57 protein-coding genes and 1 tRNA gene (1 of these 58 cut by a window edge) are annotated in these 55,333 nt (G+C 66.4%); 17 read left to right on the forward strand and 41 right to left on the reverse strand.

Annotated features, from left to right (window positions below):
* Positions 1-80: 80 nt before the first annotated feature.
* From J0F76_RS05985 to J0F76_RS06030, 10 genes are all read right to left on the reverse strand, one after another.
* Positions 81-422 (reverse strand): transposase, encoded by a 342-nt coding sequence (locus J0F76_RS05985; RefSeq protein WP_207466831.1) that lies wholly within the window; start codon positions 420-422, stop codon positions 81-83.
* A gap of 46 nt (positions 423-468) precedes the next feature.
* Complete coding sequence (locus J0F76_RS05990) at positions 469-810, reverse strand: hypothetical protein (RefSeq protein WP_242690021.1); 342 nt, start codon at positions 808-810, stop codon at positions 469-471.
* A 151-nt stretch (positions 811-961) separates the two neighbouring features.
* Positions 962-1,038: transfer RNA gene (locus tag J0F76_RS05995), tRNA-Arg, on the reverse strand.
* Positions 1,039-1,078: 40 nt separating this feature from the next.
* On the reverse strand, positions 1,079-1,414 hold the full coding sequence (locus J0F76_RS06000; RefSeq protein WP_207466833.1) for an MliC family protein: 336 nt from the start codon (positions 1,412-1,414) through the stop codon (positions 1,079-1,081).
* A gap of 9 nt (positions 1,415-1,423) precedes the next feature.
* Entirely contained in the window at positions 1,424-1,891 is a 468-nt protein-coding gene (locus J0F76_RS06005; protein ID WP_207466835.1) for a GNAT family N-acetyltransferase, read from the reverse strand.
* Between the two features lie 106 nt (positions 1,892-1,997).
* Positions 1,998-2,507, reverse strand: a complete 510-nt coding sequence (locus J0F76_RS06010; RefSeq protein ID WP_207466838.1) for a CarD family transcriptional regulator — start codon at positions 2,505-2,507, stop codon at positions 1,998-2,000.
* 350 nt (positions 2,508-2,857) lie between these two features.
* Entirely contained in the window at positions 2,858-3,196 is a 339-nt protein-coding gene (fdxA, locus tag J0F76_RS06015) for a ferredoxin FdxA (protein ID WP_207466985.1), read from the reverse strand.
* Positions 3,197-3,343: 147 nt separating this feature from the next.
* Positions 3,344-3,619 (reverse strand): S4 domain-containing protein, encoded by a 276-nt coding sequence (locus tag J0F76_RS06020; RefSeq protein ID WP_207466840.1) that lies wholly within the window; start codon positions 3,617-3,619, stop codon positions 3,344-3,346.
* Positions 3,616-6,540: a helicase-related protein gene (locus J0F76_RS06025; protein WP_377706545.1), complete on the reverse strand. Its 2,925-nt coding sequence runs from the start codon at positions 6,538-6,540 to the stop codon at positions 3,616-3,618. The genes J0F76_RS06020 and J0F76_RS06025 overlap by 4 nt, the downstream gene beginning before the upstream one ends.
* A gap of 10 nt (positions 6,541-6,550) precedes the next feature.
* A complete protein-coding gene (locus tag J0F76_RS06030) occupies positions 6,551-7,018 on the reverse strand; it encodes a hypothetical protein (protein ID WP_242690023.1) in 468 nt (155 codons plus the stop codon).
* A gap of 188 nt (positions 7,019-7,206) precedes the next feature.
* On the opposite strand from J0F76_RS06030, the gene J0F76_RS06035 reads away from it, so the two are divergent.
* Positions 7,207-7,491, forward strand: coding sequence for an SCP2 sterol-binding domain-containing protein (locus J0F76_RS06035; RefSeq protein WP_207466842.1), 285 nt, complete (start codon positions 7,207-7,209; stop codon positions 7,489-7,491).
* A gap of 7 nt (positions 7,492-7,498) precedes the next feature.
* Positions 7,499-8,449 (forward strand): alpha/beta fold hydrolase, encoded by a 951-nt coding sequence (locus tag J0F76_RS06040; protein ID WP_207466844.1) that lies wholly within the window; start codon positions 7,499-7,501, stop codon positions 8,447-8,449.
* Here J0F76_RS06040 and J0F76_RS06045 read toward each other — a convergent pair whose 3' ends face one another.
* The 7 genes from J0F76_RS06045 to J0F76_RS06075 form a co-directional block, all read right to left on the reverse strand.
* Positions 8,450-9,391 (reverse strand): hemolysin family protein, encoded by a 942-nt coding sequence (locus J0F76_RS06045; protein WP_207466846.1) that lies wholly within the window; start codon positions 9,389-9,391, stop codon positions 8,450-8,452. It lies immediately after the preceding gene.
* The gene (gene ybeY / locus J0F76_RS06050) at positions 9,391-9,885 is read right to left on the reverse strand and encodes an rRNA maturation RNase YbeY (RefSeq protein ID WP_207466854.1); all 495 of its coding nucleotides are present in this window, start codon (positions 9,883-9,885) and stop codon (positions 9,391-9,393) included. The genes J0F76_RS06045 and ybeY overlap by 1 nt, the downstream gene beginning before the upstream one ends.
* Positions 9,878-10,954: a PhoH family protein gene (locus J0F76_RS06055; RefSeq protein ID WP_242690024.1), complete on the reverse strand. Its 1,077-nt coding sequence runs from the start codon at positions 10,952-10,954 to the stop codon at positions 9,878-9,880. Before J0F76_RS06055 ends, ybeY begins: the two co-directional genes overlap by 8 nt.
* 75 nt (positions 10,955-11,029) lie before the next feature.
* On the reverse strand, positions 11,030-11,761 hold the full coding sequence (locus J0F76_RS06060) for an ABC transporter ATP-binding protein (RefSeq protein WP_207466858.1): 732 nt from the start codon (positions 11,759-11,761) through the stop codon (positions 11,030-11,032).
* The gene (locus J0F76_RS06065; protein WP_207466860.1) at positions 11,758-12,522 is read right to left on the reverse strand and encodes an MlaE family lipid ABC transporter permease subunit; all 765 of its coding nucleotides are present in this window, start codon (positions 12,520-12,522) and stop codon (positions 11,758-11,760) included. Before J0F76_RS06065 ends, J0F76_RS06060 begins: the two co-directional genes overlap by 4 nt.
* The gene (gene alr, locus J0F76_RS06070; RefSeq protein ID WP_207466862.1) at positions 12,519-13,535 is read right to left on the reverse strand and encodes an alanine racemase; all 1,017 of its coding nucleotides are present in this window, start codon (positions 13,533-13,535) and stop codon (positions 12,519-12,521) included. The genes J0F76_RS06065 and alr overlap by 4 nt, the downstream gene beginning before the upstream one ends.
* A gap of 64 nt (positions 13,536-13,599) precedes the next feature.
* Positions 13,600-14,361 (reverse strand): NAD kinase, encoded by a 762-nt coding sequence (locus J0F76_RS06075; RefSeq protein WP_207466864.1) that lies wholly within the window; start codon positions 14,359-14,361, stop codon positions 13,600-13,602.
* A gap of 172 nt (positions 14,362-14,533) precedes the next feature.
* On the opposite strand from J0F76_RS06075, the gene glyA reads away from it, so the two are divergent.
* Complete coding sequence (glyA, locus tag J0F76_RS06080) at positions 14,534-15,829, forward strand: serine hydroxymethyltransferase (RefSeq protein ID WP_207466866.1); 1,296 nt, start codon at positions 14,534-14,536, stop codon at positions 15,827-15,829.
* Between the two features lie 48 nt (positions 15,830-15,877).
* Here the strand turns inward: glyA and J0F76_RS06085 are convergent, their stop codons facing one another.
* Complete coding sequence (locus J0F76_RS06085) at positions 15,878-16,771, reverse strand: DMT family transporter (RefSeq protein ID WP_242690025.1); 894 nt, start codon at positions 16,769-16,771, stop codon at positions 15,878-15,880.
* Positions 16,772-16,810: 39 nt separating this feature from the next.
* Entirely contained in the window at positions 16,811-17,404 is a 594-nt protein-coding gene (locus J0F76_RS06090; protein ID WP_207466868.1) for a LysE/ArgO family amino acid transporter, read from the reverse strand.
* Positions 17,405-17,485: 81 nt separating this feature from the next.
* Between J0F76_RS06090 and J0F76_RS06095 the strand changes: the two genes are divergently transcribed.
* Positions 17,486-18,343, forward strand: a complete 858-nt coding sequence (locus tag J0F76_RS06095; RefSeq protein ID WP_207466870.1) for a LysR family transcriptional regulator ArgP — start codon at positions 17,486-17,488, stop codon at positions 18,341-18,343.
* A gap of 95 nt (positions 18,344-18,438) precedes the next feature.
* Here the strand turns inward: J0F76_RS06095 and J0F76_RS06100 are convergent, their stop codons facing one another.
* From J0F76_RS06100 to J0F76_RS06115, 4 genes are all read right to left on the reverse strand, one after another.
* On the reverse strand, positions 18,439-19,182 hold the full coding sequence (locus tag J0F76_RS06100; RefSeq protein WP_207466873.1) for a YebC/PmpR family DNA-binding transcriptional regulator: 744 nt from the start codon (positions 19,180-19,182) through the stop codon (positions 18,439-18,441).
* Positions 19,183-19,323: 141 nt separating this feature from the next.
* The gene (locus J0F76_RS06105) at positions 19,324-19,548 is read right to left on the reverse strand and encodes a hypothetical protein (protein ID WP_207466875.1); all 225 of its coding nucleotides are present in this window, start codon (positions 19,546-19,548) and stop codon (positions 19,324-19,326) included.
* A gap of 107 nt (positions 19,549-19,655) precedes the next feature.
* A complete protein-coding gene (locus tag J0F76_RS06110; RefSeq protein WP_207466877.1) occupies positions 19,656-21,434 on the reverse strand; it encodes an SLC13 family permease in 1,779 nt (592 codons plus the stop codon).
* 77 nt (positions 21,435-21,511) lie between these two features.
* Complete coding sequence (locus J0F76_RS06115) at positions 21,512-22,327, reverse strand: TIGR00282 family metallophosphoesterase (protein ID WP_207466879.1); 816 nt, start codon at positions 22,325-22,327, stop codon at positions 21,512-21,514.
* A 95-nt stretch (positions 22,328-22,422) separates the two neighbouring features.
* On the opposite strand from J0F76_RS06115, the gene J0F76_RS06120 reads away from it, so the two are divergent.
* From J0F76_RS06120 to J0F76_RS06130, 3 genes are read left to right on the forward strand one after another with little or no spacing between them, the layout of a single operon-like run.
* Complete coding sequence (locus J0F76_RS06120; RefSeq protein WP_207466881.1) at positions 22,423-23,247, forward strand: 2-dehydro-3-deoxygalactonokinase; 825 nt, start codon at positions 22,423-22,425, stop codon at positions 23,245-23,247.
* 57 nt (positions 23,248-23,304) lie between these two features.
* On the forward strand, positions 23,305-24,705 hold the full coding sequence (locus J0F76_RS06125; protein WP_207466883.1) for a dihydrolipoyl dehydrogenase: 1,401 nt from the start codon (positions 23,305-23,307) through the stop codon (positions 24,703-24,705).
* Positions 24,702-25,475 carry a hypothetical protein gene (locus J0F76_RS06130; protein ID WP_242690026.1) on the forward strand — a complete coding sequence of 258 codons (774 nt, stop codon included), beginning with the start codon at positions 24,702-24,704 and terminating at the stop codon, positions 25,473-25,475. Before J0F76_RS06125 ends, J0F76_RS06130 begins: the two co-directional genes overlap by 4 nt.
* Here the strand turns inward: J0F76_RS06130 and J0F76_RS06135 are convergent.
* Positions 25,472-26,335, reverse strand: a complete 864-nt coding sequence (locus tag J0F76_RS06135; RefSeq protein WP_207466884.1) for an NAD(P)-dependent oxidoreductase — start codon at positions 26,333-26,335, stop codon at positions 25,472-25,474. The two genes, J0F76_RS06130 and J0F76_RS06135, sit on opposite strands and share 4 nt — an antisense overlap.
* A 151-nt stretch (positions 26,336-26,486) precedes the next feature.
* On the opposite strand from J0F76_RS06135, the gene J0F76_RS06140 reads away from it, so the two are divergent.
* Positions 26,487-28,904, forward strand: a complete 2,418-nt coding sequence (locus tag J0F76_RS06140; RefSeq protein WP_207466886.1) for a penicillin acylase family protein — start codon at positions 26,487-26,489, stop codon at positions 28,902-28,904.
* Between the two features lies 1 nt (position 28,905).
* Here J0F76_RS06140 and J0F76_RS06145 read toward each other — a convergent pair whose 3' ends face one another.
* From J0F76_RS06145 to J0F76_RS06180, 8 genes are all read right to left on the reverse strand, one after another.
* Positions 28,906-30,036 (reverse strand): zinc-dependent alcohol dehydrogenase family protein, encoded by a 1,131-nt coding sequence (locus J0F76_RS06145; RefSeq protein WP_207466888.1) that lies wholly within the window; start codon positions 30,034-30,036, stop codon positions 28,906-28,908.
* 102 nt (positions 30,037-30,138) lie between these two features.
* Positions 30,139-31,131: a bifunctional diaminohydroxyphosphoribosylaminopyrimidine deaminase/5-amino-6-(5-phosphoribosylamino)uracil reductase RibD gene (ribD, locus tag J0F76_RS06150; protein ID WP_207466996.1), complete on the reverse strand. Its 993-nt coding sequence runs from the start codon at positions 31,129-31,131 to the stop codon at positions 30,139-30,141.
* Positions 31,132-31,159: 28 nt separating this feature from the next.
* Positions 31,160-31,624 carry a transcriptional regulator NrdR gene (gene nrdR / locus J0F76_RS06155; protein WP_207466890.1) on the reverse strand — a complete coding sequence of 155 codons (465 nt, stop codon included), beginning with the start codon at positions 31,622-31,624 and terminating at the stop codon, positions 31,160-31,162.
* Positions 31,625-31,744: 120 nt separating this feature from the next.
* Positions 31,745-32,167 (reverse strand): secondary thiamine-phosphate synthase enzyme YjbQ, encoded by a 423-nt coding sequence (locus J0F76_RS06160; protein ID WP_207466891.1) that lies wholly within the window; start codon positions 32,165-32,167, stop codon positions 31,745-31,747.
* Positions 32,164-33,750: a DNA recombination protein RmuC gene (locus tag J0F76_RS06165; RefSeq protein WP_242690027.1), complete on the reverse strand. Its 1,587-nt coding sequence runs from the start codon at positions 33,748-33,750 to the stop codon at positions 32,164-32,166. Before J0F76_RS06165 ends, J0F76_RS06160 begins: the two co-directional genes overlap by 4 nt.
* Before the next feature lie 133 nt (positions 33,751-33,883).
* Positions 33,884-35,857 carry an RNA polymerase sigma factor RpoD gene (gene rpoD / locus J0F76_RS06170; protein ID WP_207466893.1) on the reverse strand — a complete coding sequence of 658 codons (1,974 nt, stop codon included), beginning with the start codon at positions 35,855-35,857 and terminating at the stop codon, positions 33,884-33,886.
* A 140-nt stretch (positions 35,858-35,997) separates the two neighbouring features.
* Complete coding sequence (dnaG, locus tag J0F76_RS06175) at positions 35,998-37,905, reverse strand: DNA primase (protein WP_207466895.1); 1,908 nt, start codon at positions 37,903-37,905, stop codon at positions 35,998-36,000.
* A gap of 75 nt (positions 37,906-37,980) precedes the next feature.
* Positions 37,981-38,565, reverse strand: coding sequence for a TetR/AcrR family transcriptional regulator (locus tag J0F76_RS06180; RefSeq protein WP_207466897.1), 585 nt, complete (start codon positions 38,563-38,565; stop codon positions 37,981-37,983).
* A gap of 75 nt (positions 38,566-38,640) precedes the next feature.
* Between J0F76_RS06180 and J0F76_RS06185 the strand changes: the two genes are divergently transcribed.
* From J0F76_RS06185 to gluQRS, 5 genes are all read left to right on the forward strand, one after another.
* Positions 38,641-38,907, forward strand: coding sequence for a hypothetical protein (locus J0F76_RS06185; RefSeq protein WP_207466899.1), 267 nt, complete (start codon positions 38,641-38,643; stop codon positions 38,905-38,907).
* Between the two features lie 56 nt (positions 38,908-38,963).
* Positions 38,964-40,172 carry an alpha-hydroxy acid oxidase gene (locus tag J0F76_RS06190; RefSeq protein WP_207466901.1) on the forward strand — a complete coding sequence of 403 codons (1,209 nt, stop codon included), beginning with the start codon at positions 38,964-38,966 and terminating at the stop codon, positions 40,170-40,172.
* Between the two features lie 65 nt (positions 40,173-40,237).
* The gene (locus tag J0F76_RS06195) at positions 40,238-40,861 is read left to right on the forward strand and encodes a 50S ribosomal protein L25/general stress protein Ctc (RefSeq protein ID WP_207466902.1); all 624 of its coding nucleotides are present in this window, start codon (positions 40,238-40,240) and stop codon (positions 40,859-40,861) included.
* 93 nt (positions 40,862-40,954) lie between these two features.
* On the forward strand, positions 40,955-42,292 hold the full coding sequence (trmFO, locus tag J0F76_RS06200; RefSeq protein ID WP_207466904.1) for a methylenetetrahydrofolate--tRNA-(uracil(54)-C(5))-methyltransferase (FADH(2)-oxidizing) TrmFO: 1,338 nt from the start codon (positions 40,955-40,957) through the stop codon (positions 42,290-42,292).
* Positions 42,274-43,125: a tRNA glutamyl-Q(34) synthetase GluQRS gene (gene gluQRS, locus J0F76_RS06205; RefSeq protein ID WP_207466906.1), complete on the forward strand. Its 852-nt coding sequence runs from the start codon at positions 42,274-42,276 to the stop codon at positions 43,123-43,125. The genes trmFO and gluQRS overlap by 19 nt, the downstream gene beginning before the upstream one ends.
* Positions 43,126-43,188: 63 nt before the next feature.
* On the opposite strand, the gene hisI is transcribed toward gluQRS, so the two are convergent.
* Positions 43,189-43,545 (reverse strand): phosphoribosyl-AMP cyclohydrolase, encoded by a 357-nt coding sequence (hisI, locus tag J0F76_RS06210; RefSeq protein WP_207466908.1) that lies wholly within the window; start codon positions 43,543-43,545, stop codon positions 43,189-43,191.
* Positions 43,546-43,606: 61 nt separating this feature from the next.
* On the opposite strand from hisI, the gene J0F76_RS06215 reads away from it, so the two are divergent.
* Positions 43,607-44,044: an iron-sulfur cluster assembly scaffold protein gene (locus J0F76_RS06215; RefSeq protein WP_207466910.1), complete on the forward strand. Its 438-nt coding sequence runs from the start codon at positions 43,607-43,609 to the stop codon at positions 44,042-44,044.
* Positions 44,045-44,303: 259 nt separating this feature from the next.
* Here J0F76_RS06215 and recG read toward each other — a convergent pair whose 3' ends face one another.
* The 4 genes from recG to sciP all read right to left on the reverse strand — a co-directional run bounded on the left by recG (position 44,304) and on the right by sciP (position 49,750).
* A complete protein-coding gene (gene recG, locus J0F76_RS06220; protein ID WP_207466912.1) occupies positions 44,304-46,400 on the reverse strand; it encodes an ATP-dependent DNA helicase RecG in 2,097 nt (698 codons plus the stop codon).
* Positions 46,397-48,586 (reverse strand): NAD-dependent DNA ligase LigA, encoded by a 2,190-nt coding sequence (ligA, locus tag J0F76_RS06225; protein WP_242690028.1) that lies wholly within the window; start codon positions 48,584-48,586, stop codon positions 46,397-46,399. The genes recG and ligA overlap by 4 nt, the downstream gene beginning before the upstream one ends.
* Positions 48,587-48,675: 89 nt before the next feature.
* Positions 48,676-49,383 (reverse strand): response regulator transcription factor CtrA, encoded by a 708-nt coding sequence (gene ctrA, locus J0F76_RS06230; RefSeq protein ID WP_207466914.1) that lies wholly within the window; start codon positions 49,381-49,383, stop codon positions 48,676-48,678.
* A gap of 91 nt (positions 49,384-49,474) precedes the next feature.
* Positions 49,475-49,750: a CtrA inhibitor SciP gene (sciP, locus tag J0F76_RS06235; protein WP_207466916.1), complete on the reverse strand. Its 276-nt coding sequence runs from the start codon at positions 49,748-49,750 to the stop codon at positions 49,475-49,477.
* 145 nt (positions 49,751-49,895) lie between these two features.
* Between sciP and mnmA the strand changes: the two genes are divergently transcribed.
* On the forward strand, positions 49,896-51,062 hold the full coding sequence (gene mnmA / locus J0F76_RS06240; RefSeq protein WP_207466918.1) for a tRNA 2-thiouridine(34) synthase MnmA: 1,167 nt from the start codon (positions 49,896-49,898) through the stop codon (positions 51,060-51,062).
* Here mnmA and J0F76_RS06245 read toward each other — a convergent pair.
* Complete coding sequence (locus J0F76_RS06245; protein ID WP_207466920.1) at positions 51,034-51,444, reverse strand: SufE family protein; 411 nt, start codon at positions 51,442-51,444, stop codon at positions 51,034-51,036. The two genes, mnmA and J0F76_RS06245, sit on opposite strands and share 29 nt — an antisense overlap.
* Positions 51,445-51,554: 110 nt before the next feature.
* Between J0F76_RS06245 and J0F76_RS06250 the strand changes: the two genes are divergently transcribed.
* Both J0F76_RS06250 and J0F76_RS06255 read left to right on the forward strand, forming a co-directional pair.
* A complete protein-coding gene (locus J0F76_RS06250; RefSeq protein WP_207466922.1) occupies positions 51,555-52,043 on the forward strand; it encodes a hypothetical protein in 489 nt (162 codons plus the stop codon).
* Positions 52,044-52,153: 110 nt separating this feature from the next.
* A complete protein-coding gene (locus J0F76_RS06255; protein ID WP_207466923.1) occupies positions 52,154-52,495 on the forward strand; it encodes a TM2 domain-containing protein in 342 nt (113 codons plus the stop codon).
* 24 nt (positions 52,496-52,519) lie between these two features.
* Here J0F76_RS06255 and pheS read toward each other — a convergent pair whose 3' ends face one another.
* The 3 genes from pheS to J0F76_RS06270 all read right to left on the reverse strand — a co-directional run.
* Positions 52,520-53,602 carry a phenylalanine--tRNA ligase subunit alpha gene (pheS, locus tag J0F76_RS06260; RefSeq protein WP_207467002.1) on the reverse strand — a complete coding sequence of 361 codons (1,083 nt, stop codon included), beginning with the start codon at positions 53,600-53,602 and terminating at the stop codon, positions 52,520-52,522.
* 94 nt (positions 53,603-53,696) lie between these two features.
* Positions 53,697-55,103, reverse strand: coding sequence for an alanine/glycine:cation symporter family protein (locus J0F76_RS06265; protein ID WP_207466925.1), 1,407 nt, complete (start codon positions 55,101-55,103; stop codon positions 53,697-53,699).
* A gap of 111 nt (positions 55,104-55,214) precedes the next feature.
* Positions 55,215-55,333: the final stretch of a cytochrome P450 gene (locus tag J0F76_RS06270; protein ID WP_207466934.1), read on the reverse strand. Its footprint extends 1,249 nt past the window's final position; the window shows 119 of its 1,368 coding nt (coding positions 1,250-1,368); the start codon falls outside the window, past its right edge; its stop codon occupies positions 55,215-55,217.

The raw sequence follows: 55,333 nt of genomic DNA on the forward strand, positions 1-55,333 counted from the left end.
CTCACCGCGTCGGGGAAGGGTCACATGGGTCAAATCTCAATGGAAATTATGTGCCTGCCTGGGTCACTTCTAGGTGGAAATCAACACCACGCGCCAATGGCGTTCATGGTCGCCGCTGCCTTTGGGCTCTTATGCGATGACAGGTTGTCCAGAATGATCACATCGCCGGGTCGCAATGTCGGGGCCAGTTGGGTTTCGACATAGAGTTCGAACAGTTCGCGGTTCATGGCACCATTGATCACCCAGGGCGCATCCAGCCGGTCATGGCGCAGGGCGGCGATGAAGGTCTGGGTGTTCCAGTGGCCGAAGGGCGCATGGTCGACAAGGCGCGCGCCTTTTGGAGACCATCCGGTGGTCTTGGCCATGTTCGTCTTCAGCGACGTCTCGTCGATGAAACCGAGGCGCGTCAACGCGCTGCGCATGAACGGCTGGCGTCGTGTGATCCAGATATGGCGTGCCTGCCGGATCTCAGGCCGCTTCTGCTCGAGGGCTTGCAGGTCTTTTTTTGTGTGTCAGCCCAAGACCGCGCAAAAACCGCCAAACCGAGACACGGTGAATGGCGATGCCGTGATGATCTGCAAGTTCGTCGACCAGGTCGTTCAGGGTCAGATCGGGCTTCGCCTTCATGCGTGCGGTGATCCAGTCCCCCACACCAACCAATTTGCCATGACCACCACCATGGCCTTGGACACGCGGAGCTAACCCGCCCGTCTCGCGCTTCAGGATCACCATGTCGTTGACGAACTTCACCGAAACCCGGAACCGCGCAGCGGCTGAACGGTGCGAGTTCCCTTCCTCCACAAACGCCACAACGCGCTGTCGGAGTGCCATAGGATGCGGTCTGCCCATATCATCCCTCCACCTGTCATGCAGGCAGGGAATCACAGATCAAGCCGCAGGGATATCCTGAATCGGGAAAGCCGCAACACGCTCTAGAGATTATAATTACTTAACTTTGGAGTGGCGACCCCGGAAGGAATCGAACCCTCAACCTGCCGATTAGAAGTCGGCTGCTCTATCCAGTTGAGCTACGGGGCCACAGGCCGATCTTTTGCGGGATCGCGGGCCGATGCGCAAGTCACTGCTGCGCCCGGCAATCCCCGAAAAGCGTCCTGTCCTGCCCGTCCGGCCCGACCGAGATCATCGCAGTATCGCCCTTGGTCCAGAGTTGATAGTCCTCCGCGCCATCTCCGCTGCGATACCTTGCGCCGGAAGCCGAGATGACCTGGCGCATTCCCAGCAACCTGTCGTCGATTCGGACTATGGCATAGGATGCGCCGCCTTCCGAGTTCACGAAGATAACCGGCACCTCGACCCGCCGTTCGCAGACATAGGTGACGGATTCAAGGTCGTTCGCCTGTGCCCATGCCGACGGAACAAGGCAGGTCATGGCGGCAAGGATCAGTGATCGCATCATCGCACCTCAAAGGGCCAGGGTCATGAAGACGCTGTTCGGGTCCGGGCGGTAGGCGCCGAAGGGCGGGCATTCGGCAAAGCCACCTTGCGCGTAGAGCCTTCGCGCCGCAGCGAAGCTGGCCTGGGCGCCGGTTTCCAGCGACAGGCGCGACAGGCCCGACCGGCGCGCATGGGCGATCAGCCGGTTCAGCATCAGCCGTGACAGCCCCCGGCCCCGCGCCTCGGCCAGAACGTGCATGGACTTCACCTCGGCCTGGCTTTCGCCCAGCCGTTTCAGCGCCGCCATGCCGACGGGCCGGTCCGACTGCCGCAGCACGAAGAACTCGATGTCGGGCGACACCAACTGCTCTCGCGGCATCATGTGGATGGATTCCGGCGGCGTATCGGCCTGCATCTCTGCCGTGTGGCGTTGGAACAGCAACGCAAGATCATCGGAAAGGGGCGATTCCAAGGCAAAGGAAAGGGGGTCCGTCATGGCAGCCTCGCGATTGTCAGCCACTGGTTAGCAAGCGTCGCGAGGCCCGGCAATCGGATGCAGAAGGACGGCCACCCGGGCCGCCCTTGTCGCCATGATCGGAAAATCAGGCCGCGCGGGACAGAAGGACTTCCTCGACGCGCTTCTGCGCCGCGCCTTCGTCCAGGCCGCTGACAACGGCAACTTCGCGGGTCAGCCGGTCAAGGGCCGCCTCGTAAAGCTGACGCTCGGAATAGGATTGCTCACGCTGGTCGTCGTTGCGGTGAAGGTCGCGCACCACCTCGGCGATCGACATCAGGTCGCCCGAGTTGATCTTCTGGTCGTATTCCTGCGCACGACGCGACCACATGGCGCGCTTGACGCGCGCCTTGCCCTTCAACGTCTCCAGCGCACGGTCGATCAGGTCCGGGCTAGCCAGGCTGCGCATCCCGATCTCGGTCGCGCGCGAGGTCGGCACGCGCAGGGTCATCTTGTCCTTGTCGAACGAGATGACGAACATTTCCAGCCGCAGCCCCGCGACTTCCTGCTCTTCGATCGACACGATCCGGCCAACGCCGTGGGCCGGATAGACGACGAAGTCATCGGGGCGGAATTCGTTTTTCTTGGTCTTGGACATCTGGCTTCCTCTAGGTGGTGCCTTCGGGGGAAGGACACAAAAGAACCGCAAGCAGCGACAACTGCCTCCGGTCTGTCTTGTTGTCGTCGTGCTGATCCCGCCCGGCAGAGGGCAGGAAACTGGCAGCTTGGGGCGCACATCCTCTGGGCCTCTGACTCCCATCAGATGCGAATGTGACCGGAACATAACATAAAATGAGCGCCAAAAAAAGCACTACGATCCGCGACCAGAGCATCGCGGCAAAGACAATTTGGCATGAGGAAACGAGCACTTGCCCGCAAGCACCCGTCATTCGCACCGTGCCGTCCGGCGAATCGCGCAACGCCTGACGCGGCGTCACATCCGCAAGGTCAGTCGCCCTCGCCAGGCGCTTCCGAGAAGTACTTCTCAAGCTTGCCGGTCACGCCGTCCATCTCGGCAGCCGTCGGCAACGGGTCCTTCTTCTGCGTGATGACCGGCCAGATTTCCGAATACTTGCGGTTGAACTCGACCCACTCGTCCATGGCCGGTTCGGTATCGGGGCGGATGGCGTCGGCAGGACATTCGGGTTCGCAGACGCCGCAGTCGATGCATTCGTCGGGATGGATGACCAGCGTGTTCTCGCCCTCGTAGAAGCAATCCACGGGACAGACCTCGACGCAATCGGTGTATTTGCACATGATGCAATTATCGGTCACGACATAGGTCATCGCAGGCTCCATTCCGTATGCCGCGCTAGTTACGCCCGGCATGGCGATCATTCAAGGCTGCGTCGGCGGAAAAGACCATCGTTTCAGCAAAGAGCGATGCGCGCGAACCGGGGTTCGCGACTAGGCCGGCGGGCCGAACGCCAGTCCTCAGCCGGTAGTCAGGTCGTGATACAGGGTCTGCGCCTCGGTCGCGGGGCCGCGGCGCTGACCAAGCGACGTGATTTCCAGCGTGCGCACCTGCCCATGGGCCGATACGACGATCCGGTCGCCGGGCCTGACCAGCTTGCCGGGCTTGTTGCAGGGCTGGTCATTGACCCGGATGCCGCCCGCCTCGATCCTCTCGACGGCAATCGCGCGGGACTTGAAGACCCGCGCGAAGAACAGCCACTTGTCCAGACGAATCCCGTCAGGGGTTTCCGTCACTTCTTGTCCTTCAGCGCCGCCAGGATCGCGAAGGGACTGTCGGGATCGGCCTTCTTCTCGGGACGCGAGGAGAAGGTGGCGGGCTTGTTGTGCTGCGGCTTGCCGCCCTTCTTGAAACCGTCCTTGCCGCGCGGCTTGCCGCCGTCATGGTCACGCCCTTCCCGCTTTTCATGGCGCTCGCGGTTGGGACGGCCGCCTTCGGGACGGTCCTGCCGTTCGCCCCGGTCCGGGCGGTCCGCGCGCGGTTCGCGGGGCGTGTCCTGCGCCCCGTCGCGGCGCGGTCCCCCGCGATGGCCCTGTCCTTCACCCTGAGGGCGGCGGTTCGGACGCGGCTTGGGTGCCCAGCGGAAGGTATAGAAGACCTCCGTCTCGGGCGCGGCTTCCTCGACGACCTCGCCTGCGGCCTCAGCCTCGGCGCGGCGCTTCTCGGCCTGCTCGGCTTCCCAGCGCGCGCGGGTTTCTGCGGCGAGGACGCTTTCCTCCTCGGTCATCGGCGCATCCGAGGATTCGCTTTCGGGCGCAGGGGCCGCAACAGGCGCTTCGACAGCCTTGGTCTTGGCCCGCTCGCCCCGTTCGGCGGCGTATCCAAGCCCTTCCATGAGGCGGGAAAACTGTTCCAGCGTCATGCCGGTGATCGACAGCATGTCGGGATTGGCCTCGAACCCGCCGCGCGTGTCCTGGGTGCGCAGCAGGTCGGCCAGCCGTTCCAGCATGTCGATGCGGATCGCCCGTTCGCCCGCCGGACGGTATCCAGACAGCGTGTAATGCTGTTCCGGAACATCCGCGATATGCGGGATCGTGACCAGACCGGGGGGCGGGCTTTCGGGGAAGGTGTCCAGCCCCTCGGCCAACGACCACAGCACCAGCCGCAGCCGGGTCGGCGCGGGCTTCAGCAGCGCGGGCATGAAGATCGTGAACTGGCCGAACCGGACGCCATGCTTGCGCAGCGCGCCGCGCGCGTCCTGGTCCAGCTCCTTGACCTCATTGGCGATGCCCTCGCGCGGCAGTACGCCAAGCGCCTCGACCAGGCGGAAGGCAAAGCCGCGGGCAAGGCCCGTCAGCGCCTCGTCCCTTTGCAGGGCCAGCAGGGGCTCGAACAGCGCGGCGATCTTGCGGTCGATGAAGTGCTGCAGGCGGCGCTTGACCTTCTCGGCGATCTCGGGGCCGGCTTCCTCGTCCACGAAGACCTCGACGCCGGGATGCAGGGCATCGGACCCGCGCACCAGCTTGCCGATGGCGGCACTGCCCCACATCAGCCCGCCCTGCTCGGTATAGTCCAGCTCGGTATCAGGGGCGTTGTAGAAGCGGTCGGCGCGCAGGTGGAACTCGGGGCGCAGCGCCTCGTAGCTGGCGCGGTTCAGCATCCGGGCCTCGTCCGCCGATCCGGTCTGGTCGGGGCGGAAGCGGAATCCCTCAAGACGGCCGGCGAATTCGCCCTCGACCGTCACTTCGCCCTTGTCGTTCACTTCGGCCACAAGGCTCTCCTTCTGCTTGAGCCGGCGCAGCAGCACCGAAGTGCGCCGGTCCACAAATCGTTGGGTCAGCGCCGCGTGCAACGCGTCCGACAAGCGGTCTTCTACAGCGCGCGTCTCGCCGCGCCAATGACTTTCGTCCTGCACCCAGCCGGATCTCTGCGCGACATAGGTCCATGTGCGGATATAGGCCAGCCGTTTGGAGATGGCGTCGATGTCGCCATGCGTCCGGTCGATCCGCTTGATGGCGTTGCCCAGCCAGTCCGACGGAATCGCGCCGTCCTGCAGGAACCCGAAGATTCGCGCCAGCAGGCTGGTGTGTTCGGCGGGCGAGATTCCCCGGAAATCCGGCACCCGGCAGACGTCCCACAACAGCCGCACGTCCTTTCCGCCCTGCACGCGGTCGCGGATTTCCGGGATCTCGCGCAGGGATTTCAGCGCCTGCACGTCGTCGGCATCCCTGCCCCGGCCCAGAAGCGCATGGCCCGAGGGTGCCTCCAGGCTCTCGACCAGCCGGTCCATCGTGCCGAACTGCAGGTCCGAGTTGCGCCAGGTCAGGCGCTGGATCGGGGCGAAGCGATGGTTCTCGATGGCGTCGATCAGGCCTTCGTCCAGGATCTCGGCCTCTCCGGTCACGCCAAAGGTGCCGGATTCGGTATGGCGACCGGCCCGGCCCGCGATCTGGCCCATCTCGTGCGGGAACAGCGGGCGGACGCGGCGGCCGTCGAACTTGTGGGTAGCGCTGAAGGCGACGTGGCGGATGTCGAGGTTCAGGCCCATGCCGATGGCGTCGGTGGCGACCAGGTAATCGACCTCTCCGGCCTGGTACATGGCGACCTGCGCGTTTCGGGTGCGCGGCGACAGCGCGCCCATGACCACTGCGCAGCCGCCCTTCTGGCGCCGGATCAGCTCGGCCATGGCATAGACGTCATCGACGCTGAAGCCCACGATGGCCGACCGAGCGGGCATCCGCGACAGCTTCTTGGACCCCGACCAGGACAGTTCCGACAGCCGGTCGCGCCGCTGGAACTGGACGCCGGGGATCAGCGACGCGATGGCCGGGCGCATGGTGTCGCTGCCCAGGAACAGCGTTTCGTGCAAACCGCGCATCTTCAGCAGGCGGTCGGTGAAGACATGGCCGCGTTCGGGATCGGCGCAAAGCTGGATTTCGTCGATGGCCACGAAGTCGGCGGCGATGTCAGGCATCGCCTCGGTCGTGGCGACCCAGTACTGGACGCGGTCGGGGACGATCCGCTCCTCTCCGGTGACAAGGGCCACGACCGAAGGGCCGCGTGCCTTGACGATGCGGTCGTAGACCTCTCGCGCCAGCAGGCGCAGCGGCAGGCCGATCACGCCGGTGCGATGCGCCAGCATCCGCTCGATCGCGTAATGCGTTTTCCCGGTGTTCGTCGGGCCAAGGATGGCCGTCACCCGGCCGCGTTCATGGATTGTCATGGGCCTAGATATTGGTGCCGTCTTGCTGGCGTTCCAGACGGGCGACGCCGTCAATCGCCTCTTGCTGGTGGGGATGGATCGTCAGGCTTTCGCGATAGGCGGCAAGCGCGCGCTCGGTGTCGCCGGTTTCCTCCAGCATGGCGCCCAGTTGCGTCAGCGCGGGGAAGTGGCGGGGTTCCAGTTGCAAGGTGCGCGCCAGGTCCCTGAAAGCGGGACCGAACTGCCCTGCCGTCGCATAGGCGGCGGCGCGCGTATAGAAGCCCGTGGCAAAGTCCGGCGCGTGATCGGTCAGCGCGGTCAGGTGACCGATGGCAGCCACGGCGTCGCCCCCGTCCAGGGCCTCCTCGCCGCGCTGCAACAGCAGGTCCATCGCGGCAGAGCCGGATTTCGACCATTCGCGCAGGATGTCCGATTCGGCGATGCGCCAGGATTCACCCTCGGGTTCGGCCAACCGGCGAAACAGCGCGTCCATGTCGGGCGCCTCCTGCGCACCCGCCAAGGTTGCCAAGACGATTGCGGGAACAATCAAGAAAAACGTAACTATTCGGTGGCGGATTGCCGCGACGACATTATGGATAATGTGGCGGTCCGGACGCATATCTTGGATCTTAGACAGCCCGGTCGCCGGGCGCCAGTCCCATCGGAAAGGGAAGACTTGAAATGAGCAATGTTGTGAACGCCGCCGTCGAGAAGCTGAACGAGAAGATCGGCAGCTTCGGATCGACCGCCAAGTTCGTGATCGAGAACGAAGGCGCGATCATGATCGACGAAAACGGTGTTCGTGCCGGCGACGAGGAGGCCGAGGTGACGCTGTTCGCCAATCGCGACACGTTCGAGGGCATTCTGAACGGCACCGTCAACCCGGCCACCGCCTTCATGATGGGCAAGCTGAAGATCGACGGCTCGATGGGTGTCGCCATGCAGTTGGGCCAGGCCCTGTCCTGATCCACGGATGCGCGGTCAACCGGCCCCGTTCAGGCAGTTGCCGGGCGATCCCAGGCGTCCGGCACAGGCTTTCTGGACGCAGGCCGATGACGGCGTGACCCTGCGGCTGGCCCTGTGGCCCGCTGCGACCGGCAGCCGGGGCAGCGTCTTGCTGTTCCCCGGCCGCACGGAATACATCGAGAAATATGCGGGCGTCGCGCAGTTCCTGACCGACGCGGGCTATGGCGTGCTGTCGATCGACTGGCGCGGCCAGGGCCTTTCCGGTCGCCTGCTAGGGGATGCCCGGCTGGGTCACGTCGGCCAGTTCGCGGATTATCAGCGCGATGTCGTCGAACTCATGGTGGCTGCGGCCGACCTGGATCTGCCCCGGCCATGGCACCTGCTTTCCCATTCCATGGGCGGCTGCATCGGCTTGGCCGCGCTGCACGACGGCCTGCCGGTCGCGTCCGCCACGTTCTCGGCGCCGATGTGGGGGATCAACCTTCGGCAGATGCCGCATGGCGTGGCGATCGGCATCGCCTATCTGGCGGGCAGGCTGGGACGGGGCGGGCGCCCTGCCCCCGGCAGCGGCAGCGCCCTGGGCACCTATGTCCTGGATGAAAGCTTCAGCGCAAACCTGCTGACCGCCGACCCCGACGAGTGGTGCCGCATGTTGCGCGAGGCCGCGGCCTGGCCGGACATGACCCTTGGCGGGGCCAGCTATGGCTGGGTCGGCAAGGCGCTGAACGAATGCCTGCGCCTGTCGCGGCTTGATTCGCCCGACATTCCGGCACTTGCCAGCCTTGGCGGGCAGGAACGGATCGTCTCGTCATCGGCCATTCGCGACCGCATGGCCCGCTGGCCCGGCGCAACCTTGATGGAGGTGCCGGAAGCGCGGCACGAGATCATGATGTGCACCCCCGAACGGCGCGCCGCCTTCCTGTCGGCGGCGCTGACCCTGTTCGAAGGCGCGTCCTGATCAGCCCTCCCCGCCGGCAGAGGCCTGGGGGATATGGGCCGGCAGGGTCTTCTCGGCCATCGCGGCGGCGGGCAGGCGCAGCCGCACGCGCTTGATGCGGCGCGGATCGGCGTCGACCACCTCGAACTCGGCACCCGAGGCATGGGTGATCACCTCGCCCTGCGCAGGCAGGTGGCCCGCCAGAACGAAGATCAGCCCGCCAAGAGTGTCGATATCCTCGCCCTGCTCGGGGTCGGTGAACGACAGGCCGGCTTCGTCCTCGACATCCGCAAGGGGCGCGCGGGCCTGGATCAGCCACTGGCCGGGCTTTTCCAGAACCCACAAGCTGCCCTCGGCCTCGTCATGCTCGTCCTCGATCTCGCCGATGACCTGTTCGATCAGATCCTCGATGGTCACCAGGCCGTCCACGCCGCCATATTCGTCGATCACCAGCGCCATGTGGATGCGCCTTTGCTGCATCTGCTGCAGCAGCACGCCGATGGACATGGATGGCGGGACATACAGCAATGGCCGCAGCATGGGGCGCAGGTTGAAGTCGCCCGCCTGCCCGAAACCGTGCTTCAGCGCCAGATCCTTGAGGTGGACCATGCCCAGGGGGCTGTCCAGCGTCTCGTCATAGACCGGCAGGCGCGAAAAACCGTGTTCGCGAAACAGCGCGACCAGATCGTCCAGGCTGCTCGTCTCGGGGGCGGCGACCATCTCGGCCTTGGGGACGGCCACGTCGTCCACGCGCATCCGTCGCAGGTTGACCATGCCGGGCACGACAGCGGCAGGTCTTTCGCTGTCCTCCGCGTCATCGTCCGCGCCTTTCAAGGCGTCGAAGAAACGCCCCAGGAAACCGCGCGAACTGGGAAGATCCCGTCCCTCCCCTCCGACGCCGTCCGCCTCGGAGGCGGCGTCGGCACCAAGGTGATGGCCGGGTAATCGAGACTCGGAGTTCATCAGACCTTCTCTTGATAAGGATCGGGGATATTCAGCCGCGCCAGGATCGAACGCTCGGCAGCTTCCATTGTTTCCGCGTCGGCGTCGTTCATGTGGTCATAGCCCAGCAGATGCAGGGTGGCATGGACCAGCAGATGCGTGACGTGATCGGCAACGGGCTTGCCCTGCGCCTCGGCCTCGGCCAGGCAGGTGTCATAGGCAATGGCGATGTCGCCCAGCTCGTCCTCATCCGGCAGGTCGGGCCTGGCGCCGGGTTCGTGGGGCAGATGCTCGACCGAGGGCCAGGAGAGCACGTTGGTCGCGCGGGGCTTGCCACGGAAATCGGCGTTCAGGGCCGCAATGCGGGCGTCGTCGCAGCCCATGACGACGACCTCGCCTCCGACGCCGTGCCATTGCAGCGCGGCCTCGACGGCGCGGTCGGCCAAGGCCTCAAGCCCCAGGCTCTCCCATCGGTCATCCTCGATGACGCAATCGGTGGATATGTCGTCAGGCATCGCCTCGCATCGCCCGGCGGGGGACGTATTGCCCGCGCGGCTCCTCTGATTCGCCACGCGCCAAGGCGGCGGCATCCTCGGCGTCATACGCCGTGATGATGCGCGCGACAAGCGGGTGCCGCACGACGTCCTTGGCCGTGAAGTAGCTGAAGCTGATCCCCTTGACCCCGTCCAGGATGCGTTCGGCATCCACAAGGCCCGACAGCATCCCGCGCGGCAGGTCGATCTGGGTGCGGTCGCCGGTGATGACCATGCGCGATCCCTCGCCCAAGCGGGTCAGGAACATCTTCATCTGCATCGAGGTGGCGTTCTGCGCCTCGTCCAGGACGACAAAGGCGTTCGACAGCGTGCGCCCGCGCATGAAGGCCAGGGGCGCGATCTCGATGCGCTTTTCCTCCATCAGCTTCTGCATCTGCTTGGCAGGCAGGAAATCGTTCAGCGCGTCGTAGAGCGGCTGCATGTAGGGATCGACCTTTTCCTTCATGTCGCCGGGAAGGAATCCCAGGCGCTCGCCCGCCTCGACCGCCGGGCGCGACAGGATGATCTTGTCCACATGCCCGCCGATCAGCATGGTCACGCCGACCGCCACGGCCAGGTAGGTCTTGCCGGTTCCCGCCGGGCCGATGCCGAAGGCCAGTTCGTTCTGGAACAGCGACCGGACATAGGCCTTTTGCGCGTCGGTGCGGGGCTCGACCGACTTCTTGCGGGTGCGGAGCTCGTAATCGCCCGCCGCGAACATCTCCATCTGCTCGGCAGGCGTCGTGGGAACGGTATCGTCCACGCCCATGCGCAAGGCGGCCTCGACCTCGGCCAAGCTGACCGGGCGGCCTTGCTCAAGGCGTGCGTAAAGGCCGCGCAGCAGCAGCGCGGTCTCGGCCTGCGCCTCGGGGCCGCCGACGACGGCCAACTGGTTGCCGCGTCGCAGGATATGGACGCCAAGCGCCTCCTCGATCCGCGCAAGGTGCCGGTCATTGGCACCGCACAGGTCGATCAGCAGCCGGTTGTCGGGGAATTCCAGCAGGGTTTCAGCCGAAGGGGTCGCGACGGGTGGCGTAGGCGTAAGGCCCAAATCTCTCTCCTGCAAAGGCGTCTTAAACTTGATGGTGGCGATCCAAGCGGATTCGCACAAGGTCATGTTGCAGGTTTATGTGGCATTTGTGTCACGACGGCCGCTGGCGTGGCCAAGAAACGCCGCCAAGGGCACGGCATCGTGCATCTGCGCGACGGGGCCGTCCCAAGCGATGCGCCCTTCCTGCAACAGCGCCACGCGGTCGCCGATGGCGCGGACCGAGTCCATGTCATGCGTGATGGTGATGGCCGTGGCGCCTGTCTCCGTGACGATCCCGCGGATCAGGTCGTTGATCCGCCGTGCCCGGATCGGGTCCAGGCCGGTGGTGGGCTCGTCGAAGAAGATCACCGCCGGGTCATCGGCGATGGCGCGGGCCAGACCGGCCCGTTTGGCCATGCCGCCCGACAACTCGGCAGGCATCAGGTCGGCCGTCTCCGGGCCGAGGCCCACGCGGGCCAGCTTTTCGACGGCGATGGCACGGGCCTGCGCGTCGGGCATCCGCTGGCGCAGTCGGAAGGCGACGTTCTGCCAGACGGTCACGCTGTCGAACAGCGCCGCGCCCTGGAACAGCATCCCGAAGCGGTCGAGGAAGGCGGGGCGCGTCGCGCGGTCCAGTGGGCGGCCTTGCCACAGGATTTGCCCGGCATCCGGCGCCGTCAGGCCCAGAATGCATTTCAGCAGCACCGACTTGCCGGTGCCGGACTGGCCGATGACGCATAGGCTCTCGCCCTGCCCCACGGCCAGATCGACGCCCGCCAGCACCGGCTTGCCGGCGAAGGATTTGTGCAGGCCCTCGATCCGGATCATTCGAAGAACAGCCCCGTCAGCACGAAGTTCGCGGCCAGGATCGCCACGGCTGCGGCGACCACGGCGGATTTCGTGGCCCGTCCCACGCCCGCCGCGCCGCGCCCGGAATGGATGCCGAACCAGCAGCCGCAGACCGCGACGATCAGCCCGAAGGCCGCGCCCTTCAACAGGCCAGACACCACGTCCCAGCTTTCCAGGTAGGCCCGCGAGTTCGCCAGATAACCCGCCGAGTTGAACCCCAGAGACTGCGTGCCGACCAGCCAGCCCCCCAGGATGCCGATGATGTCGCCGACCGCCACAAGCGCGGGCACCGTCAGCATCGCCGCCCACAGGCGCGGCGTCACCAGCCAGCGCATCGGGTCGGTGGACAGGGTCACAAGCGCGTCGATCTGTTCCGTCACCTTCATGGTGCCGATCTCGGCCGCGATGGAGCTTGCCACGCGCGCCGCGACCATCAGCCCGCCCAGGACGGGGCCAAGTTCGCGGACCATGCCGATGGCGACGATGGCAGGCACCACATCACTGGCCTGGAAGCGCGCACCGCCCGAGTGGATCTGCAGGGCCAGCGCTGCGCCGGTGAACAGCGCTGTCAGGCCGACCACCGGCAACGACAACCAGCCGATCTGGACCAGTTGCGCGCCAAAGGCGCGGCCGTAGAAGGGCCGCAGCCGGAACAGCCCGCGTGCCGTGAACAGGGCGACAGCACCGATGCCGCGCGTCAGGGACAGCGCGGCGCGGCCGGTCAGGCGGACTGGGTTCACTGCCAGGTCCGGTCGTAGCGAAGACCCAGCGAGGTCAGGATCTCGTAGCCGATGGTTCCCGCGAAATCCGCCAGCCGGTCGACTGGCTGTTCGGGACAGATCAGGTCCAGATCCCGCGGCACATCATCCAACTCGGTCACGTCGACGGTGATCAGGTCCATCGACACGCGCCCGACGATGGGGCAGGCCCTGCCCGCCGCGTAAAGACTGGCTCCTTTCGAGGAAATCGAGCGCAGGATGCCATCGGCATAGCCCGCCGCGACCGTGGCGATGCGGCGCGGCGCGTCGGCAGTCCAGGTCGCGCTGTAGCCGACGAACTCGCCCGGCTGGACCGTGCGCGCCTGGATCACCGGCAGGGACAACCGGACGACCGGCTGCGCATCCGCAAACGGCAGCGCGCCGTAAAGACCGATGCCGGGGCGGACCAGGTCGAAGTGATAGTCCGGTCCCAGCAGGATGCCGCCGGTCGCCGCAAGCGATCGCGGCACGGTGCAGCCGTCGGTCATCGCGCGAAAGGCGGCAAGCTGCATGGCATTGGCCGGATGGTCCGGCTCGTCCGCGCAGGCCAGGTGGGACATGATGAAGTCGGGCTTGGCCGCCAGGACCTCGGCCCGGATGGCGGACCATTCGGCCGCTTCCATTCCCAGCCGGTTCATGCCGGTATCAAGCTGGATCGCGAAGGGCTTGCCGGGGCGCATTGCGCGGTCACGGAAGAATTGCTCGGGGCTGTTCAGGACAGGGACGAGGCCGGTCAGGTCCGCGCCGTCCATGTGTCCGGACAGGACATTGATGCGGGCGTCACCGGGAAGGAGCGGGCGCAGCGCGCGGCCTTCACTTGCCAGGGCCACGAAGAAGTCGCGCGCGCCCGCCTGATACAGCGCAGGCGCCACCTTGGCGGCGCCCAGACCATAGGCATCGGCCTTGACGACGGCGGCGGCACGGGCACCCGGAGCCTTTGCGGCAAGCGCGGTCCAGTTGGCAACGATGGCTTGCAGGTCGATATGCAGGGTCATGGCGGGCCGTCCTGTGATGGTCGGCCACCTTCAAGCAGAAATAAGGCGTCGCTTCCAGCCCGGATCAGACGAACTGCTCGCGCAGCAGCCGTTCTTCAAGACCATGGCCGGGATCGAACAGCAGCCGGTGACGCACATCCTGCGCGCTGCGAATCCCGACGCGGACGACGTGGCGGACGGACCGGGAATCCGCATCGGCCATGACGGGGCGGCGTTCGGGGGTCAACACCTCGACCTCGACCTCCGCCCCCTTGGGCAGCAGCGCGCCGCGCCAGCGGCGGGGCCGGAAGGGGGCGATGGCGGTCAGGGCCAGAACCTCGGAATTGATCGGCAGAATAGGACCATGCGCGGAATAGTTATACGCCGTCGAGCCTGCGGGCGTGGCGATCAGCGCGCCGTCGCAGACCAGTTCCGCCATCCGCATCTTGCCGTCCACATGGATGCGCAGCTTGGCGGCCTGGGGGCCTTCGCGCAACAGGCTGACCTCGTTGATGGCAAGCGCCTCGTGGACCGACCCGTCGGCGCGGACCGCGCGCATCCGCAAGGGGTTGATGACGGTCTCCTCGGCCGCGGCCAGCCGCTCGGGCAGGCTGCCTTCGGAATAGCCGTTCATCAGGAACCCGACCGTTCCCCGGTTCATGCCATAGACGGGAAGGTCGCGGTCAGTCAGCGCGTGCAGCGTCTGCAGCATGAAGCCGTCGCCACCCAAGGCCACCACCACCTGCGCCTGGTCCAGCGGCACCGTGCCATAGCGGTCGGTCAACACCCTCAGCGCCTTCTGCGCGATTTCGGCCTCGCTGGCGGTGAAGTGGACCCGTGCCGTCATGATAATTCCTGCCCCTGCGCGCGGCCAGCATCCGACGCGCGTTTTTCCATTGCAACCCCCCGTCGGGCCCAGGTTCCGCCTCGTCGCTTTTGTGACTTTCCGCATCGTCAACCCTGGGGTAAGAGGGCGCCAAACCGCCGCCCCTTGGCCCTATGATAAGGACGCGAGACCCATGAACGCTCCCACCCGCGAAACCGGCTTCTTCACCGAAACGCTGTCCAACAGCGATCCCGACATCGCCAAGGCCATCACGCAGGAACTTGGCCGCCAGCGCGACGAGATCGAGCTGATCGCTTCGGAAAACATCGTCTCGAAGGCGGTGCTGGAGGCGCAAGGGTCGGTCCTGACGAACAAATACGCCGAAGGCTATCCGGGCAAGCGGTATTACGGCGGCTGCCAGTATGTCGATGTCGTGGAAACCCTGGCGATCGAGCGCGCGAAGACGCTGTTCGATTGCGAATTCGCCAACGTCCAGCCGAACAGCGGTTCGCAGATGAACCAGGCGGTGTTCCTGGCGCTGCTGCAGCCGGGCGACACCTTCATGGGTCTGGACCTGAACTCGGGCGGGCACCTGACGCATGGTTCGCCGGTGAACATGTCGGGCAAGTGGTTCAACGTGGTCAGCTATGGCGTGCGCCAGCAGGACCAGCTTCTGGACATGGAGGAGATCCGCCAGAAGGCCCTGGAGAACAAGCCCAAGCTGATCGTCGCGGGCGGCACGGCCTATAGCCGCGTCTGGGACTGGGCCGCCTTCCGCAAGATCGCGGACGAGGTCGGCGCCTACCTGATGGTGGACATGGCCCATATCGCGGGCCTGGTCGCGGGCGGCGTCCACCCCTCGCCCCTGCCCCACGCCCATGTCGTGACCACCACGACCCACAAGTCCCTGCGCGGGCCCCGCGGCGGGATGGTGCTGACGAACGACGCCGACATCGCCAAGAAGATCAACAGCGCCGTGTTCCCCGGCCTGCAGGGCGGCCCGCTGATGCACGTGATCGCCGCCAAGGCCGTGGCCTTCGGCGAGGCGCTTCAGCCCTCGTTCAAGGCCTATGCCGCGCAGGTCGTGAAGAACGCGCAGGCCATGGCGGACGAGCTGATGAAGGGCGGCATCGACATCGTGTCGGGCGGCACCGACAACCACCTGTGCTTGGCCGACCTGCGCCCGAAAGGCGTGACCGGCAAGGCGACCGAGGCTGCCCTGGGCCGCGCCCACATCACCTGCAACAAGAACGGCGTGCCGTTCGACCCTGAAAAGCCGTTCGTCACCTCGGGCATCCGCTTGGGCGCCCCCGCCGGCACCACCCGCGGCTTCGGCGAGGAGGAGTTCCGCCAGATCGCCCGCTGGATCGTCGAGGTCGTGGACGGCCTGGCAGCCAATGGCGAGGACGGCAATGCCGACGTCGAGGCCAAGGTGAAGGCCGAGGTGTCCGAGCTTTGCGCGCGCTTCCCGCTTTACGCCGGGATGTGATCGGCTGACAGGAACCATGCCCCGCCGCGTCCGTCGCGGCGGGGCTTCCTATTCCGCGGCAGCCGGGACGGCGGCCCGCAGCCGCGCCTCGCGCCAGGTGATGTAGGTGATGGCGCCGATCATCATGGCGCCGCCCAGGATCACCCATTCGTCCAGCGGTTCGTGAAAGACGAAGACGCCAAGCAGGCTCGCCCAGATCAGTTGCAGGAACACGACGGGCTGCGTCACCGTCAGCGGCGCGGCTGCAAAGGCCCGCGTCATGGTGTAATGGCCCGCCGTGGCAAAGACAGCCACCAGCCCCAGCCAGCCCACCTGGCCCCATGTCGGCGGCACCCAGACGGCCCAGGCCAGCGGCGCCAGGCCGATCGATACGGTCAGCGACATCATCGCGACCACGATGGCGGCCGGAACATGCTCGGTGATCCGCTTGGCAAGCAGATAGGATGCACCGAAGGCCATGGAGGCCACGACCTGCGACAGGTGGCCGGGATCAAGCTCCCTCAGGCCGGGCCGCAGGACGACAAGCGCCCCCATCAGCGCGACCCCGACCGCCGCTACGCGCCGCAGGGCCAGCCTTTCGCCCATGAACAGCGCGGCGCCGACCGTAACCACGATGGGGTTGAGAAAGCCGATGGCGGTCACTTCGGCGACCGAGATGCGGGACATGGCGTAAAACCAGGCAATCACCGCCAGGACGTGCAACGCGCCGCGCAAGCTCAGCAGCCGCCAGATGCGCGGCGCAAAACCCGTCTGCAGCGCCGGAAGCAGCACGGGCCCCAGGAACACCAGCCCGAAGATGAACCGGATGAACGCGGATTGCGGTGCCGGCAGGGCTCCGTCCAGCCAGCGGACGATGCCGTTGACCGCGACGAAGCAGAAGCCCATCGCCATCATCCAGCCGATCCCCGCAAGGTCGCGGCGTGTCTGCGCATCCATTTGCATGTCGTGCAGTTGGACCGCATCGCAAGGCGGGCGCAAGGCTCAATCTGCGACCAGCTTGAGGGCGATGGTCCACATGACGATGCCGACAAGGATCTCCAGCACCTGCCAGGCGCGGGGCCGGGCGAACACGGGCGCCAGCAGGCGCGCGCCGTAGCCCAGCGAAAAGAAGAACAGGAACGACCCCGTCATCGCCCCTGCGCCGAAGACAGCCGGCTGCGGCCATTGCGCGGAGATCGCGCCGACCAGAACGACGGTATCCAGCCAGACATGCGGGTTCAGCCAGGTCAATGCCGCGACCAGACCCAGCGTGCGGACCAGTGATGCGCCCTGCCCCTCGGGCCGCAGCGAGCCGCCGCCCTGCCAAGCTGCCCGGAACGACCGTGCCCCGTACCAGATCAGGAAGGCGGCGCCGGCCCAGCGCATCCCCTCGACCAGCAAGGGGGCGGCGGAACTGATCGCGGCCATTCCGTTGACGCCCAGAAGGATCAGCAGGGCATCGGACAACGCGCAGAACAGGCAGACCCAGAAGATGTGGTGCCGGACCAGCCCCTGCTTCAGGACAAAGGCGTTCTGAGCGCCGATGGCGACGATCAGAGACAGTCCGGTTCCAAGCCCGGCAGCGTAAGACATCATCGCGTCACCTCCGGCCGCTGCTTTCCTCTAAATCTCTCCTAAAATAAAGTGATTTGAACTTACCCAGATGAAGACAGGCTAATGCTGGACTATCCCGCCCTCGCCGCCTTGGCCGAGATCATCCGGCGCGGCTCCTTCGAAGCTGCGGCCTCGGCGCTGCACGTGACACCCTCGGCCATCTCGCAGCGCATCCGGTCGCTGGAGGATCGCATGGGCGCCGTCCTGATCGACCGAGGCCCTCCGGTCCTGGCCACCGAAAAGGGACTGCGCCTGGCCGCCCACCTTGATCAGGTGCGGCTGCTGGAATCCGCGCTTGCACTGTCGCCGGACCGTCCGGTGATCCGCCTGGCGGTGAATGCCGACAGCCTGGCAAGCTGGGCCATGCCCGCGCTTGCTGCCGCGCCGGGGTTGCTGGACCTGACGATGGACGACCAGGATCACGCCCTGGACTGGCTGCGAAACGGCATGGTCATGGCCGCGCTGACCAGCGACAGCCGCCCGGTGGCGGGGTGCGACAGCCTGCGGCTGGGCGTCCTGCGCTATCGGGCAACCGCAAGTCCCGACTTTGCGGCGCGTCACTTCTCCGACGGCGTGACGGCGGACAGCCTGGGCCGCACCCCGTCGCTCAGCTTCAATGCCAAGGATGCGCTGCAGATCCGATGGGCCAAGGCGCTGACCGGGACACGCCTGTCGCTGCCGCTGCACCGCATCCCGACTGCCCAGGGCTTTGCCGAGGCCACGCGGCTTGGCATCGGCTGGGGCATGAATCCAGAACCGACCATTCGCGACGATCTCGCCACGGGCCGCCTGATCGACCTGGCACCCGACCTGCCGCTGGACGTGCCGCTTTACTGGCAGTTCAGCCGCATCACCGCCGTTGCACTGTCGCCGCTCACCGAAGCCATAAGAAAAGCCGCCAAGGCAGCCCTCCTGCCCTGACAGCCACTTCATCTTGGTCCAAATATCCCGGGGGGAGTCCCGCAGGGACCGGGGGGCTGGCCCCCCGCCACCGTCCCCGACAAGGGCCGGCCAGCTTACAGCTGGGCGGCCACCGCGTCCGACAGATCGAAGTTGCCCGTCACGTTCTGGACGTCGTCGTCGTCTTCCAGCGTGTCGATCAGCTTCATCAGCTTCTGCGCGGTTTCCAGGTCCGTGACCTCGGTCGGAGCCTGCGGCTTCCAGATCAGCTTGGCCGTTTCCGATTCACCCAAGGTCGCTTCCAGCGCCTGAGAGACCTCGTTCAGCGCGGTGTCGGCGCAATAGATCCAGTGGCCATCCTCATCGGTCTCGACATCGTCGGCGCCCGCCTCGATGGCGGCTTCCATGACCGTGTCGGCATCGCCCGCGGACAGCGGATACATGATCTCGCCCACGCGGTCGAACATGAAGCTGACCGATCCGGTCTGGCCCATGTCGCCGCCCGACTTGGTGAAATAGCTGCGGACGTTGGATGCCGTGCGGTTGCGGTTGTCGGTCATCGCCTCGACCACAAGGGCGATGCCATTCGGGCCGTAACCCTCGTAGCGGATCTCCTCGTAGTTCTCGGCGTCGCCCCCGATCGCCTTCTTGATGGCGCGGTCGATCACGTCCTTGGGGCAGGAGTTCGACTTGGCTTCCTTTACCGCCAGGCGCAGGCGCGGGTTCTTGTCAGGGTCGGGATCGCCCATCTTCGCGGCGACGGTGATTTCCTTCGCCAGCTTGGAAAACAGCTTCGACCGGGCCGCATCCTGACGGCCCTTGCGATGCTGGATGTTGGCCCATTTGGAATGGCCTGCCATGATCGGTCGTCCTTCGCAGTTCTTCACAGGATTCGCGCGCTTTTAGTCCAGCCGGACGGCGCATCGCAAGACGCCCCACGCAGAAGAAAGGCGCCCGATCCTTCCGGATGGGCGCCCGCAGGACAGTATCGCTGCAGCGGATCAGATCGCGGCGGAAACGCCCAGGATGCGGCGGACCTCGCCGTCGCGGGTCAGGCCGCGGCGGGCCAGTTCGGCGTCACTGATGCTGTTCAGGCGCTCAAGCTCCCGGACCTTCGGGCTGGCCTCGGCGATCAGCACCAGAACCTTGCCGATGGCAACGAAAGGCGCGGCGATCAGCCCCAGGACCGAGCTGCGCGGTTTTTCGAAAGTGATCGTGTTTGCCATCTGGAAACTCCTTTGCAACACAAAGCCGTTTCCCCCCTTGTTCAATCATATCGGCCAATGACTTGGCCGGAACAATGGCTAATGCTGCATAGCAGCATTGCATCTGCTTAAAGCGGCCAGAACAGCGGGATGACCAGGCAGGCGACGATGCCGCAGATGATGTCCAAGGGCACGCCCACGCGCACGAAATCGCTGAATCGATAGCCGCCGGGGCCATAGACCATCATGTGCGTCTGATAGCCGATGGGCGTGGCGAAGGCGACCGTGGCCGAGAACATCACCGCCACGACATAGGCGCGGGGATCGTGGCCCAGCGACTGCGCCAGTGCGATGGCGATCGGCGTCAGCAGCACGGCGACCGCGTTGTTTGACAACAGCTCGGTCATCAGCAGACCCAGGAAATAGACCGCGATCAGCGTCGCGAAGGGCGGTAGGTCGCGCAGCCAGGGCGTGACGAAGTCCACGATCAACTGGACGGTGCCGGTATGCTCCAGCGCCTCTCCCACGGCCAGCATGGCGAAGATCATCGCCATCAGCCGGGCATCGATGAACGAGAACGCTTCCTCGGCATCGATGCAGCGGGTGATCAGGATCACGGCCGAGGCAAGAAAGGCCAGAACCATGATCGGCGCGACATCCAGTGCCGCCAACGTCACCACGGCCAGCAGGCAGACGATGGCGATGGGCGCGCGTTCGCGGCGATAGGCCCGGATCGACGGGCGCGAGACATCGACCAGTCCCATGTCCGCCGCCAGCCGGGCAATATCCTCGGGCGCGCCCTCCAGCAGCAGCGTGTCGCCCACGCGGACCACAAGGTCGTCCAGTTGCCGCCCCATGTTCTGGTCGCGCCGATGCGCCGCCAGCACATAGATGCCGTAGCGGCGGCGCAGGCGCATGTCGCCCAAGCGGCGGCCGATCAGTTGCGCGCCCGGCGAGATCAGGACCTCGACCGTCTCGGTGGCGACCGAGCTCAGCTTGTCCACGACCTGCAGGTTCTTGTTGCCCAGGAACTCCAGCAGGTCGGCCATCTCGGACCGCAGCACCACGCGGTCGCCGGGTTCCAGCACCACCTCGGCCAGGTTGCGCCGCAGGGACGCATCGCCGCGCAGAACGTCGATCAGGCGCACGGCCTCGCGCTTGAACAGCGCCACCTCGACCGCCTTCTGGCCCACCAGGCTTGAATCCTGGGGAATGGCGAGTTCGGTGAAGTACTTCATCCCCCGCCGCGATCCCAGGAAACCGGCCAGCGAGGTCCGGTCGGGCAAGAGGCGCCGTCCGAACAGGGCGAAATAGGCGACGCCCGCCAGCGTGATCGCGATGCCGACCGGGGCGATCTCGAAAATCGAGAAGGGCTCCATGCCCTGTTCGCGCGCCACCCCATCCACAAGAAGGTTGGTCGAGGTTCCGATCAGCGTGATCATCCCGCCAAGGATGGTGAAATAGCTGAGCGGCATGAGGATCTTGGAGGGCGCCATCTTCAGCCGGGCGGCAAGCTGGATGCAGATGGGGATCATCACCGCCACGACGGGCGTGTTGTTCATCACCGCCGAGGCGACGATGACGAAGGCGAACAGCGCGCAGATCGTCAAGGCAGGGTTGGTGGTCGCGCGCGCCGTCACCAGCCGCGACATCATCTCCAGCGCGCCGGTGCGCAGCAGGCCGCCCATGATCAGGAACATGAAGGCGATCGTCCAGGGGGCCGAGTTCGACAGGACGCCCGCCGCGTCCTCGGCCGGCAGCAGCCCAAGGACCAGCATGGTTGCGGCCGAACCGATGGCGACGACCTCGGGCGGCTGCTTCTCGCGGATGAACTGGATGAAGGTGATCGTCACGATGACCAGCATCGCGATCGCCGCGTTCGTTCCGGTCAGGTCAAATCCAAGCATGAGCTTCCTGTCGATCCGCCGACGACCGGCCGGCCCAGGCGGGTGATAGAATTGTTTTCCCCGTCACCGCAAGCGGTCTATGCAGGATGCGTCTGGGCAAGACGGCCGCCGTCGCGCACGGATTCGATCGCCGTGGCGCGGCCGGTGCGGTCGTCCGTCACGATCAGGGCGCCGGACAAGGTCGCCTCGCCCTCGGCCGGGGTGAAGCGGTCGCGGGTCATGCCGGTGATGAAGCGCCGCAGCGGCTCGGTCTTTTCCATGCCGATGACGCTGTCGTAATCCCCGCACATGCCGGCGTCGGACTGGTAGGCCGTCCCGCGAGGCAGGATCTGCGCATCGGCGGTGGGCACATGCGTATGCGTCCCCACCACGCCCGAGGCGCGGCCGTCGCAGAAATGGCCGGCGGCCATCTTCTCGCTTGTCGCCTCGGCATGGAAATCGACAAGCGCGGCCTGCACCATGCCGCCCGGCGGGTGCGCGCGCAGAACCGCGTCAAGCGCCGAAAAGGGATCGTCATAAGGGCGCGACATGAACACCTGCCCCAGCGCCTGCGTGACCAGCAGCTTGCGCCCGCGCGCGTCGCTGATGATGGCGCTGCCCCGGCCCGGCGCTTCCTTCGCATAGTTCAGCGGCCTGACGATGCGAGGCTCGCGATCGACAAAGGCCAGCATGTCCTTCTGGTCGAAGGCATGGTCGCCCAGCGTCAGGCAGTCCGCGCCGGATTCCAGAAGCAGTTGCGCGTGACCCGCCGTGCAACCGCGCCCGCCGCTGGCGTTTTCGGCGTTCACCACGACCAGGTCGGCCTTCAGGCGGGCCCGCAAGGGGGCCAGCCGCTCGACAATCGCGCGCCGGCCGGCGCGCCCCATCACATCGCCAAGAAAGAGAATTCTCATGGCCGGTGGTTACGCCCGAAGTGCGGTCGCTTCAAGGCGTCTCTGGACAGGGTGGCGCCGCGTTGCCATCCTGCCGCGACAGGAAAGGGATGGAGATGGATCAAGCCGATTGGGCCGCTGTCGAAGCGGCCGGGGGAACCCTGCGTCTTTGGCTGATGCACGACGGGGCCGCAGGCGCCGGGATCACCGCCCCCGACAACGCAGATCCCGTCGCAGCCCTGCGCGAGATGCTGCTGCCATTGCTGGGGACCGGGGCCAGGATCGACGTGATCGCGGCGGGTTGGCCGGGCAGCGCGTCCGCCAGGGTGCCTTGCGCACCCCCGCCGCCCCTGCCCCCGGTCGAGATCGATCCGCAGATCACGCTGCATCGCCTGCCCGGCCTGGTGCAGGACCGGCCGACAGACCTGATCGGCACGGCCGCCGCCCGCATCGCCGGACATCTGGCGACCCATCCCGATTTTGACGGCGTTCTGTGCCTTCCGGGCGAGGGAACGGTCTGGGCCCATGTCGGCGCGGGCGAGATCGTCAGCTTTCGCAGCTTCCTGACGGTCGAGTTGCTGGACAGGCTGACCCTGATCGACAGCGCGCCGGACACCGGCCCCGGCTTTGCCGAGGCGGTCCGCCAAGCCATGTCCCGCCCGGCAGGGCTGGCAGGCGATCTGTCCACGATCCGGGCGCAGGTGGCGCTGGAGCACCTGGATCTGGCCGCTGCCCATGCGGCGACGGCAGGCCTGCTGATCGGTGCGGAACTTGCGGCGGCAAGGCCCTGGTGGCTGGGCCAAGCCGTCACCATCCTTGGCGCGGGCTGGCTGGCCGACCGCTATGCCGAGGCCCTGGGCCTGCAGAGGGTCGTTCCGGCGGCCGCCGATCCCACGCAGGCGCTGCTGGACGGATTTCGCGCGGCACGCCGGATGCTCTGACGGGGGAACCCCGGCGGCGGCTTGCGGTTCTGTTGCCGACACCGAAGGAGCACCGCCATGACCGAGACCACGCCCGACCTGACCTGCGACGTGGCGATCATCGGGGCGGGAACGGCGGGGCTGGCGGCGGAACGGGCCGCCCGCGCGGCAGGCGCACGCACGCTGCTGATCGACGACGGCTTTGCGGGAACGCTTTGCGCCACCGCCGGCTGCATGCCGTCCAAGCTGCTGATCGCTGCGGCCCGCGCCCATGCGGACCTGGACAGGGCGCGCGCCATGGGCATCGACATTCCCCCGGCGCGCGTCGATGGCCGCAAGGTGATGGCGCGGGTCAGGGCGGAACGGGACCGCTTCGTGCAGGCGACCAGACAAAGCTATGCCGATCTGCCCGAGGGAACCTGCCTTGATGCCCGCGCGCGCTTTGTCGCGCCGAACCGGCTGCAACTGGACGACGGGCGGCATGTGGACGCAAGGACCGTCGTGATCGCGACAGGCTCCACCCCGGTCATCCCCAAGCCCTATCGCGACCTTGGGGCGCGCCTGCTGACCAACGAGTCGGTCTTTGAACTGGAGGATCTGCCGCAAAGCCTTGCAGTGATCGGTGCCGGGCCACTGGGCGCCGAACTGGCGCAGGCGATTGGACGACTGGGCGTCCGGGTGGTGCTGTTCGACAACGGCGACCGGTTGGCCGGCATCCGCTGCGACAAGGTCCATGATGCCTATCGCGCGATCTACGCCGCGGATGTCACCCTGCGGCTTGGCTGCAAGCCGGAACCGACGGCTACCGACAACGGCATTCGCCTGCGATGGGACGGCGAAACCGAGGATTTCGACTACGTTCTTGTCGCGACAGGCCGCGCCCCGGCGTTGAAGGACCTGAACCTTCAGGCTACGGGCCTGGACCTTGACAACAAGGGCGTGCCGCAGCTTGACCGCAAGACGATGCGCTGCGGGGATTCCGCCATCTTCATGGCGGGCGACGCCGATGGCGATGCGCCCGTGCTGCATGAAGCCTTGATCGACGGCAATATCGCGGGAACCAATGCCGCCCGCTGCCCCGAGGTCGAGCCGCGGGACAGGCCGACCTTGTTCACCATGACCTTCACCGATCCGCCCATCGCGGCCATCGGCGCCCCTCCCGACAAGTGCGCCCTCAACGCGCATGGCGACTATTCCGACCAGGGCCGTGCGCGTGTCGAGCATAAGGCAAAAGGGATGCTGCGCCTCGGCGCCGATGAATCGGGAACGCTGATCGGTGCCGACCTGGCAGTGCCGGGGGGCGACCACATGGCGCATCTTCTGGTCGCGGCGATCATGGCCGGGGCAACGGCGTCGGATCTTCTGCGGACACCCTTTTATCACCCGACCTTGGAGGAAGGGCTGAAACCTGCCCTGCGCGATCTTTGCGGGCAGGCCAACCTGACGACAGGCGACAACAGCAACCCGCCGGGGGCATGATGACAGAACGCGTGATCGAACTTGGCAACGGCTTCTGGAACATCCGCGGCAACCTGCGGATCGGCGGGCTGGTCAACGTGGGAACGCAGTGCTCGCTTGTCCGGCTGTCCTCGGGGCGCTTCGTGTTCCTGGACTCCTATGCCTTCGGGGAACAGGTGGCGGATCAGGTCATGGCGCTGACCGATGGCGGTCGCGCGGTCGAGGCGGTCCTGAACCTGCACCCGTTCCACACTCTGCACTGCAAGACCATGCACGAGATGTTCCCGCAGGCGCAGTTGTTCGGGTCGGACCGTCATCACCGCAAATGGCCCGACCTGCCCTGGCAGCCCGAGGCCGTCGAATCACCAAAGGTCGCCTCGCGATTTTCCGACCTTCGCTTTTCGCTGCCGGACGGCATCGACTACATCTGCCAGAACGAACGGGTCCACGCCGGATCGCTGCTGGCCTTTCACCCGGCCAGCGGCACGCTGCACGTGGACGACACGCTGAACGTGCTGCCGATCCCCGCCTTGCTGAGGCGGCTGCTGCGGATGCCCCGCCTGGGCTTCCATCCCACCTTGGGGCAGGCATTGCAGGACCGGCCCGGTGCGGCGCAGGATTTCCGGGCTTGGGCGCTGCGCATCGCCGAAGACTGGCGCGACACCCGCACGGTCTGCGCGGCGCATTCGGCCACGCTGGCGATCAAGCCCGGCAGCTTTCCCGATCACATCAGGACCGCCCTGGCGCGCGCCGAGCCCGCCCTGAAACGCTTCGAGGCGAAGCGCGCCTAGGCCAGCCGCGCGATCAGGGACGAGGTGTCCCAGCGCCCGCCGCCCATCTGCTGCACGTCCTTGTAGAACTGGTCCACCAGGGCCGTGACCGGCAGTGATGCCCCGACCTCGTCCGCGGCGGCAAGGCAGATGCCAAGGTCCTTGCGCATCCAGTCCACGGCAAAGCCATGCTCGAACTGGCCCTGGTCCATGGTCTTGTGGCGGTTGACCATCTGCCAGCTTCCGGCCGCGCCCTGGCTGATGACCTCGACCACCTTCTCGACCTCCAAACCGGACTTCTTGGCAAAGGCCAGCGATTCGGACAGCGCCTGCACCAGCCCGGCAATGGCGATCTGGTTGCACATCTTGGTGATCTGGCCCGCGCCAACGTCGCCCATGCGGCGGCAGATCTTGGCATAGGCGCCGATCACCGGCGCGGCGCGGTCGAAATCACCTTGGTCGCCGCCGCACATGACCGACAGTTGGCCGTTTTCCGCCCCCGCCTGCCCGCCCGAGACCGGGGCATCCACATAGCCAAGCCTCGCCGCCTGCGCCGCCTGCGCCAGTTCGCGGGTCACGGCCGCCGAAACGGTGGTGTGATCCACGAAGACCGCGCCCGGCTTCATCCCGGCGAAGGCGCCGTCCGCGCCAAGGCAGATCTGGCGCAAGTCGTCGTCGTTGCCCACGCAGGTCATGACGAAGTCGGCATCCGCAACGGCCTCGCGCGGGGTTCCCGCCCAGGCGCCATCGTGGCGGGCGGCCCAGTCCTCGGCCTTGGCCCGGGTGCGGTTGAAGACCGTGACGTCGTGGCCCGCTGCCTTCAGATGCCCCGCCATCGGCGCACCCATGACGCCCAACCCCAGAAATGCCAGCCTAGCCATTCAGCCCCCGTTTGCCGATCCGGCGCCCGCCCTCCGTTGAACTGGCGCCGCGCCTCCATTATGCAGCACACCAACATCCCGGCGTGCCATGGTCAAGCACCCGGTACCCCCAAAAACAGGCGGCGGACCGGCCCATGGATCATCTTCCGACATGCTGACCCTTTTCCGCTGGCTTCTGCGGCTGACCATCGGCCTGATCCTGCTGGGGGTCGTCGCGGTGGTGCTGGCCTGGTATTTCGCCGTCCGTTCCCTGCCGGACTACAACGCGACGCTGCAGGTCCAAGGGATCTCGGCCCCGGTCGAGATCGTGCGGTCAACCGAGAACGTGCCCCACATCTTCGGCCAGACGGACGAGGACGTGTTCTTCGCCCTGGGCCTTGCCCATGCGCAGGACCGCCTGTTCCAGATGACCCTGCTGCGCCGCGCGGCCCAAGGCCGCCTGTCCGAGGTTTATGGCGCAGGTGCCTTTCCCGCCGACGACCTGGCCCGGCGGCTGGAGCTTTACCGCAACGCAAGCGCCTCGCTGGAGTCGCAGGACCAGGCGACACAGGCGGCGCTGCGGGCCTATTCCGACGGCGTGAACCAATGGATCGCCCAGATCAACAAGGGCGCGCTTGGCCGTGGCGCTCCCGAGTTCTTCGTCCTGCCGCAGGACATCGCCTACTGGCAGCCCGCCGACTCGCTGGCGATCCTGAAGCTGCTGGCCGCCGCGTCCAGCAATTCCGCGGCCGAGGAGATCCTGCGTGCCCGCCTGTCGCTGACATGGCCAGAGCGGGGCGCGGACCTGCTTCTGGGCGAAGGCAATGCGCCCGCCCTGCCCCGCTATGCCGACCTGTTTCCCGGCGCCCGGCTTGCTCCGCCCGAGGCCCGGCAGGGTCCCGCGCCGGAACGCGACGCAACCGATTTCCTGCGCCCGAACGGCGGCCTGGGGGCCAACGGCTTTGCAGCGGCCGCCGACCGGACGGCGGCGGGCGGGGCGCTGTTGGCCAGCGACCCGCAGGCGCCGCTCGTGGCGCCCTCGCTTTACTACCTCGCGCGGATGCAGTTGACATCCGGGGGCGTGATCGGGGCCACGGTGCCGGGGATGCCGGTGGTCTTTTCCGGCCGCAACCCGCAGCTTGCCTGGGGGATAACGCCCGCCCCCATCGACGACGCCGACATCGCCATCGAGGAGATCCAGCCGGGCCGCAAGGACCGTTACCGCGGCGCGGGCGGCTGGACCGAGTTCACCACCCGGCGCGAGGTGATCCGCGTCTTGGACGAGCCGAACCGCGCCGTCACCCTGCGCAGCAGCCGCAACGGTCCCCTGGTGCCGCTGCTGGACCCCGGCCTGGCCGATGTCACGCCCATGGGCCATGTCGCGGCGCTGCGCTGGACCGGGCTGTCGCGGACCGATACGACCATGTCGGCGCTGATCGGCATGATGCGGGCGACTGACGCCAGCAGCGCGGCGACGGCGCTGGGCCGTGTCGTCGCCCCGGCGATGGCGGTGACGCTGGCCGATGCCGACGGCATCCGGCAGGTGACGGTCGGCGCCATGCCGCAACGCGCGGCAAGCCACCCGACCGGCGGCGCGCTGCCCGTTCCAGGCTGGCTGGCCGAGGGGGAATGGTCCGGCCTCGTGCCCATGACCGAGGATGGCGCCACGACCGGCGGTCTTGCCTTCGCGACCGAGGAGCGCGGCCCCCTCGCCCTGCGCCGCGCCCGCCTTTCGCACCTGCTGAACGACCGAGAGGTCCATTCCCGTGACAGCTTCATCGCGGCGCAGCTTGACATCGTCAGCCCCGCCGCCCGCGCGCTGCTGCCGCTTGTCGGGGCCGATCTGTGGTTCACCGGCGAACCCGCCGCGCCCGGCACCCCGGAACGCCAGCGCCAGGACGCGTTGAACCTGCTGGCCGAATGGGACGGCGCCATGAGCGAGCACCTGCCCGAGCCGCTGATCTATTCCGCCTGGATGGGTGCGCTGCAGGACCGCCTGATCCGGGACGAGCTTGGCCCCGTGGCCGACGACATCCGCAGCCTGCATCCGGGCTTCATCGACTCGGTCTTTCGCAACCGCAACGGCGCCGGCATCTGGTGCGACATCGTGCAAAGCGCCCCTTCCGAGGATTGCACGACCATTGCCCGGCAGGCGCTGGACCGCGCCATCCTGGAACTGGCGCAGCGCTATGGCCCCGACGTGACCAGCTGGCGATGGGGCGATGCCCATCTGGCGCGGCATGTCCATCCGGGGCTGGGCCAGATCACGGCGCTTGGCTGGATCGTGAACCTGACGCAATCCATCTCGGGCGGGACATTCACCGTGTCGCATTCCACGCTGCTGGGGACCGGCGCCACGCCGTTCGAGGCGGGGACCGGCCCCGCCTATCGCGGCGTCTATGATCTGGCCGATCCCGACAGCTCGGTCTTCATCATCTCGACCGGGCAATCGGGGCATCCCTTGTCGCGCCATTACGACGACCTGGCGGGGTTGTGGCGTCGGGGCGAATACATCGGCATGTCGCTGGACCCGCAACTGGCCCGTGCCGCGGCCACCGGGGTCACGACGCTTCAACCGGCCGGCCGGTAGGTCAGTCGAACAGCACCACCTGCCGGATCGCCTCGCCCCGGTCCAGCATGTCGAAGCCTTCGTTGATCTGGTCCAGCGTCAGGGTGCGGGTCAGCAGACGGTTCACCGGCAACTGCCCTGCGCGGTACATGCGGATAAAGCGCGGAATGTCGCGCTGGGGGACGCAGGATCCCATGTAGCTGCCCTTCACCGTCCGCTCGTCCGCGACGATGTTGACGGCGGGAATGCGGAACTCGGCCGTGGGCGGCGCCAGCCCGGCGCTGACCGTCTGCCCGCCGCGCCGTGTGATCGCATAGGCAAGCTGAAAGGCCGGCGCCGCGCCTGCAAGCTCGATCGCGTGATCGACGCCGCCGCCGGTCAGGGCGCGGACATGATCGACAATGCCATCCCTTGCCGCATTGAGGGTTTGCGTCGCCCCCAGGTCGCGGGCCAGCGACAGCTTGTCGTCGGACAGGTCGATGGCGACGATCTGGGTCGCGCCAGCCGCCACGGCGCCCAGCAGCGCCGCAAGCCCCACGCCGCCAAGGCCGATAATGGCGACGCTTTGCCCCGGCTGGACGCGGCAGGTGTTCAGCACCGCACCCACCCCGGTCTGGACCGCGCAGCCGAACAGCGCCAGTTCCGCGAAGGGAATGTCGTCGGCATCGACCTTGACGACGGAATGGCGCGACACGACCGCATGATCGGCATAGGCCGAGACGCCGCAGTGATGATGGATGTCATGCCCCGCGCCATGCAGCCGCATCGCGCCCGACATCAGCACGCCCCTGCCATTCGCCTCGGCACCCGGCAGGCACAGCGCGGGACGCCCCTCGGCGCAGGGAAGGCAGCCGCCGCAGGTCGGTTGAAAGGTCATCACCACCCGGTCGCCAGGCCGCAGGTCGCGGATGGCGGCACCCACCTCGACCACGGTTCCGGCGGCCTCGTGCCCCAGGACCATGGGCACGGGCCGGGGCCGGTTGCCATTGATGACCGACAGGTCCGAATGGCACAGGCCCGCTGCGCCGATCCTGACCAGGACTTCCTCAGGGCCGGGCGGGTCAAGCTCGACCTCCTCGATCCCCAAGGGCCTGCTTTCGGCAAAAGGCGCTGCGGCCGGAGACGACCTGAGAACGGCGGCGCGGATTTTCATGATGTTTCTCCCCTGTGTCGCGATGTTTCATGGCGGAGGGGGGCGCATCAAGCGAAATGCCGGCCTTGGATAAGCCGACATTCGCAGGGCGCAGATGCGGCACTATCCTGCCGTGGACAGGATCCTGCGCCAGCGGTGGAACAGGTCGGCGCCGACCTGACGGGTCTCGGCCAAGGCAAAGCGCGGTGCATCGGCCAGCCGGACAAGCTGCATGGAAGCGACGGCGGGCAGCCCGTCCCCACCCAGCACGACCCCTGCCGTGAAGCCGACGATCTGATCGACAAGTCCCTGGCCCAGCAGGGACGCCGCCAGCACCCCACCGCCTTCGCAGAAGACGCGGGTGATCCCCTGCCGGGCAAGGTGTTCCATCGCTTCCGACGGCGAGGCGTCGATCTGCCACAAGGGACCGTGCGCCGGACCCTCGGACGGCAGGTCGGGCAACGAGCGGGACGAAAGCACGACACGCACCGGCTGGCGCGGCGTGGTCATGCCGCGGACGTTAAGCGACGGCCGGTCGGCGCGGGCCGTGTTCCCCCCCACCAGGATCGCGTCATGCGTCATTCGCAGCGCGTGGACATGCAGCCGGGCCGAGGGGCCGGTGATCCACTGGCTTTCGCCGCTGGCCGTGGCGATGCGGCCGTCGAAGCTGGTCGCCAGCTTCAGCGTCACGAAGGGCCGCCCCCGCTGGATGCGCGACAGGAACCCGGCCTGCAACTCGCGCGCTTCGGCTTCTCGGATGCCTTCGGTCACGACAATGCCGGCGTCCCGAAGCATCCGATGCCCGCGCCCGCCAACCCGTGGGTCAGGATCGGTCAGGGCCGAGACGACACGGGCGATCCCGGCCTGGACCAGCCCTTCGGCACACGGCGGCGTCCGGCCGTGATGGGCGCAGGGTTCCAGCGTGACATAGGCGGTGGCGCCCTTGGCCAGCGGTCCTGCCTGGTCCAGCGCCATCCGCTCGGCATGGGGGCGGCCGCCCGGCTGGGTCCATCCGCGACCAACCACATGGCCGTCGCGGTGGATGACACAGCCCACGGCGGGATTGGGCCAGACATTGCCCAGACCGCGGCGCGCCAGCCGCAAGGCATGGGCCATGTGGCGAAGGTCGTCCTGCGCGGTCACGTCAGTCGTTGGCCGCGCCGGGCCGCAATTCCGATACGAACTTGTCGAAGTCGTCGGCGTCCTGGAAGTTCTTGTAGACGCTGGCAAACCGGACATAGGCGACGTTGTCGATGCGCGACAGCGCTTCCATCACGATCTCTCCGATCATCTTCGACGGGATGTCCGTCTCGCCCGTGCTTTCCAGCCTGCGCACGATGCCGCTGATCATCTGCTCGATCCGCTCGGGCTCGACCGGGCGCTTCTGCATGGCGATGCGGATAGACCGGGCCATCTTGTCGCGGTCGAAATCCTCGCGCCGGCCGCTGGTCTTCACGACCACCAGATCGCGTAGCTGCACCCGTTCATAGGTCGTGAAGCGGCCCCCGCAGGCGGGACAGAACCGGCGGCGGCGGATGGCGACGTTGTCTTCCGCGGGGCGCGAGTCCTTGACCTGCGTATCGACGTTTCCGCAAAACGGGCAGCGCATCCGATTGTCCCCTTCGGTCCTCCGGTCACCAACACTATAGGCAGCTTGGCAGGGATTGGGTAGCTTTATCCCCAAGGCACAACATATTAGCCGCGTACTCTGTGACCGGAATGTCGCGCGCTAGAAAACCTGAAACGCCACGGCGACCTGGCGCCGGTGCGGGGCAAGGCGATGTTCCACCAGATAGAGGCCCTGCCACGTCCCCAGCATCATCCGCCCGGCCGAGACCGGGACCTGCAGGCTGACCGGCAGGACGGCGGCCTTGAGATGCGCGGGCATGTCGTCCGGTCCCTCGTCCCGGTGCCGCAGCCAGGACATCGAGGGATGGTCGGCCTGGGGCGCGATGCGGTCAAGCCAGCCCAGAAGATCGGCCTGCACATCCGGGTCGGCGTTTTCCTGGATCAGCAGGGAACAGGATGTATGCCGGACCAGCAGGGTGACGACACCGTCCGCCGCCCCGCCGTCGCGCAGCCAGGCGGCGACCTGCCGGGTGATGTCGTGGCAGGCCGGGCCACGGGTCTCGACGGAAAGGGTCGTGATCATTCCGCAGCCTCGGGGCTGCCCAGCAGGGGCAGTTCGTCGTCGCCGTCATGCCCGATCGCAAGGCGCTTCTGGTTGCGGGCGCCAAGCTGGCGCAGCAATTCGGCCTGGCGGATGACATTGCCGGACCCGCGGGACAGCCGGTCCATGGCTGTCGCATGGCTCTTGTGGGCCTTGTCCAGCGCCGCGCCGACATCCTCCATCGCGGAAACAAAGCCGTGGAGCTTGTCGTAAAGCATGCCCGCCCGGTTGGCGATCGCCGCCGCGTTGGATTCGCGCCGCTCGACCGTCCAGATGTGATCGACGGTGCGCAGGGTCAGCATCAGCGTGGTCGGCGTCGCCAGCCCCACGCGGTTTTCCATGGCGTGCCGCGTCAGGTCGGGATCGACGCGCAGGGCTTCGGAGAACGCGCCTTCGATCGGAATGAACATCAGCACGTAATCGACCGAGCCTTCCTCAAGCGCGTGATAGCCCTTGCCGGAAAGCGAGGCGATATGCGTACGGATCGCCGCGACGTGCCGGCGCAGCGCGCTGTCGCAGATTGTCGGGTCTTCGGCGCTGACCGCTTCCTCATAGGCCACCAGCGAGACCTTGCTGTCCACCACCAGCACCTTCTTCTGCGGCATCTTGATGATCACGTCCGGGCGCCAGGTCTTGCCATCCTCGTCCCGGCGGCTGGTCTGGGTGGTGTAGTGCGTGCCCGACAGAAGGCCCGAATCCTCGAGAATGCGTTCAAGGATCATCTCGCCCCAGGCGCCGCGCTTCTGGCTGTCGCCCTTCAAGGCGCGCGTCAGGTTGACCGCCTCGCGAGAGATCGCCTCGGACCGGCGGTAAAGGCCTTCGATCTGTTCGCGCAGGCGGGCCCGTTCCTCGTCAGTGGCCTTGTTGCGCGCCTGCAGTTCGTTCTGGAAGCGGTCCACCTGATCGCGGAAGGGCGCAAGCAAGGCGCTCAGCTGGTCGCCGTGCGCCTTCTGCATCTCGGCGCCCTGGGTCTTCAGCGTCTCGTTCGCCAGCAGCTTGAAGTGCCCGGTCATCTCCTCGCGCAGTTCCTTGAGGGTCGCAATCTCGCGTTGCGCCGCCAGCAGATCCTTCTGGGCCGCCAGCCGAGCCTCGGACAAGTCGCGTTCAAGCCGTGCGACGGTCTGGCGCTCGGCCTGCAGGGCTTCGGCAAGGCCGTCGCGATCCGCTGTCAGCCTGGCAACGACATCATCCCCCTGGTCGCGCAATTCGTGCAGGCGCGCGATCTCGCGCCGTTCGGCGGCCAAATCCTTCTCGGCGGCAAGCCGGGCCGAGGCGAGTTCGCCTTCCAGACGCGCGATGTCGCGCCTTCCGATCTGCAGGGCGTCCGACAGGTCGTCGCGCTCGCACCCGATCTCGGCCAGGCGCTTTTCCAGATGCTCCGCCTGCGCCTCGAGCCGGCCCGCCTTCAAGCGCTGTTCGTCCAGCAGCCCCGCCTGCTCGGCCAGCCTGCGTTCCAGTTCGGACGCCCTGCCGTCGTTCGACGGACGCCGCATGGTCACGACCAGCAACAGCACGACCGCCGCCAGAAGCAGGCAGAGAACGATCAGGATCGTATCGGCGGACATGAAGGAACCTCGCGCAACTTTCGTGCAGCGTTCATGATTTACCCCAAGATTGCAAGGATCATGACGATTGCACGGCGGACTGAACCTACGTCACGCGATGCGCAATGAAAAACCGCCCGAAGGCGGTCTTTCGTCATTGATCCAGGAACGACCGCAGCTTGCGGCTGCGCGACGGGTGCTTCAGCTTGCGCAGCGCCTTGGCCTCGATCTGCCGGATGCGTTCGCGGGTCACGCTGAACTGCTGGCCGACTTCCTCCAGCGTGTGGTCGGTGTTCATGCCGATGCCGAAGCGCATCCGCAGAACCCGTTCCTCGCGCGGGGTCAGCGAGGCCAGAACGCGCGTCGTCGTTTCCTTCAGGTTCTCCTGAATGGCCGAGTCCAGCGGCAGGACGGCGTTCTTGTCCTCGATGAAATCGCCAAGCTGGCTGTCCTCCTCGTCCCCGATGGGGGTTTCGAGGGAAATCGGCTCCTTGGCGATCTTCATCACCTTGCGGACCTTTTCCAGCGGCATCTGCAGCTTTTCGGCCAGTTCTTCCGGGGTCGGTTCCCGGCCGATCTCGTGCAGCATCTGGCGGCCGGTGCGGACCAGCTTGTTGATCGTCTCGATCATGTGGACCGGGATTCGGATCGTGCGGGCCTGATCCGCGATGGACCGGGTGATCGCCTGCCTGATCCACCAGGTCGCATAGGTCGAGAACTTGTAGCCGCGCCGGTATTCGAACTTGTCCACGGCCTTCATCAGGCCGATGTTGCCCTCCTGGATCAGGTCCAGGAACTGCAAGCCGCGGTTCGTGTACTTCTTGGCGATGGAGATCACGAGGCGCAGGTTCGCCTCGACCATTTCCTTCTTGGCCTGGCGCGCCTCTTTCTCGCCCCGCTGGACCTGGGACACGATGCGGCGGAATTCCTCGATATCGACGCCGACATACTGGCCGACCTGCGCCATCTCGTTGCGCAGATCCTCGACCTTCTCGCGCGAGCGTTCGAACAGCGCCTGCCAGCCGCGGCCCGCCTGCTGGGACATACGGTCCACCCAGGTCGGGTCAAGTTCGGTCCCGCGATAGGCGTCGATGAATTCGCGGCGGTTGATGCGCGCGGCGTCGGCCAGCTTGACCATGCCGCTGTCGATGGTCACGATCCGGCGGTTGATGCCGTAAAGCTGGTCGACCAGGGCCTCGATCCGGCTGCTGTTCAGGTGAAGCTCGTTCACCAGCCCGACGATGCGGCTGCGCAGCACCTGGTAGTCGCTTTCCGCCGTGGCCGAGAAGCTGTTGTCCTCGTTCAAGGTGGCCGACATGCGCTGGTCCTGCATCGCGGCCAACGCTTCGTAGTCGTGGGCGATGAGTTCCAGAGTTTCTAGGACCTTGGGCTTCAGGCTGGCTTCCATCGCGGCAAGCGACAGGTTGGTGCCGTCGTCCTCCTCGTCATCGTCCTCGCTGCGCATGGGGTTGCCATCGGCATCCAGTTCCTCGCGCTTCTGCGAGGCCTCGGCTTGGACGCTGCCCTCGGACAACTCCTCTTCCTCGCCCTCCTCCTCGTCCAGCGACTGGCCGAAGGTGGTTTCAAGGTCGATGACGTCGCGCAGCAGGATCTCCTCGTCCAGAAGCTCCTCGCGCCACATGGTGATGGCCTTGAAGGTCAGCGGGCTTTCGCACAGGCCCGCGATCATGGTGTTGCGACCGGCCTCGATCCGCTTGGCGATGGCGATCTCGCCCTCGCGCGACAGCAGTTCGACCGAACCCATCTCGCGCAGGTACATGCGCACGGGGTCGTCGGTGCGGTCCAGCTTCTCGGTTTCCGAGGTGGCGACGGCAACCTCGCGAGAGGACGAGCCGACGACGGCCACGGCGCCGCCCTCGGGTTCCTCGGCCCCGTCCTCGTCTTCGATCACGTTGATGCCCATCTCGGACAGCATCGACATGACGTCCTCGATCTGCTCGCTGCTGACCTGCTCGGGCGGCAGGACGGCGTTGAGCTGATCATAGGTGATGTAGCCCCGTTCGCGCGCATCCGCGATCATGCGCTTGACGGCCGCCTGGCTCATGTCAAGCGAATGGGCGTTGTCGTCCTTGTCAGACTTGTCGTGATCGTCGTCCTTGGTGGCCATCCAGGGCTCCCTTTGTCAGGCAGTGATTCGCCACCGACGCGAATCACCGAAAGTCGTCGTATATCTAGCGTGCCCTCCCTCCGAATCAAAGGGCAGGCGATTGACTTGATTCGGTCTTGCCCGAATCAGTCGCCGTCTGGTCATCGGCGCGGCGGTTTGCGCCAGATCTGGCCATCCACGAACTGCGACAACTGCGCCGACAGCGCGTCGCGATCCTCGTTCAGGTCCATGCCGCCTTCCAGTTCGGGCCTTTCGGCGCGATGGCGGGCGCGCGCGATCTGCTGCATCCGCCAGGTCAGTCCTTCATCCGCCTCGCCCTGGATCTCGGCCTCGGCACGCGCAAGCTCGGTTCCGGCCGCGCGCTGCGCCTCGAGTCGATCCAGAAGATTGTTCAATATCGCCAGGGCGGTTTCCGCATCCTGCGAGCCGATCACCGCCGGAGTGAGGCCCAGATGGGCGTCGCGCCGCAGCGTTTCAAGCCCGCGCCGACCCGCCGGGCTTTCGCCGTGCGACAGCAGGTCGAACAGCAATGCCGCGCGGTCGGGATCCGGCGGGGACAGCCGCTCCAACCGGGTTTCGGCCTGCGCCACCAGTTCCGGACGCAGCGCGCAGATCAGAAGGCTTGCACCCTCCAGCAGCGCGGCGGCGGTCAAGGGATTGGCGGCCACCGCCGGAAGGGGGCGCGGCGCCTGGCCACGGCCGCGAGGCGCGGACTTGCGGTCGGCCTGCCGCGCATTGCCCTGCCGCGCGTTCCGACGCGGACCGCCGCCGAAAAGCTCCCACCGCTTGCGGCGCAGTTCCTCGGCGTAATGGTTGCGGGTCAGCTCGTCGGGTATCTTCGCAATGGCATCCTGCAGTCGCTTGTCCAGCGCCGCCTTGCGTTCCGGGCTGTCGAAGACCTGACCTTCGGTTTCGCGCGACCAGAGCAGGTCAACCAGCGGGCGCGCGCCGTCCAGCAACGCGCCCATCGCGCCGGGCCCCGCAGCCTTGATCAGGTCGTCGGGGTCCTGACCCGCGGGCAGGATGACAAAGCGCAGCGCCTGGCCCGGCCCGGTCATCGGCAGGGCCAGGTCGATCAGCCGCTGCGCCGCGCGCTGCCCCGCCGCGTCACCGTCCAGGGCGATCACGGGTTCGGGCGAGACGCGCCACATCAGGCGCAACTGGTCCTCGGTGATGGCGGTGCCAAGGGGGGCGACCGCGCCCTCGAAGCCTGCGCGGCACAGCGCGATCACGTCCATGTAGCCTTCGGCCACTACCAGCCGCTGCCCCTTCGCCACCGCCGAGCGCGCGGGGCCGAGGTTGTAAAGATTGCGCCCCTTGTCGAACAGCGGCGTTTCGGGGCTGTTGAGATACTTGGCCCGCGCGTTCGGGTCCATCGCCCGCCCGCCAAAGCCGATGCAACCTCCCTGCCCGTCCCGGATGGGGAAGATGATGCGGCCCCGGAAACGGTCATAGGCCGCGCCGCCATCGTCGGGCTTGGCCGACATGCCCGATTCGACGATCAGCGCCTCGTCGTAACCCTTGTCGCGCAAGGCCTGGGTCAGCGCCGTACGGCTGTCGGGGGCAAAGCCGATCTCGAACCGGTCCTCGGCCCCGCGGTCCAGGCCGCGGCGCAGCAGGTAGTCGCGCGCCTCGGCCGCCGCACCGGTCTGCAGTTGCAGGCGGAACCAGCGGCAGGCGGCTTCGGTCACCTCCAGCAGGCGGGTTCGCCGGTCAGTGCGTTCGCGGGCACGAGGGTCGGGTTCCGGCATCTGCAGCCCAGCCTCGGCGGCCAGAAGCTTGACCGCTTCGATGAATTCCATCCCGTCGGCGTCGCGCAGGAACTTGATGGCGTCGCCCTTGGCGTGACAGCCGAAGCAGTAGTAATAGCCCTTCTGGTCATCGCAATGAAAACTGGCGGATTTTTCCTGGTGGAACGGACAGGGCGCCCACCAGTCGCCGCGCGCCTGGTTCGACTTGCGCAGATCCCAAACGACCTTCTTCCCGATCACGCGGCTGATCGGAACTCGGTTTCGAATCTCGTCAAGGAAGCCGGGAGGAAGACTCATGGGGCAATTATCGGGGCGGAGGCGCTGCGCGGCAAGCGTCGGGAGCTGGGTATTTGGACAACGAAGAAGCTGCGGTCAATCCGCCCCGACCGCACCGCGCGCCAGGCTCCAGTAGATGTCGCCGATGCGGCGCCGGTCCAGTCGGCCGCCTTCGCGATACCAGTTCGTCACCCCGGTCAGCATCGCGATCAGCGCCATCGTCGCCAGCTTGACGTCGTCGAGGCGCATCAGCCCGGCCGCTACCCCGTCGCGCAGGATCGTCTCCAATGCGGCCTCGTACCGGCTGCGCAGGGCGGTGATGCGGGCAAAGTTCTCGGGCGTGAGATTGCGAAGTTCCATATAGGACAGGAACACCGAGTCTGGATGATCCAGGCTGGTGTCGATGTGGAAGCGGACGAAATGTTCCAGCCTTTGCAAGGGATCACCCGGCACGTCCGTCCAGGCGGACAGCAGGTCCTGCATGTGGCTTTCCATCAGGTCCAGCAGCAAGGCCTGCTTGTCGGGCGTATAGGCGTAAAGCGCCCCGGCCTGCACCCCCACGGCGGAGGCGATCTGGCGCATCGACACGGCGGCATAACCCTGCCGCGCGAACAGGCGGCGGGCCTGGTCGCGGATCAGGGGGCCGGTGATCTCGGCGCGGGAACCTTGCGTGCGGGCCATGGCATCTTCTAGCGCGCACCGTTGGGCCGGGAAAGCCCGTTGCCCCGCAGCCACGCGCGCCCTAGGCTTCGCGCCATGAAACACGTCCTGATCCTGACCGCCTGCACCAGCCTGCTTTCGGGCTGCGGCGGTGATGCCGACCCCTACCCCCGCCTGCTGCCGACCGAGCAGATCCTGGCCGAACCCACCCTGCCCGATCATGCGCCGGACGCGGCATCCTCGCCCGTCGTCGCCAATGCCGAGGCGGAGGGGCGCGCCGCCGACCTGCGCCGTCGCGCCGATGCCCTTCGCGGCCCGGTGATCGAGCCGGAGGCGCTGTCGCGCATGCGGCAACGGGATTGATTGCGGACCGTCCTCCACTCTGGTAAAAACTTTTGACCAAATTGGGGGAGAGTTCCATGCCCGTCATCACCTCGATCGAAGATCTGAAGCGGATGCACCGCGCCCGCACGCCCAAGATGTTCTATGATTATGCTGAATCGGGCAGCTACACCGAACAGACCTTCCGCGAGAACACGACCGATTTCGCCAGGCTGAAGCTGCGCCAGAAGGTCGCGGTGGACATGTCGAACCGCAGCACGGCATCGGACATCGCAGGCCTGCTCGCAACCATGCCGGTCGCTCTGGCGCCGGTGGGCCTGACCGGGATGCAGCACGCCGATGGCGAGATCCACGCCGCCCGCGCGGCCGAGAAGTTCGGCGTGCCCTTCTGCCTGTCCACCATGTCGATCTGTTCCATCGAGGACGTGGCGGAACACACGACCAAGCCCTTCATGTTCCAGCTTTACGTCATGAAGGACCAGGATTTCCTTGCCGCCATCATCGAGCGGGCGAAAAAGGCGCGATGCAGCGCCCTGGTGCTGACCCTGGACCTGCAGATCCTGGGCCAGCGACACAAGGACCTGAAGAACGGTCTGTCCGCGCCGCCCAAGCTGACGCTGCCGACGATGCTGGATCTGGCGATGCGCTGGCGGTGGGGCATGGGGATGCTGCAAACGAAGCGGCGCTTCTTCGGCAACATCGTGGGCCATGCCAAGGGCGTGGCAGACCCCTCCAGCCTGATGAGCTGGACGGCCGAGCAGTTCGACGAGAAGCTGGACTGGGACAAGATCGCCCGCATCCGCGACCTGTGGGGCGGCAAGCTGATCCTGAAGGGGGTGCTGGACCCCGACGACGCACGCATAGCCGCCGATTTCGGCGCGGATGCGATCATCGTGTCGAACCATGGGGGCCGGCAGCTTGACGGGGCGCTGTCCTCGATCAGGATGCTGCCGCACATCGTCAAGGCCGTGGGCGACCAGATCGAGGTCCACATGGACAGCGGCATCCGGTCGGGCCAGGACGTGCTGAAGGCCTTGGCGCTTGGCGCGCACGCGACCTGGATCGGCCGCGCCTGGCTGCACGGACTGGGCGCCATGGGCGAGGCCGGCGTCACCGCCGCCCTGCAGGTGATCCGCAAGGAACTGGACATCAGCATGGCTCTTTGCGGCGAACGGGACGTCAAGAACATCGGCCCGCAGAACGTGATGATCCCGCGCGGCTTCCTGGACGAATATGATATCCAGGCGCCGATCAGGCCTTCACAAATCACCCCGCTTGCCGTATAGGCCGCGACCTGTCGCCATGCACCCTTGGAGGATGGCGGCGTCAACAACCAAGTTAGGAACATATCATGGCCAAAGAGATCCCTGATCTGGTGGCCGAGCCGCGCGCGGGGTCAGGCAAGGGGGCCGCCCGCCAAGCTCGCCGCGAAGGCAAGGTGCCCGGAGTCGTCTATGGTGACCACAAGGATGCGGTCAACATCCAGTTCGACTTCAACAAGCTGCTGACGCAACTGCGTGCCGGTCGCTTCATGTCCACGCTGTTCAACCTGAAGGTCGAAGGCCAGGAAGACGTGCGCGTCATCTGCCGCGGTGTGCAGAAGGACGTCGTGAAGGATCTGCCGATCCACATCGACTTCATGCGCCTGCGCCGCACCTCGAAGGTGAACCTGTTCATCCACGTGGACTTCATCAACCACGAGAAATGCCCCGGCCTGAAGCGCGGCGGCACCCTCGTGACGGTGCGCCCCGAGGTCGAGCTGGTCGTGACCGCCGGTGACATTCCCGATCACATCACCGTCGATCTGGAAGGCCTGAACGTCGGCGACACCATCCACATCAACGACGTGAAGCTGCCCGAAGGCGTCAAGCCGACCATCGACCGCAACTTCGTCATCGCCAACATCGCCGCGCCGTCGGCGCTGCGTTCGGGCGACGACAGCGGCGAAGCAGCCGAGGCCGCAGCGGAGGAGTGATCCTTTCCGCCTTGCGCAATCATCGGGGCGGTGCCGCTGGCACCGCCCTTTCCATTTGAGGGCCGCTTTGCTAGCCCATTCGCAGGAGGTCACATGGAACCAGTCCATATCGTCGGCGCGGGCCTTGCCGGGTCCGAGGCTGCCTGGCAGATCGCCCGTGCGGGCGTTCCGGTCGTCCTGCACGAAATGCGCCCCGCCAAGGGCACCTTCGCCCACAAGACCGGCGACTGCGCCGAGATGGTCTGTTCCAACAGCTTCCGCTCCGACGACGACGTGATGAACGCCGTGGGGCAGTTGCATTGGGAAATGCGCGCGGCAGGCGGGCTGATCATGGCCACTGCCGATCGCCACCGGCTGCCCGCAGGCGGTGCCCTTGCCGTCGACCGCGACGCATTTTCGGCCGCGGTGACCGAGGCGCTGCAAGCCGAACCGCTTGTCCAGATCGTCCCCGGCGAGATCACGGAGTTGCCTGACGACGGCAACTGGATCATCGCGACGGGTCCGCTGACCTCGGACGCATTGGCGCAGGCGATCCGGTCGGCTACGGGCACCGACTCGCTTGCCTTCTTCGACGCGATTGCGCCGATCGTCCATGCCGACACCATCGACATGACGATCGCTTGGGAACAAAGCCGCTACGACAAGGGCGAGACCGAGGCCGAGCAGAAGGCCTACATCAACTGCCCAATGAACCGCGAGCAGTACGAGGCCTTCATCGACGCCCTGCTGGCCGCCGACAAGACCGAGTTCCACGAGGGCGAGACGGCGGGCTACTTCGACGGCTGCCTGCCGATCGAGGTCATGGCCGAACGCGGCCGAGAAACGCTGCGCCACGGACCGATGAAGCCCGTGGGTTTGACCAACGCGCATAAGCCGGATGAAAAAGCTTATGCAGTGGTTCAACTTCGGCGTGATAATGCATTGGGAACGCTGTACAATATCGTAGGATTCCAGACCAAGATGAAGTACGGTGCGCAGACCCAGGTGTTCCGCATGATCCCTGGGCTAGAGAATGCCAGCTTTGCGCGGCTGGGCGGCATTCACCGGAACTCCTTCCTGAACTCGCCCACCTTGCTGGACGACCGTATGCGGTTGCGCCAGCGTCCAAACCTGCGCTTCGCCGGGCAGGTCACAGGCGTCGAAGGCTATGTCGAAAGCGCGGCGATGGGGCTGCTGGCGGGCCGGATGGCCGCCGCTCAGGCTTTGGGCCGCGACCTGCCGCCGCCCGCCCTGACCACCGCAATGGGCGCCCTGGTCAACCACATCACCGGCGGGGCCGAGGCCAAGACCTTCCAGCCGATGAACGTGAACTTCGGCCTGTTTCCCCCGCTCGACGAGATGCGCGGCGGACGGAAGGGCCGCAAGGACCGCTATCCCGCCTATACGCAACGTGCCAAGGACGACTTTTCGGCATGGCTAGCGGCGCAGTAAGACGAACCCGCTTTGCGCCCTCGCCTACCGGGCTCTTGCACCTGGGCCATGCCTATGCCGCGCTATTGGCGGAACGCGAAGCCACGTCCGGCCAGTTCCTGCTGCGGATCGAGGATATAGACCGCGATCGTTGCCGTGCCGAATACGAGGACGCGATCTATCAGGACCTGATCTGGCTGGGCGTGCAATGGCAACGCCCGGTCATGCGCCAGTCCGACCGCATGGGCGCCTATCGCGATGCCTTGGCCCGGCTTGCACCCTACAGCTATCCTTGCCGCTGCCGCCGTGGCGACATCCGCGCGGCACTCTCGGCCCCGCAGGAGGGTGGCTTGCCCGCCGGTCCGGACGGGCTGGTCTATCCCGGAACCTGCCGGGGCCGCAGCCTGGCCGATGCCGGGCCGGACGACGTGATCCGCCTGGATGCCGCCCGGGCCTTCGACGCCTTGGGCATCGACTGGATCGCCTTCCGCGACGAGGCGATCATGCCCGGCCACGACCATGCGCTGACCCGCGACCAATTCCTGGGCGGCATCGGCGATGCGATCCTGTCGCGGCGGGGCATGGGCACGTCCTATCACCTGGCCGTCGTGGTGGATGACGCCGACCAAGGCATCACGGTGGTGACGCGTGGAAAAGATCTTTTCGATTCAACCTATATCCACGTTCTTCTTCAGAAGTTGCTTCACTTTCCGACGCCGCTTTATCATCACCATCGCCTGATCCGCGACGACGCAGGCAAGCGGCTTGCCAAGCGCGACGACGCCCGCGCGATCCGTCATTACCGCGAGGATGGTGCCACCCCGCAAGACATCCGCCGGATGCTCGCCCTCTGACCTGCTTTGGACTCCAAATATCCCGGGGGAGTCGCGCATCGCGCGACGGGGGCAGCGCCCCCTTTACGCCATCGGCTCCATGATCCCGACCTCGACCCCGTCGCGGATCGCGGTATAGAAACATGAACGCCGGTTGGTGTGACAGGCGGGCCCATGCTGGCGCACCAGGACAAGCAGGCAATCGCGGTCGCAATCCACCCGCAGGTCCACCAGCTCCTGCACATGTCCAGAGCTTTCGCCCTTGACCCAGAAGGCCCGCCGCGACCGGGACCAATAGGTGACGCGGCCGGTCTGCAAGGTCCGCGCAACGCTTTCGGCATTCATCCAGGCCATCATCAGGATCTCTGCGCTGTCCGCATCCTGCGCAATGGCCGGGATCAGGCCGTTCGCATCATATTTCAGGCTGGCAGGGTCGAACATCGGGTTTCCTTTCGCAGATCGGGTTCCTATCTAGGCCCAAGGCAGCCCGTGGGAAAGACCGATGGCCGACAGCGATCTCATGCAACTCTACTCTCGCCGCATCCTGGCTCTGACAACGGCCATCCCGCATCTCGGCACGCTGCAGAACTTCGACGGCAAGGCCATGCGCCGGTCGCCGCAATGCGGCTCGTCGGTCACGGCCTATGTCGCGATGGACGGGGATCGGGTCGCCGATTTTTCGCAGGAGGTGCGGGCTTGCGCGCTGGGCCAGGCCTCGGCCTCGGTTCTGGGACAGGCGGTCATCGGTCGCAGCCGTGACGAGATCGCCGCGACCCGCGACACCCTGCGCGCCATGCTGACCTCGTCCGGTGAGCCGCCACAGGTTCCTTTCGCCGATCTCGAGGCGCTGTTGCCCGCCCGCGACTATCCCAATCGTCATGCCTCGATCCTGCTGGCCTGGGATGCCACCCTGGACGCCATCGCCCAGGCCGAGGCCTAAAAAAACCGGCCCACCAGGGGCCGGTAGTTGCGCGTGCAGGGGGACTGACGGACGCACAGGCGGAGCGCCGTCAAAGCAACGCGGGGCAGAGTTCAGGCCTGCAGAATGGCAGGCAGCCAGAGCACGATCAGCGTCGTGACGGCAAGGGCGGTAACACCGAGCAGATCAGAAGCGAATTCACGAGACATGGGCAACTCCTGTTTGTTGCCCTTTTGTTCTCATACTCGCGCCGTTCTGTAAAGAACATTTTAAGAACTTCTTAGCCGATAGAGATCAGGCGGATGGCTTCGTCCTGGCTCATCAGCCACATCAACATGCGAATCGCCTGTCCGCGCTGGCTTTCCAGACCGGGGTCGCGGTCCAGCAAGGCCCGCGCATCCTGCCGTGCCACCGCCATCAGCCCCGCCTGATGTTCCAGATCAGCGATGCGGAAGCGGGGCAGGCCCGACTGGGCGGTTCCGATCACGTCGCCTGCCCCGCGCATCTCAAGATCCACTTCCGCGATGCGGAAACCATCTTCGGTATCGCGCAGGGTCGTCAGGCGTTGTGCGCCCGTCTCGCCCAGCGGCGGGTGGTACATCAGCAGGCAGGTCGAGGCGCCTTTGCCCCGACCGACCCGTCCGCGAAGCTGGTGCAACTGGGCCAGGCCAAAGCTCTCGGCGCGCTCGATCACCATGATCGTCGCTTCGGGAACGTCCACGCCGACCTCGATCACCGTGGTCGCCACCAGAAGCCGGGCGCGGCCGCTGGCGAAATCGCCCATGGCCGCGTCGCGCTGATCGGCCGGCATCTGTCCGTGGACCAGGCGCACGGCCTCTCCGAACTGGGCGCGCAGGAACTGGAACCGGGCTTCGGCGGCGGTCAGGTCGGTCACTTCGCTTTCATCGACCAGGGGGCAGACCCAATAGGCCCGCGCGCCCTGATCCAAAGCATGACGCAGCCGCGCGGTCACTTGGTCCAGCCGCTGGTCGCTGATCATCACGGTGGTGATGGGCTGCCGTCCCGGCGGCTTTTCACCCAGGATCGAGATGTCGAGATCGCCATATTGCGTCAGCGCCAGGGACCGCGGGATGGGCGTCGCGGTCATGATCAGCATGTCGGGCGGCACCTCGCCCTTGGCCGACAGTTCCAGCCGCTGCCCCACGCCGAAGCGATGCTGTTCGTCGATGATCGCCAGCCTCAGGTCGTGGAAATGCACGTCCTTCTGGAACACCGCATGGGTGCCGACCAGGATGTCGATGCGCCCTTCAACCAGATCCTCCAGGATTTGCGCACGCAATTCACCCTTGTCGCGGCCGGTCAGGGCCGCAAGCCTGATGCCGGCCGCGCGCGCAAGAGGCTCCAGTGCTCGCGCGTGCTGGCGGGCGAGGATCTCGGTCGGGGCCATCAGCACCGCCTGCCCGCCCGCCTCGACCGCGACAAGGGCTGACAGCATGGCAACCAGTGTCTTGCCCGAACCGACATCGCCCTGCAGCAGCCGGTTCATGCGCCGGTCGCTACCCATGTCGGCCGCGATCTCCTCGACCGCGCCGCGTTGGGCGTTCGTGGGCGGCCAGGGCAGGCTTTCCAGAACCGCCCGGCGCAGCCGCCCGTTGCCTCGGCTGGGCCGCCCTTTCAGGCGCCGCTTTTCCCGTCGCACCAGGGCCAGGGTCATCTGGTGCGCCAGAAACTCGTCATAGGCCAATCGCGCGCGCGCCGGAGCATCCGGGGACAGGTCGCGAACGGACTGCGGATCATGCGCCTGCCGCAGCGCGGTCGCAATATCGGGCCAGCCGCGCTGGGCCACAAGCTGCTGGTCGATCCACTCGCCGACAGGCGGCAGGCGGGTCAGCGCAGCCTCGACGGCCTTCGCCATGACCTTTCGCGTCAACCCCGCGGCCAGGGGATAGACCGCCTCGAACTCGGGCAAGGTGGGATCATCCTCTCGCAGCACATGGTCGGGATGGACCATCTGGGCAAGGCCGTCGAACAGTTCGACCTTGCCGCTGACGATGCGGCGGGCGCCTGCCGGAAGCTGGCTTTCGATCCACTCCTTGCGGGGATGGAAGAACACCAGGGTCAGATCGCCCGTCCCGTCGCTGCAATGCACGCGCCAAGGACGGCCGCGCGTCGTCGGCGGATGATGGCGGCCCACCGTTACAGCAATGGTGACGACCTCGGGCGGGCGGGCATCGCTGATGCGTGCGATGCGGCGCCGGGTGACGCCGCTTGCCGGAAGCGTCAGGATCAGGTCACGCGGGCGTTCGATGCCCATCTGCCCCAAGGACGCACGGCTTTTCGGACCGATCCCGGGCAAGGTGTCGACGTCCGAGAACAGCGGAAAAAGTGCCGGCGGACGACCCTTGGGCTGCGTCATGAGCCGCCCGCGATAAGCAGCCACTCATCCTCGTCGATGACCTTGACGCCCAGTTCGGCGGCCTTCCTGGCCTTGGACCCGGCACCCGGCCCGGCGATCAGCAGGTCGGTCTTGGCGCTGACCGATCCCGCGACCTTGGCACCCATGGCCTCGGCCCGCGCCTTGGCCTCGGCCCGCGTCATCCGCTCCAAGGTACCCGTGAAGACAAGGGTCTTGCCGCTGATGGCGGTTTCCTGCGCCTGGCGCGCTGCGGCCGGGATTACCTCGATCCGGGCGATCAGGCGGTCGATGCTTGCACGCTCGGCCTCTTGCGTCAGGGTCGTGACAAGGGATTGGACAAGGACGGCGCCAATCCCGTTGATCGTGGTCAGTTCCGCCCAATGCGGGCTGTCGGCCATCGCCAAGCGTCGCGACCTGTCATCCGCAGCAAAGGCGGGTTCATGCGCCGCGGCGTCGATGGCCGCGATCAGCGCATCCCATGTGCCGAAATGCCGCGCCAGGATGCCTGCCGCGACCTCTCCCACATGACGAATGCCCAGCGCAAAGATCAGGCGTTCCAGCGGGATGCGGCGCTTGTCCTCGATGGCGGCGAACAGCTTCTCGACCGAGCGGGCGCCGAAGCCCTCGCGGTTCTTCAGCCGGGCAATGCTGGCGGCATCGCGTTCGGCCAGGGTGAAGATGTCGGCGGGTTCGCGGATCGGCAGGGTGGCGTCGGCGAAGAACATCTCGATCTGCTTGGCGCCCAGGCCGTCGATGTCGAAGGCCGCGCGGCTGACGAAGTGCTTCAGCTTCTCGACCGCCTGGGCGGGGCAGGCCATGCCGCCGGTGCAGCGGCGCACCGAATCGCCCGGCTCGCGGATCGCGTCGGACCCGCATTGCGGGCAGGTTTCGGGAAAAGCGTAGGGCTGGCTGCCATCCGGCCTGCGCGACAGGTCCACGTCGGCGATCTTGGGAATGACATCGCCTGCGCGATAGATCTTGACCCAATCCCCTTCGCGGATGTCGCGCCCCTCGCGGATCGGGGTGCCGGTGCTGTCGCGGCCGGCGATGTAATCCTCGTTGTGCAAAGTCGCGTTCGAGACGACCACCCCGCCGACCGTGACCGGCTCCAGCCGTGCGATCGGGGACAGCGCGCCGGTGCGGCCAACCTGGATGTCGATGCGGTGAAGACGGGTCCACGCCGTCTCGGCCGGGAACTTGTGTGCCAGCGCCCAACGGGGCGTGGTCGAGCGGAAGCCGAGACGGGTTTGCAACGCAAGATCGTTGACCTTGTAGACCACGCCGTCGATGTCATAGCCAAGCGTCGCACGCTGCTGCTCGATCTCGGCCCAGACGGCGATCATCCCCTCGGCATCTTGGCACAGGCGCGTCAAGGGATTGACCTGGAAGCCGAGGGCGGCCAGACGCTCGACCGCGCCCATCTGCGTGTCGGCAAGGGGTGCGCTCAACTGGCCCCAGCCATAGGCGAAGAACCGCAGCGGACGGGACGCGGTGACCGCCGGATCGATCTGGCGCAGCGATCCCGCAGCGGCATTGCGGGGGTTGGCGAAGACGCGGCCATCCTCGGCCGCATTCAGTCGCTCGAAATCGGCGTGGCTCATGTAGACCTCGCCGCGGACTTCCACGACGGCGGGCGCGTCTTTCGGCAGCCGATGGGGAATGTCAGCAATGGTTCGGGCATTGGCGGTGACATTCTCGCCCACGGTGCCGTCGCCACGCGTCGCGGCCTGCACCAGGACCCCGTCTTCGTAGCGCAGGGACAGCGACAAGCCGTCGATCTTTGGTTCGGCCGTGAAGTCCAGCCGTCCGTCGCGCATGCCAAGAAAGCTGCGGACGCGGGACACGAAATCCGCCACGTCCTCGGCCGTGAAGCCGTTTTCCAGCGACATCATCCGCTGGGCGTGCGTGACCTTGCCAAAGCCTTCGGCGGGGGCCGCCCCGACCTTCCGGGTAGGACTGTCAGGCGAGGCAAGCTGGGGAAAGGCACGCTCCAGCGCCATCAGGCGCTGCTTCAGCGCGTCATAGTCGGCATCGGACAGGACCGGGGCGTCGTGACGATGGTAATCCTCGTTGGCCTGGACGATCCGGGCGACCAGGTCGCTGATCTCGTCGCCCGCGCGCCGTTCATCCAGCTCAGCCACGTCCGGCCGAGCCTGCGCGTCCTCATCCTGCATCTGCCCCGTCATCGCCGCCTCCGCCTTTCGTCATCCGTTCCATACAACGGCCGGCGGAGGATTTCCCAGAGGCTGCGGCACGGTTCGCCGCAGTCAGGGCGTCATGCGCCGATGGCCATGCGTTCGGCATTCGGCGTCGGCTCGCGCAGGACATAGCCCCTGCCCCAGACCGTCTCGATATGGCTGTCGCCTCCGATCGCCTCGGACAGCTTCTTGCGCAGCTTGCAGATGAAGACGTCGATGATCTTCAGTTCAGGCTCGTCCATGCCGCCATAAAGATGGTTCAGGAACATCTCCTTCGTCAGCGTCGTGCCCTTCCGCAAGCTGAGAAGTTCGAGGATCTGGTATTCCTTGCCGGTCAGGTTCACCGCCTTGCCCTTCACCTCGACCGAGCGGGCATCAAGGTTCACGATGATCTCGCCGGTCTTGATGATCGCTTGGCTGTGGCCTTTGGAACGACGGATGATCGCCTGGATCCGGGCCTGCAATTCCTCGCGGTTGAAGGGCTTGGTCATGTAGTCGTCCGCCCCGAAGCCGAAGCCGCGCAGCTTGCTTTCGGTGTCGTCAGAGCCCGTCAGGATCAGGATCGGCGTGTCGACGCGCGCCAGGCGCAGGTGGCGCAGGACCTCCATCCCGTGCATGTCGGGAAGATCAAGGTCCAAGAGGATCAGATCATAGTCATACAGCTTGGCAAGATCGATGCCCTCTTCTCCCATGTCCGTTCGAAAGACGTTGTAGCTGGCAGCGGTCAACATCAACTCGATCGCCCGCGCCGTGCTGGGATCATCTTCAACCAACAGAATTCGCATGAAAGTTCGCCCCGATTCGTATTAACAAGTCAACCATCGACCCAAAGGGTTAATATGTGGTTACCTTAATCCAGATTCGGAACGACGCAATCTAAGGTTGCCGAAATCTCTGCAAAGCGGTCACTTTCAGCGCGGCCCGGCCATGTTTCTGCACGGCCTTGACCCAGCTGTCGAATTCCTCCTCGGAAAGACCGTAGCGGCGCAGCGCCTCGTCCTTTCGGATCAGGTCGTATAGCACGGCGTTGACCACCGTTTCCTTCCGGCTTGCAACCCATCGGGTATCCTCTGGCGGCAGATCGGCCACCGTCAGGACCCTGCCGTCGGGCAGCACCACAGTGCGAGGAGCGTCGGTTTTCTTCAAGAACATCCCACCTGTCCCATGTCGCGTTCGCCGACATTGGCCCAAATCCCTTAAGCCCGAATTGAGGATGTCAGGTTTTTGGGTCTGTTCGTGGGTTGAGAATAGGCGGCATTTGCCTATATTTCGATGCAATCCTTGCCCGAGACATGCCATGACGCTTCACCACCGCGCCCCGGCGCGCGCTTCCGACTTGAACAGCCTGGGCTTTGCCAAGCCGCCCGCCCAGACGCGGGTGGTGGTCGCGATGTCGGGCGGCGTCGACAGTTCGGTCGTCGCGGCGAAGCTGAAGGCCGAGGGCTATGACGTGATCGGGGTGACGCTGCAGCTCTACGACCACGGGGCGGCCCTGGCGAAGAAGGGTGCCTGCTGCGCCGGGCAGGATATCCACGACGCCCGCCGCGTGGCCGAGCGGATGGGGTTCCCGCATTACGTCCTGGACTACGAGAACAAGTTCCGCGAATCGGTCATCGACGAGTTCGCCGACGCCTACCTGGCCGGCGCGACCCCTGTGCCCTGCATCCGCTGCAACGAGCGGGTGAAGTTCCGCGACCTGTTGGAAACGGCCCGAGACCTGGATGCCGATTGCATGGCGACGGGCCACTACATCCAGCGCAAGGACGGCGACAGCCGCGCCGAGTTGCACATGGCCGCCGACCCGAACCGTGACCAGAGCTATTTCCTGTTCTCGACCACGCAGGAGCAGCTTGATTTCTTGCGCTTTCCCTTGGGCCACCTGGCCAGCAAGGCCGAGACGCGCGCCTTGGCCGCCGAATACGGGCTTGCCGTCGCCGACAAGCCGGACAGCCAGGACATCTGCTTCGTGCCGAACGGAGACTATGCCGCCGTGATCGAGAAGCTGCGCCCCGGCGCCGCTGATCCGGGCGAGATCGTGGACATGGAGGGCAACGTCCTGGGCCGGCACCGCGGCGTGATCCATTACACCATCGGCCAGCGGCGCGGGCTGGGCATCGGCGGCCTGGGCGATCCGCTGTATGTGGTCCGGCTCGACCCCGACCTGCGGCGCGTCGTGGTCGGGCCCAAGGCGGCGCTTGCGACCACCATCGTTCCCATCAGCGAGGTGAACTGGCTGGGCGATCAGCCCTTTGCCGGAGAGATCCCGGTCATGGTCCGCATCCGCTCGACCCGGCCGCCGCGCCCGGCGATCCTGCGCCCGATCGACGCGACGCGCGCCGAGGTCGAACTGCTGGATGCCGAGGAAGGCGTCAGCCCTGGCCAGGCCTGCGTCTTCTACGAGCCGGACAGCACACGCGTCCTGGGCGGCGGCTGGATTACGCTGCGTCGGCGGAAAGCAGCCTGATCCGCTGCACCATGGCGCGCAGGCCGTTCGACCGCTGCGACGACAGGTGCTCGTCCAAGCCGAGGCGCGCCAGTTCGGCCTGGGCGTCGATCTTGCCCACCTCGGCGACCGGGACGCCCGAATAGAGCGCGTGCAGCACCGCGATCAGCCCGCGCACGATCATCGCGTCGCTGTCGCCCTGAAAGTCGAAACGCCCGCCTTCGATCATCGGCATGATCCAGACCTGGCTCGCGCAGCCCTCGACCTTGGTGGCGGGCACCTGAAGGGCCGGGTCCATGAGGGGCATCGCCTTGCCAAGCTCGATGACGTGGCGATAGCGTTCCTCCCAGTCGTCGAGGAAGTCAAAGGTGTCGGCGATGTCTTCAAACGCTTGGGTTGCCATGGCGCGGTCCTTTTGACCCGTGGTTAGCGCGCCAAGGCGGCAAGGTCAAAGTGCCTTTATCCCGCAGCCGATTTCGCCTAACAAACCGAAAACGCCCAAGGGATGGTGACATGACCAAATTGACCGCGCCCCTGCTGATTGCCACGATGGTTCTTGTGGGTTGCGGGCGCCTTGGCGACAGCAACTGGAACCCGCTGTCTTGGGGCAGCGCCCCGGCCCGGTCGCTGGAACCGGAAGGGGGCTATGCCCAAGTCTCGGACGATCGCCCGGACATCCCGCAGATCACCTCGGCCCGGTGGGAGCCCTTGAACGAAGGGCGCCTGCTGGTGGTGAACGGCTTTGCGCCGGTGCGCGGCTATTCTTCGGTTGCCTTGGTCACGGCGCGCCCGATGCCGGGCGACCGCATCTCGCCCGATGCGGACGGCGTCCTGCGCCTGCGGCTGGTGGGTCTGCCACCCGTCCAGGGCAGCGCCGCCCTGCCCGCCCGTCCCGGCGTGGACGAGATCACCGCGGCGATGTCGCTGTCCTCGGTGCAACTGTCGCGGATCGTCGCGGTCGAGATCACCAGCGCCAGCAATGTGGTGACGCTGCGGCGGTAAAGCGTCAAGCCCGTTCTGCCTTTGCTGACGGGCCATAAAGTCCTGTCCTGTTAACCGATGCTCAACGTTTTCCTGCGACGGAATGGCATCGTTTATTGCAGGAAGAAGAAATGACCTTGGATGTTCAGAAGCAAATCCTGATCGAGCAGCGGATCCAGAACGACGTCAAATCGCCCGTTGTCGCCTATCTCCTTCTCATTTTCTTGGGAATGTTCGGGGCGCACCGCTTTTATCTGGGAAAGACAGGCACGGCGATCACGATGCTGATCCTGACGATCCTGGGCATCGCGACAGCGATCCTGGCGGTCGGCTTTGTGTTGCTGCTTGCCGTCGGCATCTGGACGTTCGTGGACATCTTCCTCATCCCCGGCATGATCCGCGAGGAAAAGGAACAGATGCGTCAGCGCCTGACAATGGACGCCATTCACGGCGCCCCTGTTGCAGGTTCCTGAAAGAAGATGGCTGGCGGCTGACCGTTACCGGCTCAGCCCGCCCGCCACGCTTGGCACATCGCCTGCGGCGAAGCCATAGTGGCGCAGCCAGCGCAGGTCGCTTTCGAAAAACGCGCGCAGATCCGGGATGCCGTATTTCAGCATGGCGATCCGGTCGATGCCCATGCCGAAGGCGAAGCCCTGCCATTGGTCCGGGTCGATGCCACCGGCGCGCAGCACGTTGGGATGCACCATGCCGGACCCAAGGATCTCCAGCCAGCTGTCGCCCTCGCCGATCTTCAACTGGCCGCCGGACCAGTCGCAGCGGATATCCACCTCGGCCGAGGGTTCGGTGAAGGGGAAGTGGCTGGCGCGGAAGCGCAGCTCGACCTCGTCCACCTCGAAGAAGGCGCGGCAGAACTCCTCGAGCGTCCATTTCAGTTGCGCCATGCTGATGTCGCGGTCGATGGCAAGCCCCTCGACCTGGTGGAACATCGGCGTATGGGTCTGGTCCATGTCCATGCGGTACACGCGGCCGGGGCAGATCACCCGAATGGGCGCGCCATGGTCCTGCATCGCGCGGATCTGGACGGGGCTGGTATGGGTGCGCAGCACATGCGGCGGGCGATTGTCGCCCGGCGCCCGGCGCATGAAGAACGTGTCGTGTTCCTGGCGCGCGGGATGTTCGGGCGCGATGTTCAGCGCATCGAAGTTGTACCAGTCGGATTCCACCTGCGGGCCTTCGGCGACCGAAAAGCCCATGTCGGCGAAGATCGCCGTCACTTCCTCGGTCACCTGGCTGATCGGGTGGATCGTGCCCTGCGGACGCGGGCGGCCGGGCAGCGTCACGTCCAGCCATTCGCCGGCCAGCCGCGCCTCCAGCGCCGCGTCTTCCAGCGACAGCTTGCGGGCGCGCAGGGCGGCGTCCAGTTCGTCGCGCAACTCGTTGAGGGCGCGGCCGGTGGTCTGGCGTTCCTCGGGCGTCATGCGGCCCAGTTCGCGCATCTTCAGGCTGATCTCGCCCTTCTTGCCCAGGGCGGCAAGGCGCACTTCCTCGATCGCGGCGGGGTCGGCCGCGCCATTGATGCGGTCAAGCCATTGCTGGCGGAGCGGGTTCAGATCGTCCATCGTCATGCCTCGGCGTCCTTGTCGGAGGTTGCGTTAGCATTTGTGGCGGCGCGGGAAAAGCCTTGGCCGCACCAGGCGCGGCCAAGGCCGGGGATCACTTCCAGATTTCCCGGCTGACGCCGTGATCCAGGTCGGGATGTTCGGCGATGTGGAACTGCGGCTGCCGCCCTGCCTTGCGCTGCGCGACATAGTCCCGCGTGACCTTGATGACGGTCCTGGACAGCAGGACAATGGCCACCAGGTTGATCGTGGCCATCAGTCCCATGCTGGCGTCGGCAAAGTTGAACACCGTGGAAACCGCCTGGATCGAGCCCCAGACCACCATGGCAAGCGCCACGCAGCGCAGGATCAGGATACCCGTCCTGCCGCCGCCCAGATAGACGACCGAATTCTCGGCATAGCTGTAGTTGCCGATGATCGAGGTGAAGGCGAAGAAGAAGATCGCGACCGCGACAAAGACGCCGCCCCACGACCCGAAATGCTCGGTCAGGGCGCTTTGGGTCAGGGCCGTGCCCGTCAGCTCGGCCGAGGGGATCGCCCCTGACAGCAGGATCATGATGGCGGTGGCGGTGCAGACCAGGATCGTGTCGATGAAGACCCCCAGCGCCTGGACGAACCCCTGGCTGGAGGGGTGGTGCGGGTCGGGCACGGCGACCGCCGCGATGTTGGGGGCGGAGCCCATGCCCGCCTCGTTCGAGAAGAGGCCGCGCTTGATGCCGTTCAGGGCGGCGGCCATGATCCCGCCCGTGACGCCCCAAGCCGCTTCCTGCAGGCCGAAGGCGTTGGCGATGATCAGGCCCAGGACGCCCGGCACCTCGGACAGGTTCATGAAGATGACGATGATCGCGGCCAGCAGATAGGCGCCCGCCATGAAGGGCACCACGAACTCGGCCACGCGGGCGATCTGGGGAATGCCCCCGAAGATGATCACCGCCGTCAGGGCGGCGGTGGCAAGGCCCACGATCCACTTGTTGATGCCGAACGCGCCCTGCATCGCCTCGGCGATCGAGTTCGCCTGCACGGCGTTGAAGATCATCCCGAAGGCCAGGATCAGCGACACCGCGAAGATGGCGGCCAGCCAGGGCTGGCGCAGCCCGTTGGCGATGTAGAAGGCCGGACCGCCGCGATACATGCCGTCGGGCCCATGCACCTTGTAGAGCTGTGCAAGCGTGGATTCCGCATAGGCGGTCGCCATGCCGACGGTTGCAACGACCCACATCCAGAAGATCGCCCCCGGCCCGCCCAGGGTCAGCGCGACCGCCACCCCGGCGATGTTCCCGGTGCCGACGCGGCTGGCCAGCGACACCGTCAGCGCTTGGAAGGGCGAGATGCCGTCCCGGTCACCCGCGCGCGACCCCATGACGCAGCGAAACATTTCAGGGAAATGGCGGAACTGGATGAAGCCAAGGGACACGGTGAAGTAGATGCCCACCGCGATCAGCCCGTAGATCAGGATATAGCCCCAGAAGATGGTGTTCAGAAAGTCGATGATGGAATTCATGTGCGCGCTCCCAGGCAACAACCGCTGGAACTGTAACACGCTCGTGAGGAACTGGAGCCGCTGGGTCGCCATTTTGTCCCGGCGGTGTTGCCCGCATTCGCCGGAAACCGCCTAGCGGGGCGACACCTCCAGCCAGACGCCGCCATGGGGACGCAGCGTCAGGATCACGCGGGGCTGCGGCGCGCGGTCCGGAACGGACCGGAAGCGGAACCGCGCCAGCAGCGTCGCAA

The organism is Paracoccus fontiphilus, assembly GCF_017356265.1.
Taxonomy (GTDB): domain Bacteria; phylum Pseudomonadota; class Alphaproteobacteria; order Rhodobacterales; family Rhodobacteraceae; genus Paracoccus; species Paracoccus fontiphilus.

Coding starts and splice junctions, on each gene's coding strand:
- J0F76_RS05985 (WP_207466831.1), bottom strand. CDS start 422: ATGCGCAGCGCGTTGACGCGCCTCGGTTTCATCGACGAGACGTCGCTG.
- J0F76_RS06000 (WP_207466833.1), bottom strand. CDS start 1,414: ATGCGATCACTGATCCTTGCCGCCATGACCTGCCTTGTTCCGTCGGCA.
- J0F76_RS06005 (WP_207466835.1), bottom strand. CDS start 1,891: ATGACGGACCCCCTTTCCTTTGCCTTGGAATCGCCCCTTTCCGATGAT.
- J0F76_RS06010 (WP_207466838.1), bottom strand. CDS start 2,507: ATGTCCAAGACCAAGAAAAACGAATTCCGCCCCGATGACTTCGTCGTC.
- fdxA (WP_207466985.1), bottom strand. CDS start 3,196: ATGACCTATGTCGTGACCGATAATTGCATCATGTGCAAATACACCGAT.
- J0F76_RS06030 (WP_242690023.1), bottom strand. CDS start 7,018: ATGGACGCGCTGTTTCGCCGGTTGGCCGAACCCGAGGGTGAATCCTGG.
- J0F76_RS06035 (WP_207466842.1), top strand. CDS start 7,207: ATGAGCAATGTTGTGAACGCCGCCGTCGAGAAGCTGAACGAGAAGATC.
- J0F76_RS06040 (WP_207466844.1), top strand. CDS start 7,499: ATGCGCGGTCAACCGGCCCCGTTCAGGCAGTTGCCGGGCGATCCCAGG.
- J0F76_RS06045 (WP_207466846.1), bottom strand. CDS start 9,391: ATGAACTCCGAGTCTCGATTACCCGGCCATCACCTTGGTGCCGACGCC.
- ybeY (WP_207466854.1), bottom strand. CDS start 9,885: ATGCCTGACGACATATCCACCGATTGCGTCATCGAGGATGACCGATGG.
- J0F76_RS06060 (WP_207466858.1), bottom strand. CDS start 11,761: ATGATCCGGATCGAGGGCCTGCACAAATCCTTCGCCGGCAAGCCGGTG.
- alr (WP_207466862.1), bottom strand. CDS start 13,535: ATGACCCTGCATATCGACCTGCAAGCCATCGTTGCCAACTGGACCGCG.
- J0F76_RS06075 (WP_207466864.1), bottom strand. CDS start 14,361: ATGACGGCACGGGTCCACTTCACCGCCAGCGAGGCCGAAATCGCGCAG.
- glyA (WP_207466866.1), top strand. CDS start 14,534: ATGAACGCTCCCACCCGCGAAACCGGCTTCTTCACCGAAACGCTGTCC.
- J0F76_RS06085 (WP_242690025.1), bottom strand. CDS start 16,771: ATGCAAATGGATGCGCAGACACGCCGCGACCTTGCGGGGATCGGCTGG.
- J0F76_RS06090 (WP_207466868.1), bottom strand. CDS start 17,404: ATGATGTCTTACGCTGCCGGGCTTGGAACCGGACTGTCTCTGATCGTC.
- J0F76_RS06095 (WP_207466870.1), top strand. CDS start 17,486: ATGCTGGACTATCCCGCCCTCGCCGCCTTGGCCGAGATCATCCGGCGC.
- J0F76_RS06100 (WP_207466873.1), bottom strand. CDS start 19,182: ATGGCAGGCCATTCCAAATGGGCCAACATCCAGCATCGCAAGGGCCGT.
- J0F76_RS06105 (WP_207466875.1), bottom strand. CDS start 19,548: ATGGCAAACACGATCACTTTCGAAAAACCGCGCAGCTCGGTCCTGGGG.
- J0F76_RS06110 (WP_207466877.1), bottom strand. CDS start 21,434: ATGCTTGGATTTGACCTGACCGGAACGAACGCGGCGATCGCGATGCTG.
- J0F76_RS06115 (WP_207466879.1), bottom strand. CDS start 22,327: ATGAGAATTCTCTTTCTTGGCGATGTGATGGGGCGCGCCGGCCGGCGC.
- J0F76_RS06120 (WP_207466881.1), top strand. CDS start 22,423: ATGGATCAAGCCGATTGGGCCGCTGTCGAAGCGGCCGGGGGAACCCTG.
- J0F76_RS06125 (WP_207466883.1), top strand. CDS start 23,305: ATGACCGAGACCACGCCCGACCTGACCTGCGACGTGGCGATCATCGGG.
- J0F76_RS06130 (WP_242690026.1), top strand. CDS start 24,702: ATGATGACAGAACGCGTGATCGAACTTGGCAACGGCTTCTGGAACATC.
- J0F76_RS06135 (WP_207466884.1), bottom strand. CDS start 26,335: ATGGCTAGGCTGGCATTTCTGGGGTTGGGCGTCATGGGTGCGCCGATG.
- J0F76_RS06140 (WP_207466886.1), top strand. CDS start 26,487: ATGCTGACCCTTTTCCGCTGGCTTCTGCGGCTGACCATCGGCCTGATC.
- J0F76_RS06145 (WP_207466888.1), bottom strand. CDS start 30,036: ATGAAAATCCGCGCCGCCGTTCTCAGGTCGTCTCCGGCCGCAGCGCCT.
- ribD (WP_207466996.1), bottom strand. CDS start 31,131: ATGGCCCATGCCTTGCGGCTGGCGCGCCGCGGTCTGGGCAATGTCTGG.
- nrdR (WP_207466890.1), bottom strand. CDS start 31,624: ATGCGCTGCCCGTTTTGCGGAAACGTCGATACGCAGGTCAAGGACTCG.
- J0F76_RS06160 (WP_207466891.1), bottom strand. CDS start 32,167: ATGATCACGACCCTTTCCGTCGAGACCCGTGGCCCGGCCTGCCACGAC.
- J0F76_RS06165 (WP_242690027.1), bottom strand. CDS start 33,750: ATGTCCGCCGATACGATCCTGATCGTTCTCTGCCTGCTTCTGGCGGCG.
- rpoD (WP_207466893.1), bottom strand. CDS start 35,857: ATGGCCACCAAGGACGACGATCACGACAAGTCTGACAAGGACGACAAC.
- dnaG (WP_207466895.1), bottom strand. CDS start 37,905: ATGAGTCTTCCTCCCGGCTTCCTTGACGAGATTCGAAACCGAGTTCCG.
- J0F76_RS06180 (WP_207466897.1), bottom strand. CDS start 38,565: ATGGCCCGCACGCAAGGTTCCCGCGCCGAGATCACCGGCCCCCTGATC.
- J0F76_RS06185 (WP_207466899.1), top strand. CDS start 38,641: ATGAAACACGTCCTGATCCTGACCGCCTGCACCAGCCTGCTTTCGGGC.
- J0F76_RS06190 (WP_207466901.1), top strand. CDS start 38,964: ATGCCCGTCATCACCTCGATCGAAGATCTGAAGCGGATGCACCGCGCC.
- J0F76_RS06195 (WP_207466902.1), top strand. CDS start 40,238: ATGGCCAAAGAGATCCCTGATCTGGTGGCCGAGCCGCGCGCGGGGTCA.
- trmFO (WP_207466904.1), top strand. CDS start 40,955: ATGGAACCAGTCCATATCGTCGGCGCGGGCCTTGCCGGGTCCGAGGCT.
- gluQRS (WP_207466906.1), top strand. CDS start 42,274: ATGGCTAGCGGCGCAGTAAGACGAACCCGCTTTGCGCCCTCGCCTACC.
- hisI (WP_207466908.1), bottom strand. CDS start 43,545: ATGTTCGACCCTGCCAGCCTGAAATATGATGCGAACGGCCTGATCCCG.
- J0F76_RS06215 (WP_207466910.1), top strand. CDS start 43,607: ATGGCCGACAGCGATCTCATGCAACTCTACTCTCGCCGCATCCTGGCT.
- recG (WP_207466912.1), bottom strand. CDS start 46,400: ATGACGCAGCCCAAGGGTCGTCCGCCGGCACTTTTTCCGCTGTTCTCG.
- ligA (WP_242690028.1), bottom strand. CDS start 48,586: ATGACGGGGCAGATGCAGGATGAGGACGCGCAGGCTCGGCCGGACGTG.
- ctrA (WP_207466914.1), bottom strand. CDS start 49,383: ATGCGAATTCTGTTGGTTGAAGATGATCCCAGCACGGCGCGGGCGATC.
- sciP (WP_207466916.1), bottom strand. CDS start 49,750: ATGTTCTTGAAGAAAACCGACGCTCCTCGCACTGTGGTGCTGCCCGAC.
- mnmA (WP_207466918.1), top strand. CDS start 49,896: ATGACGCTTCACCACCGCGCCCCGGCGCGCGCTTCCGACTTGAACAGC.
- J0F76_RS06245 (WP_207466920.1), bottom strand. CDS start 51,444: ATGGCAACCCAAGCGTTTGAAGACATCGCCGACACCTTTGACTTCCTC.
- J0F76_RS06250 (WP_207466922.1), top strand. CDS start 51,555: ATGACCAAATTGACCGCGCCCCTGCTGATTGCCACGATGGTTCTTGTG.
- J0F76_RS06255 (WP_207466923.1), top strand. CDS start 52,154: ATGACCTTGGATGTTCAGAAGCAAATCCTGATCGAGCAGCGGATCCAG.
- pheS (WP_207467002.1), bottom strand. CDS start 53,602: ATGGACGATCTGAACCCGCTCCGCCAGCAATGGCTTGACCGCATCAAT.
- J0F76_RS06265 (WP_207466925.1), bottom strand. CDS start 55,103: ATGAATTCCATCATCGACTTTCTGAACACCATCTTCTGGGGCTATATC.